We start from the raw sequence: 50,731 nt of genomic DNA on the forward strand, positions 1-50,731 counted from the left end.
CAACCAGCCCTACCGGGGCCGCCCAGCCCTTCCCGGCGGATTTCTCCGCGAGAACGAGGATCTCCGCGCGGCCGCCGTCCGGGAGCTCGCCGAAGAGACCGGCCTCGCCGGCAGGAGTCTCGTGTTGGAGCAGATCGGCGCCTACGACGCTCCCGAACGCGATCCCCGCGGCCGCATCGTCAGCGTCGGCTATCTCGCCGTGGCCCCCGACCTGCCGGTTCCCACCGCTGGATCCGATGCCACCGGTGCCACCTGGGCGCGGCTCGACACGGTGCGCGGCGCCTTGGCCTTCGACCACGACGAGATCGTGTCCGACGCCCTGGAGCGCGCCCGGACCCGGCTGGAATACACGACGTCCGCGACGGACTTCTGCGCCGAGGTCTTCACCATGGGCGAGCTGCGCCAGATCTACGAGATCGTCTGGGGAATCACGCTGGACCCTCGCAACTTCAGCCGCAGGATCCTCGCCACCGAGGGCTTCATCGAGCCGACCGGTGACCGCCGGGCGCAGGTAACGGGGCGGCCGGCGGCCCTCTACCGCAGGGGACCCGCGAGCCGACTGAACCCACCGATGCTGCGCCCGCAGCAGGGCGAGCAGTGAGCTAGCGGTACAGGTGGATCTGGTCCTCCAACGGGAGGTCCATCAGGTGGTGCAGACGCTCGACCTGGGCCGACGCGTCGTCCGTGGCGAGCCCCTGCTGACGCAGTACCTCGACGAGCGTCGAATACGACACCGCTTCGAGGTACGGCGAGCCACACGCGGCGAAGCACCTGGCGGCGTGCTCCAACGCGGCCACCTGTTCCGTCGGGCGCGCGAGCGCGGCGAACAACTCAGCCCGGGAGAGGTGCACCCTGCCCTCCAGGACCGCGTCGGCGGTTTCCGCGGCCAGTCGGCCCGCCCAGGCGAGTGTCTCGTCCGCCTCAGCGAGGCTGCCGCGTAACCGGGCGAGGTCGCCGTGCCCATGGAGGGCGTACGCCAAGGTGCTGCCCTTGGTCTGCCCGGCCGCGCCGGCGACCGTGTCGAAGTCGTGCCGGGCCTCGTCGAGCTGCCCCAGGGCCAACCGCGCGCGCCCCACCCAGTACGCCGACTGTGCGATCACCCTGGCCTGGCCGAGCGCGTCGGCGGCCCGCCTCGCTCGGATCAGGGAGGTCAGCGCCTCGCTGTGCTCTCCGAGATCCAGGAGGGTCTGGCCGATGAATCTGCTCGTTTGCCAACAGCCCAACGTGTCGCCCGCGCCCTCGTAGCGGCGGAGCGCCTCACGGAAGAGGGTCAGGGGCTCGGCGAGCCGACCCTCGCGACGCAACGCGTTGCCCAGCGTCCGCTGGGCGATGGCCACCCCGTGCTCGTCGCCGCAGGCGGTCAGGAGTTCCACCGCCCGGCGCAGGCTGGGGATCGCGGACTCCACGCCCGCGCGCCGGCTCGCGACCAGCGCCGGTTGGCTCTGGGCGGTCAGCATGACTCCCTCGCCTCGCAGGTCACCAGCGGTCCGGCAGGCATCGAGCGCGGCGGTGTGCGTGACGCGCCAGTCGTCGTAGTAGCCCGACAAGGCGTAGAACTCCTGCGAGGAGAAGGCCAGATCCCAGGCGAGATCGGAGAATCCGAGTCGTGCCGCGTGCGCCACGGCGGCGCGGATGTTGCGCCGCTCGGCCTCGTACCAGGCCTGGGGGTCGCGGTCGATCTCCTCGAGCAGCGACTGTGGCGCGGCCCAGTCGGGGACGTCGCTGTGCACCACCTCGAAGTCGCCGCCGTAGAGGCCGCGATGGGCCCGCCGGACCAGAGTGAGCAGCGCCGCGTAGACCTGGCGGATCCTGGCGCCGTGCTCCGGGCTGGCCGCGTCATCGGCGGACAGGCGCTGGGCGTGGTCGCGGGTGAGATCGTGGAAGCGGTACCGGCCCTCGACCGTCGTGGGTTGGGCGATGAAGCAGGACAGCAGGTCGGAGAGCGCGGCACCCGGATCGCCCTGCGGGCCGAGCACCGCCGCCGCCGTCCAGGCACCGAAGTGCGAGAGCCGGACCCGGCCCAGCGCGACGAAGAGCTGCCGCGCCTCGAGGGTCAGGCCCTGGAACCCGGTCTCGAGCGCCCTGGTCACACTCCGGCTGCCGATCGCCATGGCCGGGGTCCCCGCCGCCGCCAGCCGGTTCACGAACTCGGCCGTCGACCGACCCGGCTCGCGCAGCCGCAGCGACGCGACGATCCGCACGGCCAGCGGCATGCCTCCGCACAGGGTGACAAGCCGTTCCATGTCCTCCCGGGTGTGCGTCAGCTGGCTGTGGTGCCCCCGGAGAACCCTCTCGTAGAGTTCGTTCGTCTCGGCGCTCGAGAGTAGACCGAGCGGGACCATGGGGTGCACGCCGTCGAGATCCGGCAGGGCCCGGCGGGAGGTGACGATGACGCCGCAGTTCCGGGTACGCGGCAGGAGGTCACGAACCTGGTCCTCGCTGACGGCATTGTCGAGGACGACCAGGACCCGGCGGTTGGAGAGTATGTCGCGGTAGAGGCTGAGTCGGTGCGCGCGGGTGTCGGGGAGTCGCTGGGTGGTGAGGCCGCGTAGAGCCTGGGCGAGGACCTCGCTCGTGTCCACCGGCTCGTCGTCCGTGTCCCGCAGTTCCAGGAACAGGCCACCGTCGGGGTAGTCCTCCCGGACCAGTTCGGCGACCCGACGCGCCAGCTCGGTCTTCCCCATCCCGCTCGAACCCGAGATCACCACCTTCTGCAGAGCCGCACGCGAGCCCTTCAGCTGCCAGACAGCCTCGTCCACGAGGTCGGCTCGGCCGGCGAACCACGGGACCGACGGAGGGATCTCCTGAGGGACGAGGACGGTCGGGTCGGAGGTCTCCGGAGGGCGGTAGCCGAGTTCTGCGAGGCGCTGCTCCGCTACGGCGGCGTCGTTCATGATCGAGTAGCAGAGGGTGAGCAGTTTGCGGTCGGGCGACGCGTTGTACTCGGAGTCGAGCGCGTGCGCGTACCGTTCGAACGTCGTCTGTGCCTGGGCGGCCTGCCCGGTGAGGTGATAGGCGAGCATGAGCAGCTCGCAGAGCTTCTCCCGTTTGTGGTCCTGCTCAACGGCGATGACGAGGCGATCGAGGATCTCCGGCACCCGGCCCGCGGCCAACCGCAGGGTCAGGAACCGCTCCTCCGCCCGTGCCCGCCGCTTCATGAGCGCGGCGAGGTCCGTCGGGAACGGTGCCCTGGAGACGTTGGACAGTGGAGGGCTGCCGCGCCACAGCTCCAGGGCGGAGTTCAGCTGCTCCGCCTCGGCGTCGGGGTCGTTGAGGCGCGAGGACTGCTCGACCAGCCTCTGAAAGCGCAGCATGTCCACCTGGTCGGGGTCGACGGTGAGCTTGTACCCCCTACCCCTCAAGGTCTGGATCTGGGCTGTCCCGACGCCGCTCAGGAGCTCCTTGACGGTCGAGATCGCCTTGGGCAGCTGATCGGATATCGGCTGGTCGTCGCCCCATCCTGCCTCTTGGAGCTGCTCGAGGGTGACGAGCCGGTTGGCACGGAGAAGAAGCGCCGAGAGTATTCGGCTCACCTTGCCGCCGGGCACTTTGACCGGGGACTCCAGCGGCCCGATCGTGAGCTCGCCCAGAACGCGGTAGAGCATGTGCCGTCCTTCCCACACCCCCGTGTGGTCACGCCTCTTAGGACCATAGTCGACCGCGACGAGTCCGATTGTCGATGTCCCGACTGAGCGACGAGGGGAAGAAGAGCGGAAGGATTCTCTGACTGAATTACTCATAGTTATCGAAGCAGTACAGATTCGATAGGAGTCGGAGATGATCCCCAGACGTCCTGGCCTACTGGCCGCACCAGTGGTGCCCGGCCAGCCGGCCGTGGCCCTCGCCGCCACAGTCTGCCTCGGTGGTTGGGCACTGGCGCTCTACGCGTTGAGTCGCCATGCCCTGCCCCAGAGGGAGTCAAGTTGGGTGTTCGTGCTGCTCGGCGGTGCTCTTCCGGCTGCGGTGTGGCTCGTCCACCGCGTGGTCACCCACTGGCGGCGGCGTGCCGCGGTGGAGCCGACCGTCTTCACGCGACGCCGTCATGGCACGCTGTCGGGCATCGTCGACAGCGACCGGCGGCAGCTGCGGCCGATCGGCGCCAGTATCGCCGAGGTTGCGGTCCGCACGGACATCCTCCTGGAGTCCTTGCTGCGTGACCCCCGGGTGCGGCTGTTCCGCGGCCTGCGCACCAGCCTGGACGAGCCCCCGGTGACCCACGCCCTCGTCGCGGGCCGCTCGCTGACCCTGATCGAGTCGGTGGCGTGGCCCCCTGGCGCGTATCTCATGGATCCGGACGGGCGGATCCGTTGCGAGGATGCCCCGATCGGACAGTCGGTCGAGCCGCTCCGTGCAACCGTGCGACGCCTACGACGCGAGTTGCCCCGTGGGCATCGCGTCGCGGCGATGGTGGTGGTGCACCGCACCGGACCGGGCGGTCAACAGTTGCCGCTGGACCTCCAGTCGGAGGTCACCTTCACCGGTGCCGACGAGGCGGTCAGTGCGATCCTCGGCGGACTACCCCGGGGCGGTAGGGCCGACTGGCGGACGCTCACGGGTCTCGTGGCGGCGACCGGCAGGGCAGTGGAAGGTTTGCGGTAGGAGCTCGCTGTGGAATGCGGGTGGACGAGTTCTCCGTCCATTTCCCGAGACTGCGAGGACGGCATGCCCGGCTACAACCCGAACTGCGACAACTGCTTCAAGTGCCTGACCTGCCGAGGCAACGGCACGATCGACGAGACCCGCTCGGACCGGGGCAAGGTCTGGAAGGAACGCATCACCTGTCGTACCTGCAACGGGGTCGGCGGTCGGCCCGGCGCGGGGAAGCACCAGCACTCCTGACACCACACGGGTCCCCGGCGGCCGGAGTCGTAGCGACAGCTACGGCTCCGGCCGCCTCCCTCTCCCCGGTGTCGGTTGCGCACACTCACGTTCGTAATTATTGTCATCATGACATTAAGTGGAGGTGGTCGCACGTGTCCGACGACATGGGAATCAGGGAGCTTCTCGTGCTCGAGTACCAGCACCTCAAGGAGGAGCAGCGCATGCGGATCGGGATCCGGGACAACCTGATATACGCGACCCTGGGTTCGATCGCGGCCGTCGTGGTGGTGGCTCTCCAGTCCGAACGGGTGAGTTTCCTGCTGCTCGTCCCGCCGGTCTGCCTCATCCTGGGCTGGACCTACCACGTCAACGACGACCGGATCACGGCCATCGGCAACCACATCGAACAGGCGCTGGTCACCAGGTTCGCCGCCGAGGACAGTGCCGTCTTCAGCTGGGAACGATCCCACCGGGCGGACGCGGGACGACGACGGCGCAAGATCTGGCAGCTCTGCGTCGACCTGCTGACGTATGTGGGAGTGCCGGTCATCGCCCTGGGCTTCGTCGCGCAGCAGCTGCCGTGGTCGGTGGTGGGCGCCACGGCTTGCCTCGTCGAGGGCATCGCCGCCGCCGCCCTCGCCGGACGGTTCATCGCCTCAGCCGTGCGGCGGGTCGCGGTCCCCACCGGCAACCCGTCCGATGCGGGAGTGCGGTCAGCGGCAGCGTAGTAGGCCGACCCGGACCTTGCTCTCGAGAATCCGCCGGGCGGCGTCGGCCACCCGCTCCCGGAAGGCTGCCGAGGTCCGGCTCGCCGATCGCAGCGCGTCGTACATCGGTGCCGCGTCGGACCGGCGCACGGTCAGGACGAGGTCTCCGCCGGCCTGGACGAACCGCACAGCGCGAGTCCCCACCGCCACGTCCCGGACCGCCACGGCGTTGCCCAGGTCGTCAGAGACCACGACACCGGTGAAGCCCAGCCGGCCACGCAACAGCCCGGTGACGATCGGGTGCGAGAACGCCGCGATGTTCTGCGGATCCAACGCGGGATACGACGCCGAGGACATCATCACCGCCCCGGCGTTGGCCCCGATCCCGGCGGCGAAGGGTCGGAGGTGGGGGTCCCGCTCGGAGGTGTCCGGATCGATCGCGCCGGCGGACGTGTCAGTGTTGACGAGCACCCGCCCCAGCCCGGGGAAGTGCTTCAGTGTGGCCAGGAGCCCGGCTGCCTGCGTGGAGTCGACGACCACGACGATGTCGTCGGCGACGGCGCCGGGTTCCGCCCCGAACTGCCGGCCGAACGCCCCGATCGGTGGGTTGCCCCGCCCGAGTTCCGCCGGGACCGTGTCGGCGACCGGACCCAGGTTCATCGTCACCCCGGACGCCACGAGCCGGCGCGCCCAGTCGGTGGTCCGGGTTTCCAGGGTGGTGGGGTCCCAGCCGCCCTGCTCCACCGCCGCCGGGAACGTGGGGAAGTCGCCGCCCCGCAGCGACTGCACCCTGCCGCCTTCCTGGTCGACCGCGACGTGCACCGGCACGTCCCCCGCCGGACCGGCCAGCGCCGCGATGTCCCGCCGCAGGCCCGCCGCGGACCGGCCGCTGCGGCCGGCGAGAAAGACCCCACCCAGGTGGTACTGGCGGATCACCGACCCCATGGAGTCCACCTCGTCGATCGGGGTCCCCACCATGAGCAGCTGGCCCACTCGCTCGTCCTCGGACAGCCGATCGAGCATCCGGTCCGCGCACGACGGCTGTTTCGGGCCGAAGGACGGGGTGGGCGCGGTCCGGGCGGGGGCGGTGCCGATACCGGTGGGCGCCAGCGGCGTCGAAGTCACTCTGACCTGTGACCGTTCCGGCCCCTGTGTGGCCACGAACGCCGCAGCCACGAGGAGTAGAACCGCGACTGTCGCCCAGAGCAGCAGGCGCCACCGGCCGGGACGCGAGTGTCTTCCCTGGTAGAGATCCCTCATGTCGGGACACTCGATGAATGATGGCCAACTGTCCTCAGTGGATACAACGGATGGCCCCTTCGGTGGTGCGCAACGGCCAGAAAAGTCCGACCGTTGACGCCATGTGGCGCGGCCGGTGACCTGGCTAGGCTGAGGTGGCTATTCCACCGGTTCGCCAGTGGAAATTGCACAGCGCGGAATTTGATCACTATTGCGGTGAAGTCAGCCCGACGCGGCCGCCGCGAGGAGGATCCTTGGAGCACCAGACGGAGCCGGTGGCCACGTCGGCGGGCGCACGGCCGGAGTACGAGCCGCCGACGGTCACCCTGCCCGTACCGACGCTGGTCATCCCCACCCTGGCGCACGAGGAACCCGTCCCGGCCCCCCGCCCGGAACCCTCGCACCGGCAGGACTCCCGGCGGGAGAACCACGACCGGACCGAGCGCCCGGCCGCACCGGAGCCGCCCACGAAGCAGTCGGCAACCGGGAATCCGCTGCTCCCGCCCACTCCCAGCCAGGAACGAGCCGGTCAGCGCCTCCCCGAGTGGACGTCCCAGAGCGCCCAGATCGGTGAACGGGCGCCCTGGGAAGCCCTCGACCGCCCGACACTTCCGCCACCCCCGGACCCGCGGCTCGGACCCCCGGTGGCTTCGCCCAGCCGGCGCGGACCGCACCCGCTGCTCGTCGGGGCGGGCGTTCTGGTCGCGTTCGTCGTCCTGGGGGTGACGGCCCAGGGCCTGCGAAACCCCGCCACGGACACCTCGGCTCCCGGTGCCACGCCGACAGCCGGACCGGGACAGCCGGTGTATCCGCCTGCCACGTACCCGACCGGCCCGGTCCAGCGGACGACGGCACCACCCAGCGCGACCCACCCGACCAACCCGGCAGACGCCCAGTCGCTCGCCGACGCCGATGCCGGCTCCGAACTCGCCAGAAAGGCCGACGAGTCCAGCCGGCAGGTCGCGGGCCTGGTCGGCACCTGGGTCGCCCAGGTGTCCGGCAAGTGCGTCGGGGTGGCCGCCGACATCGGCACGGACTGGTTCCCCGACGGCACGGACGACACGGCACGCATCACCGTCCAGCAGATCCTCGGCTACCACCTCGCTATGGGGCAGCGGTTCGGCGCGGTGACGGTGCGGCCGACCCAGTTGGGGATCCCCAGCGACTCGGCGACATCGGGTCCGTGCACGGGGCAGCCGATCTGGATGAGCGTCGTCCCGCGCGGGTACGCCACCCCTGCGGAGGCGAACGCCTGGTGCGCCGCGAACATCGCTCCGGTCCGCGAGTGCGAGGCGCGCTACGTCGCCCCGCCCGGGGAACGGTCCCGGGCGGTCACCCGATACTGAGGTGCGACGCGTCACAACAGGTACACATGTTTGCGGAGTTCCCGCTCCAGGGCACTGCGGTGTCCGTCCTCCTCCGCGTGTGAGGACGCCTCCAGTTCCCCGATCAGGCGCTCCAGCTCGGTCTTGTCGGTGGCGTCCACGAACGGGAGGACCTTCTGCCTCGCCTTGCGCACCACGGTGACGGACTCCGGGGACAGGCCTGCCGGGGACACAGGTGCCGCGCCGGACGGGGTGCGCGCTCCGTTCATCAGACCGTCCACCCGCTTGCGCATCTTGGGTAGCTGGGTGCGGTCCTCGCCGGCGCCGAAGGCCAGCTCCTCGTCCATCATGACCTGGCCGGTGCGTTTGTCGCGGACCAGTACGTGCAGAATGCCGTCCACGTCGTATTCGTAGGTGACGTCGAACGCCGAGTCCGCCTTCAGCCGCTTCTCCAACAGCGGCACGTTCCAGTTCTTGAGCACGACGTTGTCCTCGTCGTCGATCGGCTTGCCCGGGTCGCCCTCGATGACCTGGAGGTTCACCTCCTCCTGGAAGTCCATCCCCGGGGTGTAGGAGTGCGTCGCGCTCGCCGGGTACTTGGTGTTGCGCCCGATCAGGACCGAGAACTCGCCGTTCTTGGAGGAACTCTCGTTGTGGACGATGGTGCCCAGGGCGTGCTCGGTGCCGACGTGGAAGTCGAGGTCGGTGACGATGCCCTGGAGGATGCCGGCGGCGATGGCGGCGCCCTCGGCGATGGCCGTCATCGGGTCGACCTCGGTGCTGACGTCGATGCCCACCACCTCGGTCATGAACCGCTGGATGACCGGCATCTTCGAGCTGCCGCCGACCATGACCAGGTGGTCGATCCGTCCGGGGCTCTCCCGGAGGCAGACGTCGACCGGTTCACGGGTGCGTTGCACGATCGACCACACGGCCTCCTCGAACATGACGCGGGTGACCGGGAGGAAACCGCCGGTCGGGAGCTGGACCTGGGTGGAGTCCCGGTCGGACAGCTCGATCTTCGCCAGCTCCAGATCGAGCCGGAACTGGTTCATCCTGTCGTCGGCCCACCCCGCCGAACCGGGGATCCTGGGCAGCACCGCCCGCAGGAAGGCCGCATCGATGTCGAGGCCGCCGCAGCGCTGGATGCCCTTGGAGGACTGCTCGATGAACGTGCCCTCAAAGGACTGCAGAACCGTGACGTCGAGGGTGCCGCCGCCCCAGTCGAAGACGAGGATGCGCTGGTTCTGCCCGATCACCCGGGCATGGGCCATCGCCGCCGCCGTCGGCTCGTTGATCAGGGCCATCACCTCGATGCCGGCCAGACCGGCCGACAGCTTCGTCCGGTAGCGGGCGAGGCCCCGGCTGTTGGCTGGAATGGTCACCACGGCCTGGTCGAGCTGGCTGGTCAGGCCCATCGCTGCGGCCCTGCGCTGGATGTGGCTGAAGAAAGTGGCGGCGGCCACCTCCACCTGCATCTCCGTGTCACCGATCCGCACGGAGTCGGTGCTGGCGAACAGGCGCTTGACGGCCTCCAGCTTGCCGGTCGGCTTCCGCTTGGCCAACCATCCGAACAGTGGCTGGCCGTTCTCGAACCCGATCACGGACGGGAGAACGCGGTCGAAGCCCAGGTTGGCCCACTCCACCGGCAGGTGGTCATCCAGCGGTACGGCCTCTACCGAGGTCGCCGTGGCCCGCGCCAGCACGCTGTTCGTCGTGCCGAAGTCGATGCCGAACGCCTCGTTCACCGGCCCTGCTCCGCCCCGTGCCGGCCCGTCGCCGCTGCTCCGTCAGCCTCGGGCCGCAGCTCAGCCGGGTACGGCGCGGGCGCCGCGCCCCCACCGGGCGGTTCCCCGGCCACGGTTCGCTGCGGGACCGGTCCTCGACGGAGTCGGCCCGTACGGATCAGGCGGCCGGTGACGGCGTCCACGTAGGCGGGGGCAAGGATCTGTACCGGACCACCCAGGTCTTCGACAGTCTCGAACAGCACGTCGAGGTCCGGATGGTCGGCGTCGAGGACCCGCAACAGCGAAGCCTGTTCGAACCAGGCCGCCGCGAACGTCACCAACGTCTCCCGGTCGGCGTTTCCCGACAGCGCCGCGTCCAACTGCACGAGTTGCGCCAGGTGCGACTGCCGAGCCGATACCGCGCTGACGACCTGCTTGCGCAGCCCGTCGTAGGCGTCGGCGGCCACCTGGGAGGACGGCTCACGGACCATGAGTACCGTCTCCATCTTCTCCAACCGTCGATCGAGCAGGTCGAGTGTCCTGGCCATGGTGTCGAGTACGGTTTCGAGCCTCTTGCTTGTCCTGAACAACTGCGTTCCTCTCGATGGTGGTCGGGTGTCGTCGGGCGGGATCACGGCGCGGGCGGCGCGACCTCGGAACCTCGCAGCAGCACGAGGTACCGCAGGTACTCGTGTGCCGCGGCCTCCCGCAGCTGGTCGAACGCGGCCCTGCTGTCGGGCGAACGCCGGGGCATCGGCTCGGCCACCGGCGCGAAGACGCCGCCGCCGGTGGTGGCGAACACGTTCGGGTCGGCGGGTATCCGGTAGATCGCCATCGCTGCCGCCGGCTGGGTGAGCCCCTCGTCGATCTGGTTGAGGGCCCAGGTCAGGTCGGTCATCTGCTCGCGTCCGGCGGGCCCGGCGCGCCGGAGTGGGCGCGCCTTGCGGGCGAAGGCGATGTTGGCCTGCTCCCGTGACGAGCCGAAGGGGATTCCGAGGATCACATAGGGGTTGCGGTGTCGCATGGTGACCTCACAGCATGTTCCGGAGTCGTCTGCTCTCGGTGGCCCAGTCGCGGATGTTCTTCTGGATGTTGTCGCGGATGGCCTGGATGTCCTGACTCAACGGCAGGCGCTCCGCCGCCGTCAGGTAGCCGCGGCAACGTCCGATCCAGGTGTCGAGCAGATCCAGGGCCTTGACCCGGTTCTGCCGGAGATACGGTCGGTTCTGCACGTCCCACCGCTCCTGGGCGATCAGTTCGTTCCACCGCTGGCAGACCTTCTCGAAGACCTGTTCGGTGAAGACGGCCATCGCCAGACCACTCATCACGACGCATCGGCCGATCTCCTCGCCCACCGGTTCGACATCGTCGGTATCCAGGTCGGTCAGTCGCGCCCAGTACTGACGGACCGGGCCGAAGAGCAGACGGTGCTCGACGTCGGAGGACAGCGCGTCGCCGTCGTTGCCCAGGGCCGCCGCGACGTGCGCGCCAGCCTGCGCGGTGAAGATCAACTCGTCGCGCAGTTCGAGTAGTTTCCCCGCCACCAGCGCCTCCACCATCCCCGTCACACCCGGGGCCTCACCGAACTTCCGGTGCACCAACCGGTCGATCAGGTCGCGCAACCAGTCCCGCTGGTCGCGCACCCAGTCCGGTCTGGGGCTGCGGGCCCACAGGGTGGCGAGCATCCGGGCCACGTCGGCGAAGTCCTCCTTGCGCTCCGGCTGTATGGCGCGGGCGCGGAGCCGGAAGTAGGCGAGGGCCGCGCTCTGGTCGGTGCCGGAGGCCGCCACCGGGCCGTCGGACAGCCAAGCCGTGTCGTGGAACACGCTGGTCAGGAGCAGCGAGCGGTGGAACTCATCGTCCGCCAGCGGGGCGCCCAGGGCGCGGCGGACCATGTCCGCGACCTCCGGCGGGTACTCCTCGGCCGTGTCGTCCGCCAGCCACAGGCCGAGGGCTCGGATGATCGCGCCCTTCCTGACCTGCGGATCCTCCGCGAACCGGGTCATGGCGGCCAGGTGCGGGTACGCGGACCGGGTACTCACCTCGGCCGCCACCAACGCGGCGTTGACGAGCAACCCCGCGTTGTACTGACCGGCCAGCGCCTGCTCCAGTTCCCGGATCGCGACGGTCGGCCGGCCGAGCTGCCACTCGACGAAGGCGACCATGTTCCGCGCCTCGTCCAGCACCGCCTCGTCGGCTCCCGACGTGACGAGCGCCCGGCCGGCGGCGGCCGCCTCCGGCCAACTACCGTCGAAGACCAGCCGTTGCACCTCGCACAGGTCCAGCCAGGCCGCGCAGGCCGGATACCGCAGTCGAAGATCCGCGTCCAACCGCAGGTGGCCGCGCAGTCCGGCTTCGCTGAGCAGCGCCCAGCTCGACGGATCGGCCGCGACCACCTCGGGCAGGTCCCGCGCCTCGGTTCCGGGCTCACGCAGCCGGGCGACGGCCGCGACGAGCTTCCGCGCCACAGGCTCCAGGTCCTCCGCCTCATGTGGGGCGCCGGTCCGCTGGGCGTGCAGGGCCCGGTAGTGCCGAACCTTCGGGCCGTCCGGCAACGCCGAGAGGCGCTCGTCCGCGCCGGCCAGAAAGTAGCGCCGGGCCAGTTCGGAGTGGAATCCCGCAGCTGTCAGGTCGTCCGGGGGTGCGGTGCCCGGTTCCAGCCGGCACCGCAGATACCCGGCGACCGTCGGGGACCAGGGGGTCGACCCGGCGGGCATCCGGGTGAGCGCGCCCGTGTCGACCAGGTCGTCGAGCAGATCGGGGCTCAGGGGGCCGAGGACATCGACCGCGCCGTCGAGCCCCGAGCCGGCCATTCCCGCCAGCCAGGCGTCGAGGGCACGCACGCTCGGTGCCCGACCGGGAGGAAACGCGGCCGGACGGATCCCGTCCGCGATGGCCGCGCCCACCGCCGCGAGCGCCTCCGGGTAGGGGCTCCCGCCCAAGCCCCGGGTGAAGTCTTTGACAAAGGCCGCGGTGAAGGGGACCGGCTCGGCCGCGAGCGCCATGTACAGCGCCCTGGCGTCGGGATCGTCCTCGACGAAGGGTTCGAGCAGGGTTCGGGCGCGGTCGGCCTGTTCCCGGTCGGCCATCAGATCCCCGGCTCGGCGCAGCAGGAGGGCCACGCGCGACGGGTACCGGGCCGCGGGCAGCCGGGCGAGGCGGTCCAGCAGAGTCGACAGGGGGCCGGCGGCGTCGACGCACGCCTGGTACCAGTCCAGTTCCGAGGACGTCAGCGCCGGCTGCCCGGGCGGCGCGGGGCGGTCGAGGGCGATCGCGTCGATCGCGGCGGCCCGCCGGCGCCCGAGGGTCACGCCGGTGAACCGGGCGGCGGCGACCTCCGCCGTGTACTCCGGCCAGGAGCCCTTGACGCCTGTGGACTGCCGGGCGTTGTTGGCCCGCCACAGCCGCCCGGCCGCGCCGAGCACCGGGGGACCGGGTACCTCGCAGACCCGGAGCTGGTCGAACTCCGCGATCGGCACCGCAGTGGGCTCCTCGCCCTTGGCGAGCACCCAGACCGCACCGTCGAGCTCGTCGACAGCCACTCCCCGACGCTTGAGGAGCCTGCCCGGTACGACGACCACCCGACCAACGCGCGGCGGCCCTGGATCGGGTGCCGACAGTGGGCTCGCGCAGTCCGCGCACGCCGTTCCAGGTCCGGCGTCGCCAGCGCCGCACGCCCGGCACCAGGGGCCGGAGGACCCGGACGGTCCCGGAGCGCTGTCCTCGACGCCATCGGACAACCCCGGGGGCGGGATGCTGGCGGAGCTGGACATCGTCGCGTTCTCCCTACCTCAAACAGTCGACTGTGGACAGTTGTGGGCGGTGTGCGGCACGGATCGCTGCGGGATCGGACAACGGACAGGGAGGTCCGTACTGATGACACACCGTGAGTACGGTTCATGCTGCCGGTGGTGTCGACGGGGCTGGATAGTCCCTCCGGACGGAAAGGTCTGAATGATCGTCGCGCCGCCGGATGTCCGTTCCGTCGCCCGGATCGCCCTTGTACTGGAGGTTCGCCCCACCGTGATCGACGAATTCCCAGCTGCGCCAACTGCCGCCGAGATATTTCCGATCTATCTAGTTGCCGACACATCCGGTTCCACGGTCCGGAACGACTTCCATGCGGGCTGGCTGCGGGCGCTGCCGGAACTCGTCTACCTGGTGGAGGAGCACGGAGACGCGGGCAGGGTGTGTGTGCTGACCTTCGCGACCGATGCCGTGGTCCGGGTGCCGCTGACGGCCCCCGCGCGACTGACGATGCTGCCGGCCACCGTTCCCGGTGGCGTCACGTCCCTGGCTGCGGGGCTCCGCCGGCTCGCGGACACCGTGGCTGCCGACCGCGCCCAGTTCGAAGCCGACGGGATCACGGTGCGCGCACCGCGCGTCCTGGTCCTGATGGACGGCCTGCCCACCGACGCGACACCGGAACTGCTGCTCGCCCGCGCGGCGCTGGACGCGGTGCTCGGCACCGCTCCACCCCACCTCGCCGTGCCGGCCGGAGCCGACGATCTTGCTCTGGCGGGACTGCGGATGACCGTGCACCGGATCGCCGACGCCGATCCGGCCGAGGTGGCCGCCGGTATGGTCGGCGCGGCCCGGTCGGCGCTGTCCGACCCTTCCGGCTGCGCAGTCAGTCGGTGAGCCCTAGCGGGCGGCCCGCACCGAGCAGGACCTCGTCGTCGCCGAAGCGAACCGGTGCGAGCCAGCCTGCGGGCGTGCCGAGTACCGCGAGCCAGGCGCCCGCGCCCGCCGAACCGGCGGCCAGGCCGGTCGCAGTCGTCAGCGGGCCGACCCCGTCCGGTGGGCTGACCGTCCGCCACCGGCCCGTACCGCCGTGCGCGGACCGCGCGTCCACCGCCAACAGGTGTCCGGCAGCCGTACAACCGAGGACAACCGCTCCGCCCGGGCGGGCGGCGACCGCCACCCCGACCAGCTGGACCGGCGTCGGGACCGCCGTCCACTGGGCAAGATCGTCCAAGGGCAGGTCCCATCGGGACACCAGGAGGTGGCCCCGGTCTGTCAGCGCCGCCAGCCACGCGGTGCGTCCGTCGCCGTCGGCCAGGTCCATGGCGGTGAGCCGTCCGAGGTCGCCGGGTTGCGGGGCCGGGGCGTCCACCGCGTCGGGTGCCCAGTCGGAGACCAGGCTGCGCCTCAGGTGGCTTCGGTCGGCGGCCCACAGCACGTCCAGCCCGCCAGTGCCGAACCGCACCACCAACGGGTACCGGGGCTCCCTTGCCGGAACCAGCACCTGCGGACCGGAGAGCGCCACCGTGTCCGCGCCACCTCCGCCGTAGCCCATCCGCGCGAGTCGGCGGGTGTGCACTCCGCCGCTGTCCGACCAGGAGACCGAACCCCGGACGTCGTCCACCACGATCGCGACGTCCCGGGAGTTCGGAGCGGTGGGGGTTGCGACCCCGAGCCATGCGGGCGCGCCCGACCCGTTGACGACCCCGAGGAAGACGCCCTGGTCGGTGACCGCCGCCAGCAGGGGAGAGCCGTCCGGCCAGACAGCCAGGCGCACCGCCGTGGCTGGTCCCGGACGGCGTGACGACGGTGTCTCCACCGGCCCAGTCGTGGGGTGACCGCCGAGGGCCGCGGACCAGGAGTGCGCCACCCAGGCGGCCACGTCCGAGCGCAGCCCGGCCTGCTCGACGAGGGCGTTCCGGGCTAGCTCCACTGCGTCCGGCGTTCCCGCGCCCAGGAGGGTCGGCAGGCGGAATCTCGCCCCGGTCGACAGCAGCCAGACCGCGTGGTCGTCGTGGGGCAGCAGGTCCGTGAGGGCCCGACCCAGCCGGTCGGGCTCCGCCGCGAGGGTGGCGTCCATGGCCAGGAGTGTGCTCAGTGCCGTGCGCGTCGCGTCGTCCATTCCGCTCCCGTTCCAGTGGCCGTCGCCCCGCCGGGCGGCGTGTCGTGATCGTGTCACCGCCGGGTCGGAAAGGCCCCCGTCCGAGTGGTTCGAGCCAAGTCACATTGTCGACAATGGACCTCCGTGGGCTGCGGACCACCGGCCGCTGTCCGGAAGGACGGTTGGCACACCGTCACGGAGGTGTTACTTCTTGGCGGATTCGCGAGGGGGTCTACGGACGCCCCATCACACGGATTCGGCCATTCCGAGGGGGAATGATGAACTCCGGCTTTCAACCATCCGCTGTGGCGGACGACAAACTCCTGGTTCTGGCGTTCTACGTGGTCGTGGACGTCTCGATCTCGATGGAACACAACGGCGGCCTCATCGGCGCGAACACGATCCTGCCCACGGTGGCCGACGCGATCGAGGCCAGCCCGACGCTCGGCGACGTGGTCCGGTTCGGCGCCATGGACTTCTCCGACGACGCCCGGGTGGTGCTCCGGCTCGGAGACATTCGCGACGTACGCACCCTGCCCCAGTTCACGGTGCGCGGCGGCACCTCCTACGAGGCCGCGTTCACGCTGCTCCGCCAGGAGATCGACCGCGACGTGGCCCAGCTCCGCAGCGACAACTACCGGGTGTACCGGCCGGCCGTCTTCTTCATCACCGACGGCGAGCCGACCGACGCGCCCGACGCACTGAACTCCGCGTTCGAGCACCTCACCTCACCGTCGTTCGCGGCCCGCCCGAACCTGATCCCGTTCGGTGTGGGCGGCGCGACCAAGGCGCTTCTCGACCCGTGGGTGTACCCGAAGGAGGCCGACAGCAAGAAGTCGATGCGCAGCTACGTCGCCAAGGACGGGGTGCGCCCCGAAGACGCGGTGCGGCAGATCGCCGAGGTGCTGGTCTCGAGCGTGATCGCCTCGGCCGGTTCGGTGAACTCCGCCGGTTCGACGGGTGGGTTCGTGCCGCCGGCCGACGACGACCTCGAAGACTGGCTGTGAACGCTCCACGCGCCGTGGGCCGGGCGCCGGTTCCCGGTAACCCGGAAACGGGTGTCGAACCCGGGGACGAAGCCCCGCAGGCAGAGGCCCCGGCGGACCGGGAGACGCTCGCTCCGGCGGACACCGACTCCGGCGAGCCCCCCGCACCGGAGATCGACGCCGGCCCCGGGGATACCCCGGAAGACGATCCGGAACCGACGGTCGCCGAACAGCCGGAGCCCAGGACGCAGCCCCGGCCCGAGTGGTGGCGGCATGACAACGAACGTTGGATCGTCGGGGACGCCGGCCGTCAACCCGAGGTCGTACCGTTGCCCTCGACGGCGATCGCCGCGACCCGCCCGGACACCGTCGTGGACGGTGGCCGAGTCGGAGGCCTGGACTTCCGTGCGACGAGCACCCGCGGCCTCGGCCACCAGCAGGCCGGGACCCCGCGCCAGGACGCCTATCTCGTCCGACCCTCCCGCGACGGCCGTTGGCTGGTCGGATGTGTGGCCGACGGGGTGTCGGAGGGCCGGCGGTCACACGAGGCCGCGGACCTGGTCTGTCACACCGTGAGCCGGGTACTGCTCGACGGTCTGGCCGCCACCAGGCCGGAGGACTTGGGCGACTGGCAGTCCGCCGTCGAACGGTTGCCGTGGCAGGAGGCCGTCGACGCGGCGAGCGCGGCGGTGGTGCGCGCGGCCCACGCGGCGATGCAGGCCGTGTACCGGCGCAGGGGCGATGTCGAGTCGCTCGCGAGCCTGGAGGACGCCCCGCTACCGGAGGCCGCGGCCAGGACCGTGATGTCCTCCACCGCCGTCGCGTTCCTGGTGTCGACAGCCGCAGACTCCACGGGAGGTCACCCGTTCGCGTTGACCGTCGCCGCGGGGGACTCCTCCGCGCTCCGGCTCGCGGCGGGCGCCTGGCACCCGTTGAGCGAGGTCAAGAACGCGGGCGCGGACATCGCCTCCTCCGCCGTGCGGCCACTGCCGCGGGCGGTGCGCACACAGCCCACCTCGGGGGTACTGCGTCCCGGCGAGGCCCTGGCTGTCATCACCGACGGCCTGGGCGACCCGATGGGGGCTGGCCAGGGCGTCGTCGGCCGTTTCCTCGCCGACCGGTGGCGTACCCCTCCCGACCTGCTCGCCTTCGCCCAGCATGTGGCGTTCTACCGGCGCACGTTCACCGACGACCGGACCGCCGTGGTGGTGTGGGTGGACGCTGACCGATGACCGCACACCTGCTCATCGAGGCAAACCGCCTCGGCCCGCTGGAGCAACTGGGCAAGGGCGGCACCGCTGTGGTGTACCGGGTGGACTCGCCGATCCCGGGGTTCACCGAGGTGGCATACAAGGAGTACAAGCAGGTCACCCGGGCACACGCCGGCCCTTCGCTGCTGCCCGGGCTGCTCGCGCTGGTCCGGTTCCGGGAGGACCTCGCCGACCGGCACCGCCGCCGGTGGGACGAGCGGATCGTGTGGCCGCTGCGCGTCGTGGTCAACGAGCACGGCGCCGCGACGGGGGTGCTGATGCCGCTGATCGAGAACCGGTTCTTCCACCTGTTCTCCCGCCGCGCCGGCGCGCCGTGCCTCAAACCCCGCGAGGTGGAAACCCTGTTCGGGAGCGCGGAGGACATGGGCAAGGTCGGCCTGCCCCGGTTCGATATCGCGACCCGGTCGGCCGTGGTGGCGGAGATCGCGACCACCTACGCGATGATGCACCGCGCCGACGTCGTCGTGGGCGACATCTCCGGACGCAACATCACCTACGACACGCACGGCGGCCGGCCCATGGCTCTCGTCGTCGACGCCGACAGTACCCGGGTCCGGGGCACCCGTTCGGTGTTCAGCAGTCAACCGCACACCCCGCACTGGGAACCGCCGGAGTCACTGCTCGCCGCACGCGAATTCCGGCGGGCCGTCGCGGCCGGGGACCCGCGCGCCGCCCAGTTCAGCAGCCGGATCACGATGCAGAACAAGGCGACCGACGTGTACAAGTTCGGCCTGATGGTGGCGCGCGTTCTCGACCCGGGTCGGGGCTCCCCCGTGAACCGGGACCCCCGAACGGCCGCCCGGGTCCTGCACCGCGTGTTCGGCCCGGGCGCGGCCGAACTGCTGTTCCGCAGCGTCGCCGACGATCCGGAAGGACGGCCGACGATGCGGGACTGGCACGACATCACCCATCCCGGGGCTGAGCCCCGCCCCATCGTGCCGGCCACCGGACCGCCGCCACAGCAGGCGGCGGAACGCCGAACCACGTCGGCACCGCGGCAGCCCGATCCGGCGGCGGTCCCCGACGGCCACGTGCAGGGCAGTTGGGTGTTCGTCTCCGGTACCGGCTGGCTGCGTCGGCCAGCCGGAAACTGACGCTACGGACTGAGTATGCCCAGCGCCGGCTACAGGGCCCCTCGCCGTTCAGGGCCGCTCGGCGGCAGTCGAGTACCTGGTCAGGCCCGGCTACGCCACGTCCATCCGGCCATGGCGACGAGCAGGATGGTCAGGGTCACCGTCAGCGCGCCCACGTGCACCGGCCCGTGGCCGAGGGTCCCGGGCAGCCCGAGGATCCAGCCCCCGACGGCCGCCAACAGGACCAGTTGTGGGAGCGTCAGCTCGGTGGTACGCCGGATCGCGCTCAGCCCTGCACGGAACGGCGCTCCGTGCAGGCCGACACACACGGCGGCCAACAGGCAGGTCGTCGCGAGGCACGCGGCAACGGCGACCGCCAGATCCGGCCACGAGTCGGCTACCAGGTAGCCCCGGACACCGTCCACCCCGACCAGGAGGAAACCGATCGCTCCCCCGGCGAGCACGACCGGAGCGACCACGATCCGGAGGAGGTCGACCGCGACGACGGTGGCGACGGAAGCACCGTCCCGCAGGGCCCATCCGGCGCAGGTCATGGCCTTGCGTACCCGCCTCGCGAAGATCCAGGCTTGTCGGTGCGCCCAGTTGAGCACGTGCGCGGCCGCGACAGTGCAGTAGTACGCGGACACCCGCAGCACCTCCGCCAGCATCCGGACGACCAGCACCAAGGACGAGACGGCCCGCCACGCGGTGTCCGTGGCCGTCTCGCCGAAGCGTTCCAACATGGTGCGCGGCAGGCCCCGGCCCCCGGACCGTCGGGCCAGCGCCCAGCCCAGCCGTCGAGGTCGGACCGGCATCCCCAACAAGGGGTGGACCGTCCGGTCGATCAGGGCGGAGCCGTGCAGGAAGCCGACGATCACGGTCAGCAGCAGCACACCCAACGCCCCGGCGAGGGTCGCGCCCGACAACCACACGGTGACCGCCGGGGGCAGTGTGAGGACCCATCCGGACGGGCCGAACCGGTGTGCCAACGCCAGACCCGCCGTGACCGGAACGACCAGGACGGCGGCGGCGACGGCGGCCGCGGCGTGCGCCGGCATCCGGGGCGGTGCGGCCGGATCGATGGCCGCGGAGTGACGGGCGACCGCGTACCGTGCGGCGGACTGGCCCGCGTACAGCGCCGACGCCGCCGCGAGCACCCAGAGCACCCCGGTGCCGATCACCCGGTGCGTCCCCTCACCCGTCCACGCCGCCAGCATGCCCAGCACGCACGCCACCGCCCACAGTCCACCGGCCGCGACCCGGGCGGTGCGGTGGTGCCTCAGCGGCAACACCAGCACCGCGCCGGCGGCCACCGCCGCGAGGAGATCCAGCGGCACACTCGTGTTCCACAACGCGGCCAGGAAGAACGCTCCGAGCACGGCGGTGCGCACGAGGTTGACGACGAGAAACCGCCGACGCCCGGGGTAGCGGTGCGCGAACGGCAGGAACCGCTCGTGGCTGACGCAGTACACATCGATGGGGTGAAGGTCTGTGAGGTCGCAACCCACGTCGGGGCAACCGGTCACCGGCCGCCCCGACTCGAAGCCGAGCCGCGCCCACCAGGAGCCGAACAGGGCGGCGGGCCGGGGACGGGTGATCACGGAAGTGGTCATCTGCTGGTCCTGTTCTCGGAGAGGTGAGCCCGTTGCCGCACCCGGCCGACGGCGAAATGCACGAGGAGTCGAACCCGGTGCCACCAGCCGAACTGGAGACCGAACACCGTGTCCGCGAACTCTGAGAGCGTGAAAACCCGGGGTGAACCCGGCAACAGTCGGGCGCGCCGGACACCCGCCAGCGAACCGATCTGGCGGTAGAGGCGGATCTGTTCCCGGTACCGACCGTCGAGGATCGCCGTGGCCACGTCGGGCAGGTAACCGTCCCGCAGGCTCCGGTGCCGATAGTTGAGAGCGGCCAGCAGGCTGCCCGCCTGCGTGAACCACGATTCGGCGACTCGGGCCTCGTCGGTCCGGGGCTGTCCGTCGAGGCTGGAGACGAGGTCGGACCGCCGCCGGTAGTTGTGCACCCCGGCGGACTGGTCGACGCCGCCGAGCTCTCGAACGGCGAGGACGACGCGGGGAGCGAGCCAACGGCCGAGCGGGCGCAGGTCCGGCGTGCGGGTCATGTGCTCGACCACCCGGCCCAGGGTCTCCATGAGCAGCCGTCGGTCCTCCACGGCCAGGTCCCGGCGGCGCAGATGCCACGCCAACCACAGGAACGCCGGCAACAGACGCCCCTGTACCCACAGGCACGCCCCGATGCGTTCCGCCCGCCGTGCTCGGGGAACACCTGTCGGGGTGCGCCACCACCAGGCACGCAACAAGGAGCCGTAGCGGCCCTGTTCCCAGGCCACCTCCGAAGCCGCCCCCCAAGCGTCCGTTTCGGTGACGTCGCCCGTGTCGCCCCCGGTGAGCATCCGGTCGACCTCGGGGGTGAGACCGAGTTCGCGGTACAGCTCGAAGGTGGCTGTGGCCCGCTGGTTCCTGGGCAGATCGACGAGGGGAGCGGAAGGCGGCCCCGGCGTCGGGTCCAGGCCCCACCGGCGAAGACCCCAAGCGGTCGCGCACTCCGCCAGCAGTTCCACGGTCCGCCCACACACCACCCGCACCTTCGCCCCGGCCGCCCGCAGCGCGCCGACGAGCGGAGGAGCACCGTCGTCCGGGAGCAGGTGCCAGCCGTCGTGGCCGCCGTGCCCGACCCACAGCACCTCGACGTGCGCGAGTGCGCCCGCAGGCAGTTGGGAAACCGTGACGTCGACGTCGAAGAAGTCGCTGCCGCTGTAACCGACGACGAGCAGTGCCCGATGGCTCGTCAGCGCCGAGGTGAAGCGGGCGGCCACCGCCGGCGGGAAGCCGGCCTCGATCCGGTTGAGGGTCACCCCGAGCGGCGGCCCGCCGCCGAAGGCGGGAAGCGAGCCGTGGAAGTGCAGGACCGACGGATGTCCGTTCGGTAGGCCCGCCGCCCGCTCGACGGCGAGGTCGAAGTTCGCCGTCAGGTGCCCGCCGCCCGCCGCCACGTGCTCCATGAGCATCCGGTGCAGGTGGTTCGGCACGGCGGTACTGACATCCGCGAGCAGGTCCCTGACGATGGTGTCGCCGTCGGGCACGGTACGGGCCACGACCCCCAGGACGGTTTCCAGCCGGGGGACCCGCCCAACCGTCGGACCGGTCGGGGCGGGCGCGGCGAAACCGCACGGCGGCTCCGCGGTCCACCCGATCCGGCGGTGGTACTCGCGGATCCGGGCCAGGGTGCCGGGCAGTAGACAGGCGTCGGCCACCCGTTCGGTGAGCCGGACACCCGAGGGCAGGCCAGTGGGCGGGTCCATGGACACCCCGGCCCCGCTGAGTACGAGGACGTCCCCCGGAGGCCGGCGGCTGATCCATCGGGCCACGTCGGCAGTTGCCAACGGCGCGGTCACGGCTGGGATCCTGTCGGGCCGTCCTCGGGGATGGCCGTCTCCCAGATTCGGTCGAACCGGCCGCACCAGTAGGCGAACCAGTGGGGGGACTCCGCGCGGGTGATCCGCACGTGCATCCGGTCGGCGATGCTGTCGTCGCGGAAGCCGTGGAACTCGACGATCACGAAGCCTTCGGGGGTGTCGGCGTTGACCACGAGGAGGCTGAAGCCGGGATTGAAGTCGAGCAGCCGCCACTCGAAGCCCGGCGCGTCGGCGAGTCTCCGCAGACCCGACATCGTCGTCGCCAGGGTGATGGGCAGGTCCAGGCTCTCGTCGAGCTGTCGGGCCGTGATCGCCAGCTGCCGGGGTTCCGGGGCCTGGACCACCACCCGCGCCTGGCCGCCCCGCCGAAGTATGGTGCGCCTGATCTCGGCCGCGTGCACGACCACGTTCACAGCGCTCGGGCCGTAGACCCGCAGGTCGCTGACCTCCTTCAGGAGTTGTGGCAGCGCGCCGAACGCCCGGCGGTCCCGCAGGACGCCGTCGAGACCGGGCGTCGGCGACGGCGGCCGGGAGCGCAGCACCAGGAACGTGACCCCGCCCAGCACCGCGCTGGACACCAACCCCGCGTCGATGACACCGATCATCCCCAGTCCGGTGAGCAGTGCGCCGAGGGTGAAGATCACATAGCCGTCCAACCGGCGGCCATGGCCTATGTCGTCTCCCGTCCGCCGCACCGAGGCGCGCGTCCGACGTGCTCTGTCCCGTACCTGGTCCGACATCGTGTCCTCCCGGATGAGGCGGGCGGAGTGTTCCAGAGCCCCCCAACCAGGCTGCCAGTCGGGAATCGGTCGGAGAGGGTTTCGTTGGTTCGTAGCTGTGTCGTTCCCGCGCAACACACAATGGACACACGTGGTTACGTTCGGCGAGTGCCTCGGGAGTTCATCCAGTGACAGCTGTCAACGACTTCGGATCCGAGATGCGATACCTGCGTCAGAGGAAGGGCCTGACGATCCGGGAGGTCGGCCGGCAGGTCTTCATCAGCTACTCGATGATCAGCAAGTACGAGAACGGGCAACTGCTTCCGAAGTCCGACATCGTCCAGCGGCTGGACGACCTGCTCGACGGTGGTGGTGCGCTGGTCGGCCGTGCCCGGGAGGTGGCGCTCTCCGCTCCGGGGCACCCCTCGCCGGCGACGGGCCTGCCAACGACGACGCGGCACTTCGTGGGGCGGAACCGGGAGATCGGCGAACTGCTGAAGATCCTGACCCCGTCGGGAGCACTCATGTCGGAGCCGGCAGGCGTTCTCGTCCTGCACGGTGCGCCCGGCATCGGCAAGACCGCGCTCGCGGCCTGGGTCGCGCGGCTGCTGCTGCCCCGCTTCGAGCACGGATGCCAGTTCGTCGACCTGCACGGATACACCGAGGGCCGTGCGCCGGCCGACCCCGGAGAGGTGCTCGACCGCCTGTTGCGCCGGCTCGGCGAACGCCCGGAGGCACTGCCGGCCGACGTCGAGGAACTGGCCGCGCTCTTTCGCGCCCGAACCGCGGACCGCGAGCTCCTCCTGATTCTCGACAACGTGCGCTCCACCGCCCAGATCCAGGCGTTGCTGCCCGACGGTGCGCAGTGCCGAACCCTTGTGACCAGCAGAAACTTCCTCTCGGCCCTCGACGGCGTGCCCCGGCTGAGCCTGCGTCCCCTGGAGCCCGACGACGCCGACACGCTGTTCAGGCTGGTCTCCTCAACATCGGACACCGACGGGTACGAGACCGCGGACATCGCCCGGATCGCCGAGTACTGCGGCCGGCTGCCCCTCGCCGTGCGGATCGCCGCCGTGCGTTGCGGGCCGGACTCGCAGCTGGCCGTCTCGCGCTTCGCCGGGCGACTGGCCGACGAGTACGCGCGGTTTCGGGAACTCGACGACGGCGAACGCAGCGTCAAGGCGGCCTTCGAGGAGTCCCGAAAAGCGCTCGACGCCACGGAACGCGAACTCTTCGCCCTGCTCGGGTTGCTGCCCCCCGAGATCATGGAGGTCGCCGCAGTCGCGGCGTTGTCCGCGCTGGACCTTCCAGTCGCCGAGCGCGGGCTGGACCGCCTCGTGGACGCGGGACTACTGATCCGGGTCGATACCGAGCACTACGTCTTCCACGACCTGATCGGGGCCTTCGCGCGACTCGCGGCCCGTGACCTGGCTGGTCCGCACAGCACGGCCGCACTTCGGGGACTGCTGGACCACACGGTACGCAGTTGCTCGCGGGCCGACTCGCTCGTCACGCCGGGCCGGCGCAGATTTCCGCCCCCGCCGACCAGCGGCCCCGAGGGGCAGGACTTCGAAGGGTACGACCATGCCCGGGACTGGCTCGCACAGGAACTCCCCGCGCTGGTGGCCCTGTGCCGTACCGCCTACGAACACGGCTTCGACGAGTACTGCTGGATGATGGCCTTCCACCTCCGGGGCGTGTTCTTCCTGGGTAAACACTGGACCGAGTGGGAGGAAAGCCACGCCTGGGCCCTGGCCGCCGCTCGCCGGTCCGGCAACGCCGTAGCCCAGGCGGCCACCCTGAACAACCTGGGGCTCGCGCTGGTCTGTCAGGGACAGCTGGACCTGGCGTCCGACCGGCTCACGGAGGCCGCCGACATCGCCGGGGCCGCCGGGGACGAGGACGCGCAGTGCACCGCGCGCTCGCACCACGCCTGGGTGATGCACCTGCGCGGCGAACACGAGCGGGCCCTGGCGGAGGAGGCGGCGACCCTGGCGTACTATCAGGCCCGTGGCCGGGAGCGCAACGCCGCCATCGTGCTCCGCGACATGGCCGCGATCGAGATCGTCATCGGCCGGTTCGACGACGCGTTGGGGCACCTGACCTCTGCCCTGGACGTGTTCCGCGCCATTCCGTCACCGCTGGACACGGCGATGGCACTCAACTGTCTCGCGGAGATACACCTCCAGCGTGCGGACCTCGTGGGCGCGTGGCACGGCTTCGCCGACGCGTTCGATGTCGCGAGCCTTGGAACGATCGCCTTCGAGCGTGCCCGCGCGCAGCACGGACTCGGACGGACCGCCGCGGCCCACCACGACAACACAGAGGCGCGCAGGCTGCTCAAGCTGGCTCTCTCCGGGTACACGAGCCTGTCCGCCCGGGAGGAAGTCGATCACGTGCGCGCCGACCTCGCGGCACTGGCGGCCTAGACCCCGGCCGGCACGACTTGTTGCTTCCTGGCTGTGAAACAGGCAACCCCTGCCGGGGACGCCGATCCACGGAGATCCTGGTGTCCGGGCCGACGGGGACAGGGGTGGCTCGCACACCAGCGGGCGACGCGCTGCGTCGTCGTGCTCCGTTAGAGGTGGGTGCCTGTGCCGAGTACCAGTTCACTCCCGGGTCACGTCGAGCCGGTGTTCCGGATCCTCGGTCCCGTGACCATGTCGGGCGCGGAGGGCCCGATCAGGCTCGGCGGTGCGACGATCAAGGCGGTGCTGGCAGCGCTCCTGTTCCGCAGCCGGTCGCGCATCAGTCCCGCCGATCTGATCACGATGGTGTGGGAAAGTCCCTACGGCGCGACCCTGGACAGCCTGTACCACTACATCGGCTCCCTCCGGGCAGCTCTGAGGCAGACGGGCCATGATGGCGCCCTGGAAGCGGCCTTGCCCGGCTACCGGTTGACGGTGGACGACAGCCTGATCGACTGGCGCGCGTTCCAACGCCTCGTGGGTCAGGCGCACCGATCGCTGGGCGAGTCAGACCTCGACCACGCCGCCGGGGCGCTGCGCCGGGCGCTGGCGATGTGGACCGGCCCGCCGATCGCCGACGTCGGAGGGCGGCTCGGCGGCGTCCGCGCGCAGATGGTCGAAGCCCGGCTGGCTGCCACCGAGCAACTGGCCGCGGTGGAGGCGGCGCGGGGCGAACCCGAGCGCGTCCTCGACCTGCTGTGGGCGATTGCGCACGACCAGCCCGCCCGCCGGCGGAGCACGGCGCTGGTGGCCGACGCCCTGCAGGCGCTCGGACGCCGCGACGAAGGCCGGGAGCTGCTGATGCACGCCGACTCGCGCCGGGCCGAACGCCTCGACTGGGGGCCACCGGTCCGGCGGGTCCGATCAGTCTCCGGACGTGACACAAGCCGCCCTGACGGCGTGGGACCGCGCCATCGGGGGTTCGCCGGTCAGCTCGGCGTGCACCCCGGCACCGCCTTCGACGTGTGGTCGGCCGCCGCACTGATCGACTGTGGCGTCGCTGAGACGGAGCGGGTGTTGGGCGCCCTCGTACGGGGCGGGCAGCTCGAACGGCGGGACGCCGGCCGGTACTCGCTGCGGGGACCTGTCCCGCAGGACCCGGACCCCACCGCGCACGAGGCAGCCGTCCGCCGACTGCTCGACTACTACGTGCAGGCCACCGAACGGGCCGACCGGACGGTGTCGCCGCACCGGCACCGCGCACCGGCCGAGGTCGGCAACGCCGGGCGGGAGTACCCCGATCTCGGAAACCACAACGGTGCGATGGACTGGCTGCGCGCCGAGGAGGACAACCTGGCGGCGGTGTGCGCGCTGGCCGCGAAGAGCGGGCTGGAGGGGCACGCCGGGCGCCTCGCGTACAACCTGGGGGGCTATTTCTTCCTCACCAAGCGGTGGGCGGCCTGGCAGGGCATCCTCGACATCGCTCTCGACGCGACCCACCGCACGGGTGACACCCGGGCCGAGGGAACTCTGTCCAACCACCTCGGAGTCGTCGCGCTCGAACAGGGCGACCTGGAGACGGCGGCCGACCGGTACCGGCGCGCGCTGCACCTGTTCCGGGCCGTCGCCGACAGGCACGGTGAGGCGACCACCCTGGCGAACCAGGCCTGGCTGCACTTCTTCGCCGGGCGCTACGAGCGCTTTCTGGAAGGCATGGGGCAGGCTCTCGACTTCTACCGCGCCGAGCGCTCCGACCGCAACGCCGCCATCACGTTGCGGGGGATGGCGCTGGCGGAAACGGAACTGGGGCGCAGCGCTGAGGCCGTCGAGCATCTGCGCGACGTGCTCGGCGTCTTTCTCCGCGACGGGCCGCACCTGGACGTGGCCATCACCCTGAACAACCTGGGCGAGGCGCACGCGAGGGCCGGGAACAACCGGCAGGCGATCCGTCGCCACCGGCAGGCGCTGGAGTACGCGGAGCGCGCACAGAGCCGCTACGAGCTCGCGCGGGCACACCGACGGCTCGGCCACCTGGCGGCGACCCAGCACCGATTCGTCGACGCGGAGCGGCACTGGCGGGAGGCGCTTCGGGGGTTCACCGAGCTGGGGGTGCCGGCTGCCGCCGGCCTGAGGTCGTGGTTGGACGGGCTCGGGTCCGGCCCGGCCACTTCGGGCTGACCGCTGTCCGACCACGCAGAAGCGCCCCGTTGCCCGGTAACGCCCAGAGCCAGGAGATTTCCATGAACTCGGACGCCACCCACCGAAGAGCCCCCAGCCCGCGGTACGACCTGTTTCTCTCACTCAGCGGCGACGACCGACACGCGGCGGGCCGGTTGTACACGGCTCTGTGCGACGCCGGATTGCGGGTGTTCCTCGACGAGCGCGATATCCGGGACTTCCACAGCATCAACTCCGAGATCCAGCTGGCACTGGTGAACTCGACCGCGCTGCTCGCCTACTACTCGGCCAGCTACGCCACCCGCCCCGCCTGTCAGCTCGAACTCACCGCCGCCTTCCTGACCGGTCTCCGGGACGGCGACCCGACCCGACGCATCCTCGTCGTCAACCCCGAACCCGGAACGGACCACCTGCTGCCCACCGAGCTCGCGGATGCGAAGTTTCCCACCTTCACTGCGGCACGGGGCCCTGCCGCCCTGGTCCGCGCGATCGTCGCCCGGGTGGCCGAACTTGACGGCACCTTCGGTGAGCTGAGCTTCGCCGAGCGCCCACCCTGGTACGGCGCGCGGAGCCCCGGCATGCCTCCCGGCTTCATCGGCAGGTACCGGGAGCAGTGGGAGTTGCACAGCGCGCTCGTGGACTGCGACCACCCGATGACCCGCGAGCCCACCTCGGGCGCCCAGGTGGTGCTGGCCGGGCTGTCCGGCAGCGGACGGACCTCACTGGTGGCCGCCTACGCGTGGCAGTTCGGCGCCGCGCATCCCGGAGGTGTCCACTGGCTCAGCCTCGCAGGGGTGGAGGGTGATGCCCGGCAGGTCCTGGCCCGGTACTCCGAGGAGGTCCGCCATCTCGCGGAACAGCTGCGCCTGCCGGTGGCCGGCCTGGACCGGGGGCGGTTGTTCGAGGCGGTCGGCGACCACTTGGCGGCGCGCGCCTGCCCGAGTCTGTGGGTCGTCGACGACGTTCCGCCCGGGCTGGACGCCGACACGATCCGGAAGCTGTTCGCCCCGGTGGGGCACATGGCCCGCACCGTACTCGTGACCCGCCGCGCGGAGCACAGCGCCGACTTCTCGACAGTCGCGCTGGGCTCCATGTCCGCGGTGGATGCCGGAGCGGTCCTGAGCACCTGGCGAAAGGTGCCGGACGGCGCTCCGGAGGTGGCGCGCGCCCACGCGCGGCTGGTCGACAGGATCGGGGGACATCCCCGGACTCTGGTCCTGGCTGGCCTGCGGTTGCGCACCATCGACTACGCCAGCCTCCTGGACCAGGTCGGTGCGGACCCGACCTTCGCGGACCACCTGGTCGGTGACGCGGTCGACGGCCTCGATCGGGTACAGGCGCTGATCCTGCGGATCGCGGAGAAGCTCGCCTCAGGCCCGGTCCCGGCGGAGCTGCTGTGCCGCGCGGTCCAGATCCTGCACCCCGTCGAGGACGGGCACCCGGCAGGTCCGGAGCTGTGCGCCGATGCGTTCGTCGAACTCGAGGCACGCCTCCTGGCGGTCCAGACGCGAGCCGGAGAGTGGCAGTTCCCCCGGGTCGGCGTGCTGGCGTACTCGCACCGGGGGCCGGAACCCGAGGGCGTGCACCGCCTGCTCGCTGCGCGGACGCTCGAACTCCTCCACGGCGGGGTGCTCGACACCACGGCCCGTCGGCATCTGATCGGCCACGCCGAGGCACTGTTGTCCGACGGCGAGGCCGAAGCCCTGGACGACACCATCCGCACCGGGCTCCTGCTCGCGGCAGCCGCGCACCACGAGACTCGCGGGGAACCGCTGTTGGCCGCGCCGCACCGTGAGGCGCTCGTCCGGCAGGACCCCGGCAATGCGTCCCACCTGCTCGCCGCTGCCAGGAATCGGCATCTGGCGGGTGAACCCGAGGCCGCGTTGGGCCATCTCGACCGGCTGCTCGCCGCCGGCCTGGAGACCGAAACGGGAAGCGCGCTCCTGTTGCGTGCCGAGGTGCGCGAGACCCTGGGCCGACTCGACGCGGCAGAGGAGGACTGGGCCAGCTTGCTGAGTGACGCGCCGGTCCCCTCGCAGGTGCGCCTCGCGCGGGTGCGCTCCCTGTCCGCGCGCGACGACAATGTCCGGGCAAGGGCCCTGGTCAACGAACTCCTGGCGACCCAGCACCACGACGGCGGGCTCGCCTCCGACGATCTCCAGGCGGTCCGGGTGGAACTCGCGCGTTGCCAGCGGCGGGCTCACGACCAGCGGGGGGCCCGGGCCACGGCCCGCTCGGTCGTGGAGTACTACGCCGGCACCGGCCTGCCCGAGCACCGCACAGCGGTCGAGGCCCGGGAAGTACTCGCGGACTCGCTGTTGGCTCTGGAGCTCTGGGACCTGAAGCCCGACGAGGGCGACTGGGTGGAAGGCGAGGTCCTGCTGCGCGGCACCTGGCGGGGCTTCGTCGACAGTCACGGTCCCCTGAACCCGCTCACCCTGCGGATCGCCGTCCAGCACGGCTACGCCCTGGTCTGTCTGGGACGGGCAGAGCAGGCTCGCATGGAGCTGACGCGCACCGACGCGGACGTCGCCGGCCGGCTGGGTGACACCCATCCACTCAGGCTCCGGTCGCGTTTCCTGCTCGGTCAGGCGTCGGCCCAACTCGAGGACTGGCTGAACGCCTGCGACCTGTTCGCGTTCGTCACGACGTGGCAGCGCGCGACCCTGGGGCCCGAGCACGTCCACACGCTGATCAGTCAGGTGGAGTACGCGGTGGCCCTGCAGATGACGTCCCGGGAGGAGGAGGCCGCGCCACTGTTCGACGAGGTGATGCGGACCTCCCGGCGGGTACTCGGCTGGAACAACGACGTGTTCGGCAAGGCCCTCGCCGGGAGGTTGCTGCGGTACGTGCCGGGCCGGGCGTGGCGGCTGATCACCCGGAAGCCGTGAGGAGCGGGGTCAGCGGACGAACACCGCGTCGCCCATAGCTCCGGTGAATGCGCGCTCGCTGTTCGTCTTGGAGTCTCGGGCGGAGCAGGCGAACCGCAGACGCACGACCCCGCTGAGGTCGACGGTAATGGCCTTCGGGTGCCCCAGCGACACCTCATGTCGTTGGCCCAACTGGCGGCCGTCCTGGTCGTAGAACAGCATCTCGATCACGCCGCCGAAGGCGTACCTGGCGTCGTCGGGCACGCCCAGCGTCGCTGCCAACGTCCGCTGTCCGGCGACGTTCCACTCCGCGATGCTGTAGGTCACTCTGGAACACGTGAGGCTGACGCTGCGGGGGTACCGCACGCTCGACAGGGACACCGGCGAGGCGTCCATCGACCCGGTCACCGTGTCGACGCTGTCCAGGTAGGTCCGGGAACCGGGCGGCGGTTCGACGAAGGGAGAACCGCTCGGTGAGGGGCTACCCGAAGCCGACGACGATGGCGACGCCGACACGGAGGGGCTCGGGGAGGCACTCGGCGTCGGCGATGGCTCGGCGGCGAAGGTCCGGGCGGGGGTCGGCACGGGGTCCGGGGCGGGGGCCGTGGCCGTGACGACCGGCTCGGCGGACAGCACCCGAACCCCACTGACACTGGCGGTCAGTGCGGAGATCGCGGCGAGACCGACGGTGAGCAGGATCCACTGCTGCCGGCTCATCCACCGCCACGGTCGTGGCGCGCGCGGTGAGTCCATCAACTTTCGCGCCTTGGCGGTCCTCTCCGCCACCAGCGCGGATACGACACCGAGGACGGTCGTGAGGAGGGCGAAGAAGATCAGCACCCCGAGGTTGGCGTCCGCGGACGCGGTCCAGGCGAGGGTCATCGCCAGGATCAGGAACATCAGGAGGGTGGAGCTCACGACGAGCGCGGCCTTCTCACTTCGAGTCACCGCAGCAGTATTGGCACCCGTCAACCCGGAAGAGAACCGGCGCGGACGGAATTCCCAGGTCGGCGCGGGCCGTCGGAGGTCATGACGGGTGGTACTGACCGTGTGTGACCTGGGTCGATGCCGTGGCGGTTGACTGTGTTTGTTTTCTGACAGTGAGCCGGCGAACCGACTGTCCATCATGGACTCAACGGGGTGCGTTGCGGGACGGGCGTCGCGCGCGGCCCTCGCTGGAGGATCGTCCGTGACGCCCTCACCTGCGACGATGCCTTCTCTGAGTGGCTGTTCGGGGCGTCAGGCGCCGCTCCTCGTTACCCGGGGTCGGTAAGACACCCGGGGTAGTGTCCCGGTCCACGAAGTCCGCCGGACCACCGCGGGTGGCCCGCGCCCCACCGTCGAGAGGTGAGCCGTGACCTGGATCTACCGCAAGTTCGCCAAGGTTCTGGTGGCCGTCGTGACGATCGCCCTGGTCGCGACCGGTGGCGCGTGGTTCCTCAACCGTCTGGACGTGTTCGGTGAACGGACCACGGACCGCAGCGGACCGGTGGTGCTCAAGTCGATTCGCGACATGAAGCGGTTCGTCGCCGCCTCGGGGCACTTCGAGATTGTGATCGACGTGCAGAAGAACACCGCCAACGTGCCGTCCTTCCTGATCGGCACCCGCACGATCTACGTGGCCGTCGGTGACGTCAACGCGTACGTCGACCTGGAAAACCTGGCCGGTCCCCATCTCGTGGTGTCCGCGGACCGACGTTCCGTCAGCGTCACCCTGCCGCTGCCGGAGATGGAGAAGCCCAACATCGACAACAAGTCGAGTTACGTCGCCTCGCAGGACCGCGGTGTCCTCACCCGGATCGGGGACGCGTTCGGTGACAACTCCGGCCGCACCCAGGAACTCAACGTGATGGCAGAGGAGAGGATCTCGGCTGCGGCCAAGGCGAGCGACTTGGGCAACCGGGCGCAGAGCAACACCACGGCAACCGTGACCGCGCTGATGACCTCACTCGGTTTCACCTCGGTGACGGTGACATTCGCGAAGCCGTGACCCGTCGCGGAAGGGCAGGTGAGCCGATGGGCGCCAGGGTTCCTCCGGGTACCCGTGGAGTCGACCGCCTAGCCGGGGACGCGGTTACTCTCCGAGTTGTGTCGGGTGCGCGACAATCTACACAAGTATCCGCACTCTGGCGCGACGATCGACCCTGGGTTCATCGCTACTCATCCACTGTCACCAACCGCCACGTCGTGCGGTGACAGAGTGTTGCCCTGGACATGGCCGCTCGCCGGAGGGTCACCGTATTGACCAGATACTTTCCGCCTCGGCTCGGGGACACGGCCGCAGACATCTGGCGGCCTTACCTGGATCCGCCGCTCCTGACGCCTGAGGCAGTCGACGGACTCTCCTCGATGGTTCCCTCGGAGGCGGAACGGCTCGGGCGGTACCTGGGCGCGGTGGTCTCCGCCAGGCAGTGTCCCGTCCACATAGCGGTCGCCTTCAACGCCGTCTACTTCGGCTACGACGTCGTCGCGGGCGGGTACGTGGGAGGTCCCCTCGACCTGGACGTCTTTCCCCAGGTCCGGCTCGGTGACAGCGGTCCGGCCCTGCCGATCGGCGCGATGATCAATCTGGTGACAGGCGCGGGACTGCTGCCCGCGGAGGTCGTCTACAAGGAGGGTGCGCGCTGGTCCACCGACCAGGGGGAGGAGATCCCCGAAGACATCGTCGGGGAGTCTGCCGCCCCTGCGGACGCACACGTCGCCACCCTGCGCGAACGGCTGGTCATCGACTTCGACGCCTTCGGAAGGGGCCTTTCCGCGTCCACCACGCAGATCGCCCGACTGTCCAGGAAAGCACGGTGGCTGAACCCGGACGGTCACCTCGTCCTGGATTCCGAATACCCGTCGGCGGCCGCGGCGGACCTGGACGACCTGGCCTACTACGCACGTTATCTGGCCGGCCCGGCCCGACACCTGATCCTGAGCTCGCTGGCGCCGCTGCCGCTGGCGACGCTTCTGGCACCAGGCGCCGGCGCCATCGCTCTCGAACAGGCTCTGACTTCGGTGTTCGCCACGGTCCGCGAGGCGCTCCTGTGGAACGGGGAGATCCGCATGCACGGCGACTACGCGGTGTCCCGAGCTTCCTACGCCTCCCGACTCCACGACGACGGAGTACTCGGTGGGGGCGACCTGGACAGCCTGAGCACGACCATCGCCGGCAGTGCCGTTCCGAGGCCGGGCAGGCGGGGATCACGGGCGGCACGGGTGACGCACACCGCGCTGGGGCCCGCGATCCGGAAGCTGGCTGGCACGGGAGGCCTCCTGCGGGGGCTGGCCTATCCCCTGGCGATCTGTCACGCGAACCTGCTGCTGGGGGACTTCGCGAGATCGTCCAGCGACGAGGAGACCGGCCTGCTCGACAACGGGGTGCGGTTGACTCTCCGAGACGCATGGCAGGCGGGTGGCGTGTGGCGCGCTGAGTACGTGGGCCGGGAAGCGCTGCCGTCGCCCGACCTGCCGGACCCCGGATTCCCGCCGGGACCGGTGGTCGCCCCGGAGGACGCGCCCCGGGCACCGGCCCCCTGGGAGACGGTCTCGTGGGCGCGGGACGACGAGTCACTGAGCGAACCGCGGATCATCGAGGCGTCCGACGAGGAGGTCGTGTGGACGTCCGTTCTCCGACTCTCCCACCTGCGCAACGCGACCCTGCTACTGCCGGATCCTGTCGCAGCGGGACTGGCGCCGACGCCGAACGCCCTGCGAGTGGAACTCGACCACGATGGCGGGCTGACGACAAGTGTCGCCACGGTGGTCCGCGCCGCCGGCCGACCGTACCTGGCAGGGTCGGTCTGGCCCTCGTCCTTCTTTCCCGGCATCGTGCTGATTCTGCGTTGGACCCCGGGCACTGATGTCGTGCGCGCTCGGACGGTGCGTCTCGATCCCCCGGTCCGCGTCGACGGAGAGACCTTCTGGTACCGGTTCGACCGGCGCGTACTGACGCGCGATGGTGCCGCGGAGGATGGGGACGGCGCTCCGACCGGGGCCGTGCACCAGGTGATGCGGGCCGTCAGAGTCCTGGGCCTGTTGGACAACTACGGGCGGGCCACGCTTCCGGAGTCCCGGTTGTTCGAGGCCGTTCGCCTTCTCTGGCACGATCGTGGCGCCCGACCGGATCCCGAACTCACCGCCGCTGTCGTGACTCTGCTCGCCCGGAGGGTGCTGAGCCTGGAGTGGGGGAGCCTGGCGGCCGACGGGCAGGTCGACCATCCGGCCCGGGCACGGCAGGCCCGGATCCGGCTGCTGTCCTACGTTCCGGTCCGTGACGACTCCGCCTGGACCCAGCCGGAGTGGTCGCCGCTGGCCGCGGCGCGCCCTCTGGCCCACAGCCACGTGGTCCAGGGCCACATCCGGCGCATCGACCACCTGGGACAGCAGGCCAGCGACGCCGCCCGTACCGCGTACCGCGAGGACAAGGAGCTGTGGGGGCTCGTGGGAAGCCGCGAGATCCCGGACGGCTACACGTATGTGCCAGCACACCGCCGGGGCGTCTAGAGGGCGTTCCCGTTCACCCTTCCCACCCACCCGGAGCAGCCCTTGAGCAGAACCCGCACTGGCCTCGGCATGCAGTGCAGCGACCTGGACCCCTACCCGGCCTTCGACCATACCGGCGACGTCAGCGTGGAGAACCTGACCGCCCTGAAGCTGCTCTCCCAGGTTCTGGCGTCCGTCCCGGAACCGCTGAAGCGCGCCATCGACACGGTGTCCGAGAACGACATCCAGACGCTCGTGAACAGCATGCCGGTCAAGTACCGGTCCCACGCGATGCACGTACTCGGCATCCGACTCAACGCCACCAGGGTGAACCTGCCCCTGTGCCAGGACGTGCTGAGCCGGCTTCGGAAGAGTCCCGACTCAGCCCAGAGCCGACACGCGCTCCGGCACCTGACGTTCGCGCCGTACTCGGCACTCTTCAACCAGGTCTGGGCCGAACGGCTGTCCCAACCACCGGTGGAGCACCAGTGGAGCAGGCCGTTGTTGCGCCTGGCGGTCTGGGCGAGGCTATCCGCGAACGCCCTAGACGCCCCGGTCTGGCAGTGGGCACTCCAGCAGGACTGGGTGGTGGACGGCTTCGAGGAGAAGGAGATGAAGGCGGTCCTCGCCGAGGTGGAGACCGTGCTGGCGAAGGTCCCCACCTGGCAGGAGAAGGCCCCGGAGTTCCTGGGCGCCGACGACGTGGTCGATGCTGAGGACGCCTTTGACACCGGTGACACCGATGCCGGGACGGTCCCTCTCGGAATCGAGGAACTGTCGGGAACGCTCGCCGAACTCAGGGAACACGTCGCGGCGGCCAACCAGCCAGCCGAACGCCTGGTCAACTCCGTTCTCAGCGGCAACCGCCCGTTCGAGGCGGACATCGCGGCGATCAGTGAACTCGCGACGGCGTTCGACCTCGTCGTAGCCCAGTTCGTCGGGTCGGGCCTGACCGTCGATCCCCAGTTGGACTCCCTCGAAGACGCGTTGCTCGCGGCGAGGTCCACGGCCGAGGAGGCCGGGTTGCGGGATCCTCTGGGCGCTGTCGCGGCCCTTCGGGCCGCACCGGACTCACCGGCCGCACCCCTGTTGACCATCGCGCAGGCTCAGTCCCGGGCACTGGCGGAGGCATCGACCTGGACAGCCGAGGACCGGAACAGGGCCGTCGCGATGGGCGCTCTCGTGGAACTCGTACGTCTCAGGGACGGCTCGGCTGGTGACCAGGACCGGCAGTACGGTCTCCAGGACCAGTGGGCCTCGGGGGCGCCTGATCTCGCGCGCCTGGCGTTCCTGGTTCCCCAGCTGTTCCTGGTGGCTGACGAGCCTGACATCACGGTGGAACTGGCCGAACCAGAAGACCTGGATGAGCCACCAGAGGACCTGCCGGAGCCAGAGGAACCAGCGGACGTGGAGGAGCCGGAGAGGGCGCCGGCGCCCGTACCGGAGAAGGCGCCGGCGGCTCGCGTCGATCCGGGTCACGTACCCGCCCCGTCCCGGGTCCCCGCACCCGTGCACCCCGACGAGCCCGTAGGCAGATCCGCCGTTTCGGCAACGGAGGCCCCCGGGGCGGACGTTTCGGAGACGCCGTCGGAGCAGGCTGAGGAAGATCCCGCCGTGGCCCTGGTCGTTCGATTGCTGGCCGAGCGCCGCCAGGATCTCGCCTACCAGGTGGCCGTCGCCGCGGACTGGTCGCCGCTGTACCAGACCGCCTTCCGGATCGCGACCTACGCCGAAGGCCTTCGGGCCGACGCGGGTGGCTGCGGGTCGGCCCTCGTGGCCGAGATGACCGACCTGGACGTGGAGGCGGTCGCACTGGACTGGGTGGCGGCTGGGCTGATCGTCCCGGCGGCGATCCGGACCGCGTTGGTGACCGGCGAACACACCGCCGGTGCCCTGCTCAACGCCCTGGCTCTTCGCCTGGAAAACAGCCTGGGCACGACCTGTTCCGAGATCGCCCATCGGACCCTGTCCGGAGCGCTGCTGGAATGTCCGCCCCTGGTGGTGGTCGAGGACGTCGCCACGGCGGAACAGGATCTGGAAGGGGCACGTCGAGCCTGCGAGGAGGCGTTGGCGAAGTCGCCGCGTTTCCGGCTCCAGAGGGCTGATCTGATCGCGCAGCAGTGGTTGAAGGCCGACGGTCTGCTGGGTTCCATGCTGCGCCGTGCCACCGCTGACGACCGCGCGGCGATTCCCCAGGTCATGGAGGAACTCCGCCGCATCCACCAGCCGTCCGTCCTCCAGGCCGAGCTCGACGACCAGGACCTCAGGTTCCGGGGTACGGGCACCAAGCGCCTGGAGGGCAAGGTACGGCAGGAACTGGTGCGACTGGTCCAGACCGACACGCAACTCGTGGAGCGGTGGATCGCCGCGGTTCGGGGATTCTCCCGCTCCGGCTCTCCGGACCTCGCCCGCAAGGAGGCCGAGGTGGCGGCGATGCGCGCCACGGTGCTCCACCGGACGCAGGCCACCCTGGAGGCATTGTCGGATCGCGCCCGACACGAGGAGGGCAATCCTCTGGGGCAGGCCGTCACCGGATACGCCCGGGAGTCCCTGCGGCGGACGTTCGCGCTGCTCGCAGGGTCAGACCGCCTGTCCGGGCAGGAGCGGCCGACCAGCCTCGTCCTCAGCGCCGAACTGCTCAAGCTTGCCGGGGTCACCATTGTCTCGGAGATCAACGAGATCTCCCGCCCGGGGACGACGGTGTCGGAACTGGCCACCATCGCCGGCGTCGACTGGCGGTCGGCGGTATCGGCACACGCGGACGCGCACAGCTTCGACGTCGTGGAGTACATCCTGAGGTGCGTCGACATCGGGGCTCTGGTCGAGTCCGACGGGGCGGCCACCGTGTTGGGCGAGGACGTCCGGCAGGAGGCGCGTGAGGCGCGGCAGCGCGTCTGGCAGGAACTGGTGACCGACCAGGAGCGGCTTGACGGCGAGTTGCGCAGGGCGCGCCTCGACGAGGCCGTCACGGAGGGCGAGGAGCGGACGCTGGACCTCCGGCTGCGCGCGGTCACGGCGGACCGGCCGGACCTCGGCACCGTGCGGACCGAGCTGGACGGCGTGCGGGAGCAGCTGAAGCTGTTGACCGGTCGGCGCGCGACCGGACTCCGTGCCCGACTCGACGCGCTGGCCGACCTCGCCCCCGGGATCCGTGAGCGGGTGCTCCAGGCGCTCGAGCAGGGGCAGTACAGCACGGCTGACGAGATGATCGCGCAGCTCGACCAGGGCAATCCGATTCCCGAGACCCAGGACGAGCGCCGCGAGTTCTCGATGTTCTTCCCGGAGGTGCCGCTCGCCCTGCAGGACGGGATCTCGACGGATCTCATCCGGGCTGTCCGTCAACGAGAAGTCTTTCAGGGGACCTCGGGCCTGGACTTTCGATCCCTCTCCGACCAGGCGAGCTCACGCGCCGTCGAGGCGTTGGAGGGCTGGCGTGACATGAGCAGGCGAGGTCTCGGCCAGCGGAGTTTCCGCGAGAGCGAACTGCTGTCCCCGGCGCTGCGTCTGATGGGGTACGGAAGCCTGCGCGGTCCGCAGAAAGAGGAGGTCACCCGGGGACGGGCGGACTTCCGATTCCTGAACCTTCCCGACGCGGAGCCGATCGGACAGTCGCAGATCCCGGCGTTCGGGTCCGACCTCGGTACCAATCTCAAGATCATGTTGGTCTGGGGGCGGCCGTCCCCCGAGCTGCTCCTGAGCTACGCGGCCCTCGAACGTGGTGGGGGTGCCCTGCTGATCGCCTACTTCGGCACCATGTCCCCCCAGCACCGAGCCGCCCTTGCGGTGCACAGCGTCGGTAAGCGTCCCCTCGTGGTGCTGGACGACGCGGCACTGGCGTTCCTCGCCGCGCATGGCAACGGCCGCCTCGACACCACGATGAACATCCTGCTGCCGTTCTCCGCGGCCAACCCCTACGTGAGCCAGAAGCGGAGCCGGGTCGCGACGGAGATGTTCTTCGGCCGCGAACAGGAACTCGAGGGTCTGGTGCACCCGAACGGCCCCCAGGTCGTATTCGGCGGGCGGGGGCTCGGCAAGTCCGCGCTGCTCAAGCGGGCCAGCCAGAAGTTCACCAGCCAGAGTCCCGCCCACAGCGTCAGTCTCCTGCTGAGCCTGGACACCATCCACTTCGGCGGCGCGGCCTCCTCGTCGGCGGTGTGGTGGGCCATCGGAACGGCGTTGGAGGAGCAGGGTGTCCCGCGTCCCAAGCAGGCCAAGGGCGAGCAGCCGGGTGAACCGTACACTCTGGTCCGCAGCACGGTGCGCGCCTGGCTACGGGGCGACCCGCGCCGTCAGCTCCTGATCCTGCTGGACGAGGCCGACAAGTTCTTCGAGTCGGACGCGCCCGGCTTCTACGAGACCCGCCGTCTCCGCGACCTCGGGCAGGACAACGACGGCAGGGTGAAGGCGGTGTTCGCGGGGCTGCATTCCGTGCAGCGGTACGCGAAGGTCGCCCGCAACAGCCCGTTCAGCCATCTCGCGCAGACCCCGACCGTGGTCGGACCGCTCAGTCCGCAGGACGCGGCGAACCTGCTCGCCGAACCACTGTCGGTGCTCGGGTACGAGTTCGAGGATCCGAACCTGATTCTGCGCATTCTCGGCTACTGCTCCTACCAGCCGTTCCTGCTGCAGATGTTCGGCTATCGGCTCGTGCAGGCGATGCACAAGCGGCGCTCGGAGAATCCGGGCGGCTTCCCGCCGTACCTGATCACCCGGGACGACGTGCAGAACATTCACGGCGACACCTCCCTCCGTCAGGGGATCACGTCGGCGTTCCGGGACACGTTGCTGCTGGATCCCCGGTACAACGTCATCGCGAACGTCGTGGCGCTCAACGCGCACGAGAACGGCCTGAACTCCCAGCTCAGTCAGGCCGCCCTGTGGGCTGCTTGCAAGGACTGGTGGTCGGTCGGCTTCGAGGACCTCGACGCCGAGGCGTTCCGGGCGTATCTCGTGGAGATGGAGGGGCTCGGCGTGCTCGCGCCGGACACCGGGCGCGGTTGGCACCTGCGCAGCAGCAACGCGCTGAACATGATCGGCACCCTGGACGAGGTGGAGAACCAGCTCATCCGGGCGGCGTCGGAGAGTATCCCCGAGGAGTTCGCGGCACTGGAGTCCCGGCCCCAGTTGCGGGAGGGGGGCTCGTTCGCGCCACTCACCACCAGTCAGGTGGCCGACGTTCTCGGGGAGCACACCAACCAGGTCCGGGTGCTGCTCGGCACCCAGGCGACCGGGATCAACCAGGTCGACGCGGCGCTGCGGGAGCTGACCGCGCAGGCCGGCGGCTGGACGGTGCCCCCGGTACCTCGGTGGCGGGACTTCGAGCGCGAGTTGTCGGCGGGACGTCCGAACGAGAAGCGGGTCGTTGTGAGCGATCTGTCCATCAAGGGACCGCACGAGGGCCGGTGCCAGGAGACGTTGGACTTCGCGCTGGCTTCGGTGCCCGACGCCCCTGGCGTGACCCGCTCGGCGGTGATCATCGCGGGCCCCGCGCAGCGCGTCCTGTGGCGCAGCCTGCTGCTGGAGGGACGCGAGGAGCCGGCGCTCGGACTGGTGCGACTGCGCCGGTTCTCGGCGCAGGGTCTGCGGTTGTGGACCCTGGAGCAACCGGCGTTCACCGGAGAGGGCATGTTGGCCGAACTGGGTGAGGCGACGGGCGGTTGGCCCGTGCTGGTCGACAGGGTCGCGGGACTCGTCAAGCAGGGCAACACGGAGCGGCGGGCACTCAGCCAGGTGCGGAGCCAGCTGGAAACTGCCGCCGGAAGTGCGGAGTTCCTCGAACTGGCCGGCTTCGTGGATGACACATTGCTGGTGGCCGCCTACCGGTCGATCCGGGAGTACATGGAGCCGCACGGCCTCGATCACGCTTCCCTGGTCGAGGCGGCCGGGATCGAGATCGGGGCGGAACTCGCGGAGGAGAAGTTGGCGTACCTCTCCGTGATGCAGGTTTTCGTGTCCGACTCGTCGGATGGGTTCGGTCCCGATCAGGGGCTGCCTGGCCGGTTCGTCCTGGAGCCGGTGCTGCTGGGCTGCTGGGAAAGGCACTACCGCGAGTAGTCGCCCGCGCGCGACAGCGGGTCGGCCCCGGCGTGAGCCCGGGCCGACCCGCACGATCTGCCAGTTAGGGGCGCTGGCCCGCCGCATCCACAATGGACAATTCGGACACCCCGCCGCCCCCACTCATCCCCAGATACTCATGCGACTGCTTGTCGAACACGAGCACCTGCAACGCGCTCCCGTAGTGCGACCACCCGATCCCGATCCCATGCCGCCCGGCCCCATCGACGGCGTCCGGCACCACGGTCACCCCCTCGAACCGCGACAACGCCTCGAACAGCGCCGCCCGGGCCTTCGGCCGCAGGTAGCGCGCCTCCAGCAGGTCCATCGCCTCCTTCGCGGCGGCGTTGGTCGGGCTGGTGTTGCCGGCGGCCTCCCCGTTCAGGTAGGCGAGCATGCCGTCCGCGGTGTCGGGCAGCTTCGGGTAGGCCGGTCTGGGCACGCACGGCTCGGTGATGCTGGGCTGGATCTTGTCGTACCTGTCCACCGTGGCCTTGCGGCCGTTCCGGCAGCCGGGGAGTGGGCTGACCTCCGGGGAACCGGCCTGGGTCATCTGGCCGTCGCGGGTGCCGTCCATGGACAGCCAGAGCTCGCCGACGGTGCGCTTCACGTAGAGGAACTGGTCGGGGCGGGGCTCGACGTCGGGCAGGGTGGCGGCCGAGACCGCCGCCCGGTGCAGGATGTCGGCGGCGTGGGCCGGCTGCGTCGGTCCCGTGATCGGGTCGGCGGGGGCGAGGATGAGCAGGCCGGCGACCACGGCGGCGGCCGTCAGGGCGGGCAGGCCGAAGCCGAGCGCGAACCGGAACTTCCGCCGGGGCGGCCGGACGGTGCGGGGGGTGCCGAGCTCCACGGCCTCCGGAACCGCGGTGAGCGTGACCCCGGCGGGCACGTTGGCGGCCGCGACGACCAGCCCGGCCCGGCGACCGGTCACCGCAGGCTCGGCCTGCGACGCCGTGAAGGAGAGCATCAGCCGGGTACGCACGTCCGACAGCTCGTCCGCCGTCCGCAGCGGGGTGTCCTGGCCGAGTTCGTGGACCAGGCGGAGTTCATCGACCATGGTGCAGCACCTCTTCGATCGTCGTCGTCATGGGCTCGGAGGCGCCGAGCGCGGCCCGCACCTGCTGGCGGGCCCGGTGGAGTCGGGACCGGACGGTGCCGACCGGGATCGCCAGCGCGGTGGCGACCTCCTCGTAGCTGAGTTGTTCCTGGGCGACCAGGAGGAGGACGTCCCGGTCGCCGTCGGAGATGCCGGCGAGCGCGTCGAGGAGCAGTCCGCGCAGGGCCTGGCTGGTCACGTCGAGGGCGACCCGTTCGGCGTGGCCGGGCTCGTCGCCGGCGGGCGGGACGGCCTGGACCAGTCGGTACCGGCGCACCTCGTCCCGGCGGTGCTGGGCCACGAGGTGGGTGGCGATGCCGTACAGCCAGGGGCGGGCGTCGGGCCGGTCGGCGACGTACCTGTCACGTTTGCCGAAGGCGACCAGGAATGTCTCGGCGAGCAGGTCGTCGGCGGGTTCGTGCCCGAGCCGCCGGGCCAGGTACCGGTGGATGTGCGGACCGTGGCGGTTGAACAGCACGCCGAAGTGCTCCGGCTCCCGGAGGGAATCGGTGATGACCTCGGCGTCGGACCCGGTATGCGTCATGCGTGGGCCTCTCACGATCGGGGGGTGGACGCCTGTTATCCGTGATCCGCGCCGATCGGGTTCACGGGGCCCCTGACCCCGGGTCGGGACTGTCGCCGACACCGTAACCGGGCACCAACCGCAGGGTGGGCCGTTTTCCGGATTGCCCGGGCGCTTTCCCGGTGGTTAGCCTTCGCCGCTGGCTTTCAGCTCGGTCGAGTTCCACGGGGAGTTTCGTTGCGGCTCATGCGCGCCGTTCTGGTCACTGCGATGGCGTTGACGGTGTCGGTCGCCGTCGCTCCGGTTCCGGCGAGTGCGGCCTCGCTGCCACCCGCTCCGTACGACGCGCTGGTCCTGGACGGTGGTGACGGACAGGGCTTCGCGGGTACCCGTACCTTCGACCGGAACAACGCGACCTTCACGGGCTCACGCTGGTCGGGTACCGACGGCGGCTTGGCCCTGAACGTCGACTCCCCAGGCCGCTTTCCGTGGTACCTCATCCTGAAGCCGCCGGTGGGCAAGCGGTGGGTTCCGGGTACCCGGTATGTGGTGCAGCCCGACGTGGACGTGAAGAACCCGGAGTACGCCACGGTCCAGGTCAGCGGGGACGGGCGGAGCTGCGGGATGCAGGTGCCGGGGTCGATCCTGGTCAGGGAGGCCGTCTTCGGGGCGGACAACCTGCTGACCGCGTTCGCCGGGTCCTTCTCCGTGGCGTGCGGATACGACGCGGACGCGATCTCGGGGGAGGTCCGTTGGCACTCCTCCGTCGGCTACACCGGATCGGGCGGGGACGCCCCCGGCGTCGACTTCGGGCGGCAGGCGCTCGGAGTTCCGGGGCAGGCACGGACGGTCACGTTCACGGCGGTCGGCAGTGAGCCGACCCGGTTCGGGGCGCCGGTGGTCAGCGGGGCCAACCCGGCCGCGTTCGCGGTCTCCGGTACGTGCGCCAACGCGACCCTGACCTACGGGCAGACGTGCACCGTGAAGGTCGTGCCGACGCCGTCCGCGCTCACCGAGCAGTCCGCCAAGGTGACGATTCCGGATAACTCGGTCGGCGGTCGGAAGGTGCTGCCGGTGAAGCTGGTCGGCGTACACCCGAAGACCGTCGCTCTCGACGGGTCCTACCTCTGGTTCGGGAACCAGGAGATCGGGGCGTCCGGGGAGCCGCAGAAGCTGACGGTGACCTCGTCCGGGATCGAGCCGGTCACCTTCGGCCCGACGTCGATCGGGGGCGACTCGCCGGCGGCCTACACCGTCACGTCCGACGGCTGCGGGAACCGGACCATCGCTGCGGGCGACACGTGTTCGGTGAGTGTCGTGGCCCGTCCGACGCGGAAGATGTACGGCTACGAGACGGCGCTGCTCCAGTTGCCGAACGACAGCACGACGAATCCCGTGTCCGTGCAGCTGACGGTCAACGGCATCATCGACTCGACCGGCGCCTACTACCCGATCACGCCGCGCCGGATTCTCGACTCCCGGGCCGGGATCGGCGCGGGAGCCAAGGTCAGCCCCGGCCAGACGGTCAGCCTCATGACGGTCGGCGACCGCGACGTGCCGAGGTACGGAGTGGGCGCCGTCGCGCTGAACGTCACGGTGACCGAGCCGACCTCCGACAGCTTCGTGACGGTCTACCCGTCGGGGGTGCCCCGGCCCGACACGTCCTCGCTCAACATCGTCCGGGGCTGGACGGGGGCCAACTCGGTGACCGTCGCGGTCGGGGAGGACGGCCGGATCAACCTGTACAACCAGTCCGGCCAGACCCACCTGATCGTGGACATCGTCGGCTACTTCGCCAAGGACGACGTCGTGCGCGGCAACGGCGCTGTGGACGGCGGACACCTGCTCCCCGTCCGGACAGAGCGGCTGTTCGACAGCCGCTCGGACTGGGGCGAGAAGCTCGCCGCGAACCACTACCTGCGGCTTCCCGTCAGCTACGGCGCCGACATCGACCCGCACATCCGGGCTCTGGTCGTGAACATCACCGCCACCGAGCCCGACGGCGCGGGCTTCCTCACGGCCTGGAGCGGCACGACGACGTTCGGGGTGCCGTTCACGTCGACCCTCAACTACACCAAGGGCGCCAACGTGCCCAACATGGCCATCGTGCCCACGGCTCCGTGCGTGAAGTGCGGTGGCGCGGAGGGTCTGCCGTCCATCGGCGTGCACACCTCGACCAACACCCACGTGGTGGTGGACATCGTGGCCGTCTTCGACGACGGCACGCTGCCGGGCGGTCTGCTGTTCCGGCCGATCACCCCGACCCGGATCGCCGACTCCCGGATCGGCCAGGGCACCCCGACGGCCATCGGGCCCGGCGGTACCGCGAACGTCGTGGCACCGCCCGCGCTCCTCGCCGACGGCACGAAGGTCCTGGCGCTGAACCTCACGGCCATCGCCCCGACCGACCAGAGCTACCTGACCGTCTGGCCGAACGGCGGCGCCCGCCCCACGGTGAGCAACCTCAACCCGTACCGCAACCAGATCATCCCGAACGCCGCCGTCACCCGGCTCGGCACGGGCGGGTCCTTCAACATCTTCAATTTCGCGGGTACGACCCATGTCGCGGTCGATGTCGTCGGCACCTACTACGAGAAGCCCGCCCCGGCGGCAGTGGGTCCGCTGGGACTCCGCAGTCCCGCCCCCGAACTCCGGCTGCTCCGGCGCGGCGCGATCCGGGTGTGACGGCGGGGCGGGCCCCTAGTTTCCGCCCGCGATGGAGCTGGTCGCCGGGAACCACGTGGCCTCGCTCACGCAGTCGGGTGCCATGGTGATCCCGCGCACGAGTTCCTCCAGGTAGGGCGGGTTGGGGGCGGTGAGCGTCCGGAACTGCAGGGTGCACTGGCCCATGTCGACGTACTGGCTGAGGTTCGTCGGGACCCACTTGGACGGGTGACCGGCGACGGTGAGGTTCTGGTGTTCGGCGGTGAGCGAGTCGACGTCGCGGGTGGGAAGCACGTACATGTACACCGTCGTCGCCGGCTCGCTCCCGGTGGGCAGCGTCCGGAAGCTGACGTTGAAGTAGCCCCACTGCACGCCCGCCAGTTCGTGGCCGGCGGGCAGGTGCGCGATCCGCAGGGGTACCCGGGTGACGACCGGTGGGCCGAACTCCACCCGCTCCGCCAACACCGGAGGCAGTCCGATCTGCGGGACACCTTCGGACTGCTCCAGGATGGCCCAGCCGCCGGGTGCCCATTCCCAGACCAGTGCGCGGTGGGTCGCGGGCCCGGTGGGGGGCACGTCGCGGACGGCGTAGTGCGCGGGCCGCCCCGCGACCGTCACCGTCGGGGCGCCGTCGACGGGCATGTACTTCTCGTGCAGCGGCCGGCCCTGCACGTACACCATGAGCGTGCCCTGGAACGCCGGCGCCGTCGACGAGACGTTGAACGCCTGCAGGTTCTTCGACAGGAACTTCACGTTGAAACGCGTCCCGTTCACGTCCCCCTCGCGGACGGTGATCGCCAGTGCGGGGCGGGAGGTCGGGGTCGCAGGGGTCGTCGGAGGTGTCGCCGGGGGTGCGGGGGGTTTGTGGCTCAGGGCGGGCACCAGGAGGGCCGCGAGCACGGCCAGCACGCCCAGGGTCGCGGCGACCGTGATCCGCCGGCGACGTCGGCGCACGATCAGCCGTCCGACCGCCGCGAGCACCGGGGCCGGGGCGACGTAGCCGGGTTCGTCCGCGCGGAGAGCGAGGAGCAGGTCTTCCTCGGTACGGTTCATCGGGTCTCCTGGGTGAGGTGCACCCGGGGCGACACCCGGAGCGTGGCCAGGGCGCGGGAGGCGTAGCCGCGCACGGTGCCCGGGCTGCACCCGAGGGCGTCGGCGATCTCCGCGTCGGTGAGGCCCTGGTAGTACCGGAGGACGATCACGGCGCGCTGTCGGCGGGGCAGCAGCGCGAGCTCGGCGCGGAGGGCGTCGCGGTCGGCGTGGCTGGTCGGGTGGTCGGGGGCGTCGGAGGGCGGGAGGCCGACCGAGGCGTGCGGGACGACCCGGGACCAGCGCCGCCGCCAGGACAGGTACTCGTTGACGACCATCCGCCGGAGGTAACTCTCGGGTTCGTCGATCCGGCGCCACCGGGCGTGCGCGCGGACGAGGACCTCCTGCACCACGTCCTCGGCGAGCGCGCGCTCACCGGTCAGAACCGTGGCGTACCGCAACAGCGCGGGCAACCGCGCCGCCGCGTACTCCTCGAACGTCATGCGATCCCCTCCGCCGGCGGTCCGTGCCCACTACACACGCGCGCCGGGCCGGATCTGTTGTGCGGGGGGCCGGGAAATTCTCGCCCGGCCGCGCGCACCCGGGACCGTCGGCCCCGAAGACGGCGGTGAACGTTCCGTCAGGCCCGCGACCTGCCCCGGGGCGTTCGGGGCACGGCCGTCACGCGTCGTCACGTCGTGTACCGCGCGCCTGTTCGGTGTCTCGCGTTGTCCGTGGGCTCGTCGCGACCCGTGGAACCTGGGCCCACGGCTGTCTCGAACTCTGGCGGTCGGGGCCCGACTACCGCAGTGTCATATCGCCCGGTCCGCATTCGAATAGGCGTGCCGACGACCCGTGCCGAAAGGCCGCAAGGGGAAACTACGGTGCGTCAGAATTCGACTACTTTGACGTGTCCACGGTGGATCGCCACTAAGCGGGAGTGACCGTTTTCGTGCTGGATCTGTCGAAAGTCGACAGCTGGCAGGTCGCTGTTTTCCCAGTTCAAAGGCGGTTTTCGAGGGTCGTCGGGCGGCTGCAATTCCCCTTACGGAACGGTGACAAATTTCGTTCTGGCAATCCCTGAATTCTAGGGAGTCGCAACTCGGAACCTGTGGAAGGGTGCCTTCTGCGGGAATTCCGCAATTCAGTAGGGAGTCACATCATGAGCTGGGGCGACATTGGTCGAAGGCTACTCATGTCGATCGACGCCAAGGGCTACGGGGGCAACGACGACCGGCGCCAGTACTCCATCCAGGACCGGCTCGTCGGGGTTCTCGACGGCGCCGCCCGGCGCGCGGGCCTCGACCGTGCGGCCTGGATCCGACAGCCCGCCGGTGACGGTGAGCTATCGATCCTGCCGGCCAGCGAGCGGGAACACGTCGTCGTGGACGAGTTCGTGCGCCAGCTGAGCTACGGCCTGACCGACCACAACCACGACCTGGTCGCACCGGCCAGGCTGCGGCTGCGGCTGGCCATCCACTTCGGCGTCGTGATCCCGGCCCCCAACGGCTACGCGGGCCAGGGCGTCGTCACGGTCAGCCGGCTGGTGGACAGCGCCCCGGCCCGGGACGCGCTCGTCGCCCTGCCGGAGGCCAACCTCTCCGTGATCCTGTCCGCGCGGGTCTTCGACGACACGGTCGCCCAGCGGCACACGTCCCTGGCGGCGGCCGAGTTCCGGCGGGTCCAAGTGCGCAACAAGGAGTACGTGGACGACGCGTGGCTGTACGTGCCGGGCGGGGACGTCCTGGCGGTGGACCTGCCCGGGGCCGCGCCGGACGCGGCCCGGCCGGCACGGGAGGGGTCGGCGCACCTCCGGGACGGATCGGCGCACGCCCGGGAGGAGGCGGCGCACCCCCGGGAGGAACCGGCGCGCCGCCCCGCCCCGGCGTCGTCGCAGGTGACGAACGAGTTCCACGCACCGATCCACATGGGCGACCGGGCCGTCATCGGCGTGAACAACGCCTGACCCATGACGACCGACGAAGCGCTGCGGGACGCGGAACCCGCCGTGGAGACCCCGGCCGCAGGGCCGGAACCCACCGGGCCGGACCGGGAGTCCCCGGAGCCGGACAGGTCCGAGGCCGAGGCGACGAAGCCTGAGGCGTCGAAGTCCGAGACCGGCAAGCCGTGGGCCGCCCGGCCGCCTGACCTGCTCTCGGAGCGGGCGGAACGGGCCGGGGACCCGGACTCGGCCAACACCGGGCACCAGCTCGCCACCGTCATCAACAACTTCAACGACCGGGTCTTCGCCCCCGATTCGGTGCTCGGGGTGTCCGGCGGCGCGCGGCAGCTGGTCCCGAAGGGCGGGCGCCTCGACCCGGCCCGGATCCGCGAAGCCCTGGAGCACTACGTCGTCCCGGTACCGTACGACGACGCGCTCGACGCCCTCTACGTCGACGGTGTCGTGGTCCTAGGCGGCGACGCTGGCCTGGGCAAACGGGCCGGCGGCCTGCACCTGCTCCGCGAGGTCGGCACCGAGACGCTCTTCGTGCTGTCCCCGGTGCTCACCCTGAAGGAGCTGGCCGAGCGCCCGTACGAACGGGGATTCGGCTACCTCCTGCTCGACCGGGAGGACGAGGGCAGCACCGCGGAGACGGACTTCGTGTGGCGCACGGTGCGCGACCAGGTCCGCGACGCGGGGGCCTACCTCGTCATCACGACCACGAAGGCGCACGGGCCGGTGGAGGCGGTCCGGCACGTCGCGTGGGAGGTCCCGGACCTGCGCCAGGTCCTCCGGGCGCACCTCGCGGTGACCGACGTGGCCGCCGACGTCGTCGACACCGTCGTCGAGGCGTTGGCCGACGGGTGCACGATGACCGCGTTCACGAGGGTCGCCGTGCAGGTCGCGGGTGGTGAGCCGGCGGAGAAGGCGCTGGACGACCACGTCCGGTCCGCCGCGGGCGACGTGCCGGCCTGGTTTGAGAAGCCGAGGACCCGGAGCGAGATCCTCGAGGTCACGGTCCTGTGCTTCGCCGAGAACGCGAGCGACCGGCGTTTCGAGTCCATGCTCGGAAAGCTGGAGGACGTGATGGCGCGCCACCTGCCGCTGGCCGAGCAGCAGCCCGACGAGTCCCGCCAGTCGGAGCCGGACGTGCTCCCGGAGCGCCGGGGCCGGCGGATCACCCCGGACGGCCTGATCGGGTTCGAACGCGCCGCTGCCGGGGTGGGCGGCGGCCGGACGCTCGTCTTCAAGCGGCCCTCCTACCGGTCCCGGGTACTCGTCGAACTGTGGGAGCGGTTCGAGGCCCGGTTCTGGGACGCGGTCCGGGAGTGGGTGGACGAGGTCATCCAGCACCAGGGCGGGGTGGCGATGGCCTGGGGGCTGTCGATGCTCGCCACAGTGGACTTCGCCGAGGTGGAGGGCGCGTTCCTGGAGCCGTGGTCGGACGGCTACAAGGGCTGGCCTGGCCAGTGCGACGCGGCCTTCGTGCTGTGGGGGATGTGCTTCGACGACACCACCGCGCCGATCGCGCTCCGAACCGCCAAGCGGTGGGCCACCCAGGGCTCGCCGGCACAGCGGTGGACCGCCTCGGTCGCCTTCAGCGGGCTACTCGGAGTCTGCTACCCCATCGAGGCGGTGCACCGCCTGTGGCAGCTGGTCGTCCAGAGTGGGGACGGCAGCGAGAGGGCATGCCTGGCCATGGCCGTGCTGTTCGGCGAGCTGACCGACGGGACCGACGACGCGAACAAGATCGTGGGGATGCTCGATCGGGCGCGGAACCGGCGGGGCGACCAGCGGCGGTCCACCCTGACGATGCTCACGATCCTCGCCGTGCTGTCGGTGCGCAGTTCCGCCACCGGCCGGCCGTCGAGCTTCATCTTCCTGCACCGGTACCCGGAGCGGGTCGACGTCCTGGCCAGGCTCTGGGCCGCGATCCTCCAGCACCGCGGCTACCGCAGGCGGGCGCTCACCGCCCTGTGGCAGGGCCTCGACAGCCTCAAGGAGATCAGCGACGAGCCGGCCCGCGACATCCGGGCGCTCGGTGAGGCGCTCGCCCGCGCGCTGCCCGTCGAGGAGCACGAACCACTGCGCAACGACCTGACCGTGATCGAGCGGTCGCTGCGGAAGAAGAAGGCCAAGGAACAGGAGGGATCGCTGGTGCATGCGCTGTTGACGGCCATCGAGCGGTTCCTCCGCGACGAAGGGTCGAAGGAGTCACCATGACGGATCAGTACCCGATCATAACCCAGCAGCACCTCAATCCGGTCCCGGACCGGGGCTTCCTGGGGATGGGCAAGAAGGTGCGGGCCCTCGACGAGGTGCCCAAGCCGCACGCCCACCAGGTCCTG

The 50,731-nt window shown here is 70.7% G+C and carries 33 protein-coding genes (1 of these 33 running past the window's edge); 18 read left to right on the forward strand and 15 right to left on the reverse strand.

Annotated elements, in window-relative coordinates; translation table 11 throughout:
• Positions 1 to 601: the 3' portion of an NUDIX domain-containing protein gene (locus AB0M43_RS35475; RefSeq protein ID WP_363731258.1), read on the forward strand. The gene continues 98 nt to the left of window position 1, outside the view; 601 of the gene's 699 nt are visible here — the last part of the coding sequence; its start codon lies off the left edge, out of view; the stop codon is at positions 599 to 601.
• 1 nt (position 602) lies between these two features.
• Here AB0M43_RS35475 and AB0M43_RS35480 read toward each other — a convergent pair whose 3' ends face one another.
• Complete coding sequence (locus AB0M43_RS35480) at positions 603 to 3,605, reverse strand: BTAD domain-containing putative transcriptional regulator (RefSeq protein WP_363731261.1); 3,003 nt, start codon at positions 3,603 to 3,605, stop codon at positions 603 to 605.
• Positions 3,606 to 3,927: 322 nt separating this feature from the next.
• Here AB0M43_RS35480 and AB0M43_RS35485 point away from each other — a divergent pair, with 322 nt between their 5' ends.
• The 3 genes from AB0M43_RS35485 (at position 3,928) to AB0M43_RS35495 (ending at position 5,549) form a co-directional block, all read left to right on the forward strand.
• The gene (locus tag AB0M43_RS35485; RefSeq protein WP_363731264.1) at positions 3,928 to 4,599 is read left to right on the forward strand and encodes a hypothetical protein; all 672 of its coding nucleotides are present in this window, start codon (positions 3,928 to 3,930) and stop codon (positions 4,597 to 4,599) included.
• A gap of 63 nt (positions 4,600 to 4,662) precedes the next feature.
• Entirely contained in the window at positions 4,663 to 4,839 is a 177-nt protein-coding gene (locus AB0M43_RS35490; protein WP_363731265.1) for a hypothetical protein, read from the forward strand.
• Between the two features lie 134 nt (positions 4,840 to 4,973).
• Positions 4,974 to 5,549: a hypothetical protein gene (locus AB0M43_RS35495; RefSeq protein WP_363731267.1), complete on the forward strand. Its 576-nt coding sequence runs from the start codon at positions 4,974 to 4,976 to the stop codon at positions 5,547 to 5,549.
• On the opposite strand, the gene AB0M43_RS35500 is transcribed toward AB0M43_RS35495, so the two are convergent.
• Entirely contained in the window at positions 5,535 to 6,653 is a 1,119-nt protein-coding gene (locus tag AB0M43_RS35500; RefSeq protein ID WP_363731269.1) for a glycoside hydrolase family 3 N-terminal domain-containing protein, read from the reverse strand. The two genes, AB0M43_RS35495 and AB0M43_RS35500, sit on opposite strands and share 15 nt — an antisense overlap.
• 368 nt (positions 6,654 to 7,021) lie before the next feature.
• Here AB0M43_RS35500 and AB0M43_RS35505 point away from each other — a divergent pair, with 368 nt between their 5' ends.
• A complete protein-coding gene (locus AB0M43_RS35505) occupies positions 7,022 to 8,113 on the forward strand; it encodes a hypothetical protein (RefSeq protein ID WP_363731272.1) in 1,092 nt (363 codons plus the stop codon).
• Between the two features lie 11 nt (positions 8,114 to 8,124).
• Here the strand turns inward: AB0M43_RS35505 and AB0M43_RS35510 are convergent, their stop codons facing one another.
• From AB0M43_RS35510 to AB0M43_RS35525, 4 genes are all read right to left on the reverse strand, one after another.
• Entirely contained in the window at positions 8,125 to 9,840 is a 1,716-nt protein-coding gene (locus AB0M43_RS35510; RefSeq protein WP_363731275.1) for an Hsp70 family protein, read from the reverse strand.
• On the reverse strand, positions 9,837 to 10,367 hold the full coding sequence (locus tag AB0M43_RS35515) for a hypothetical protein (RefSeq protein WP_363731277.1): 531 nt from the start codon (positions 10,365 to 10,367) through the stop codon (positions 9,837 to 9,839). Before AB0M43_RS35515 ends, AB0M43_RS35510 begins: the two co-directional genes overlap by 4 nt.
• Positions 10,368 to 10,450: 83 nt before the next feature.
• Positions 10,451 to 10,843, reverse strand: a complete 393-nt coding sequence (locus AB0M43_RS35520; RefSeq protein ID WP_363731279.1) for a hypothetical protein — start codon at positions 10,841 to 10,843, stop codon at positions 10,451 to 10,453.
• 7 nt (positions 10,844 to 10,850) lie between these two features.
• A complete protein-coding gene (locus AB0M43_RS35525) occupies positions 10,851 to 13,361 on the reverse strand; it encodes a hypothetical protein (RefSeq protein WP_363731281.1) in 2,511 nt (836 codons plus the stop codon).
• A 481-nt stretch (positions 13,362 to 13,842) separates the two neighbouring features.
• On the opposite strand from AB0M43_RS35525, the gene AB0M43_RS35530 reads away from it, so the two are divergent.
• A complete protein-coding gene (locus AB0M43_RS35530; RefSeq protein WP_363731283.1) occupies positions 13,843 to 14,460 on the forward strand; it encodes a hypothetical protein in 618 nt (205 codons plus the stop codon).
• On the opposite strand, the gene AB0M43_RS35535 is transcribed toward AB0M43_RS35530, so the two are convergent.
• Entirely contained in the window at positions 14,450 to 15,685 is a 1,236-nt protein-coding gene (locus AB0M43_RS35535; RefSeq protein WP_363731285.1) for a hypothetical protein, read from the reverse strand. The genes AB0M43_RS35530 and AB0M43_RS35535 overlap by 11 nt on opposite strands.
• A gap of 284 nt (positions 15,686 to 15,969) precedes the next feature.
• Here AB0M43_RS35535 and AB0M43_RS35540 point away from each other — a divergent pair, with 284 nt between their 5' ends.
• The 3 genes from AB0M43_RS35540 to AB0M43_RS35550 are packed head-to-tail and all read left to right on the forward strand — an operon-like array spanning position 15,970 to position 19,015.
• Positions 15,970 to 16,671, forward strand: coding sequence for a VWA domain-containing protein (locus AB0M43_RS35540; protein WP_363731288.1), 702 nt, complete (start codon positions 15,970 to 15,972; stop codon positions 16,669 to 16,671).
• On the forward strand, positions 16,668 to 17,882 hold the full coding sequence (locus AB0M43_RS35545) for a protein phosphatase 2C domain-containing protein (protein WP_363731290.1): 1,215 nt from the start codon (positions 16,668 to 16,670) through the stop codon (positions 17,880 to 17,882). Before AB0M43_RS35540 ends, AB0M43_RS35545 begins: the two co-directional genes overlap by 4 nt.
• Positions 17,879 to 19,015 carry a hypothetical protein gene (locus tag AB0M43_RS35550; RefSeq protein ID WP_363731292.1) on the forward strand — a complete coding sequence of 379 codons (1,137 nt, stop codon included), beginning with the start codon at positions 17,879 to 17,881 and terminating at the stop codon, positions 19,013 to 19,015. Before AB0M43_RS35545 ends, AB0M43_RS35550 begins: the two co-directional genes overlap by 4 nt.
• An 80-nt stretch (positions 19,016 to 19,095) precedes the next feature.
• On the opposite strand, the gene AB0M43_RS35555 is transcribed toward AB0M43_RS35550, so the two are convergent.
• The 3 genes from AB0M43_RS35555 to AB0M43_RS35565 are packed head-to-tail and all read right to left on the reverse strand — an operon-like array spanning position 19,096 to position 23,074.
• The gene (locus AB0M43_RS35555) at positions 19,096 to 20,607 is read right to left on the reverse strand and encodes a hypothetical protein (RefSeq protein ID WP_363731295.1); all 1,512 of its coding nucleotides are present in this window, start codon (positions 20,605 to 20,607) and stop codon (positions 19,096 to 19,098) included.
• Positions 20,604 to 22,409 (reverse strand): hypothetical protein, encoded by a 1,806-nt coding sequence (locus tag AB0M43_RS35560; protein WP_363731297.1) that lies wholly within the window; start codon positions 22,407 to 22,409, stop codon positions 20,604 to 20,606. The genes AB0M43_RS35555 and AB0M43_RS35560 overlap by 4 nt, the downstream gene beginning before the upstream one ends.
• Entirely contained in the window at positions 22,406 to 23,074 is a 669-nt protein-coding gene (locus AB0M43_RS35565; protein ID WP_363731299.1) for a hypothetical protein, read from the reverse strand. The genes AB0M43_RS35560 and AB0M43_RS35565 overlap by 4 nt, the downstream gene beginning before the upstream one ends.
• A gap of 263 nt (positions 23,075 to 23,337) precedes the next feature.
• Here AB0M43_RS35565 and AB0M43_RS35570 point away from each other — a divergent pair, with 263 nt between their 5' ends.
• The 3 genes from AB0M43_RS35570 (at position 23,338) to AB0M43_RS35580 (ending at position 30,626) form a co-directional block, all read left to right on the forward strand.
• A complete protein-coding gene (locus AB0M43_RS35570; RefSeq protein ID WP_363731302.1) occupies positions 23,338 to 25,578 on the forward strand; it encodes a helix-turn-helix domain-containing protein in 2,241 nt (746 codons plus the stop codon).
• A gap of 165 nt (positions 25,579 to 25,743) precedes the next feature.
• Complete coding sequence (locus AB0M43_RS35575) at positions 25,744 to 27,735, forward strand: tetratricopeptide repeat protein (RefSeq protein WP_363731305.1); 1,992 nt, start codon at positions 25,744 to 25,746, stop codon at positions 27,733 to 27,735.
• Positions 27,736 to 27,797: 62 nt separating this feature from the next.
• Positions 27,798 to 30,626 carry a TIR domain-containing protein gene (locus tag AB0M43_RS35580; RefSeq protein ID WP_363731307.1) on the forward strand — a complete coding sequence of 943 codons (2,829 nt, stop codon included), beginning with the start codon at positions 27,798 to 27,800 and terminating at the stop codon, positions 30,624 to 30,626.
• Positions 30,627 to 30,635: 9 nt separating this feature from the next.
• Here AB0M43_RS35580 and AB0M43_RS35585 read toward each other — a convergent pair whose 3' ends face one another.
• Positions 30,636 to 31,553 (reverse strand): hypothetical protein, encoded by a 918-nt coding sequence (locus tag AB0M43_RS35585; protein ID WP_363731309.1) that lies wholly within the window; start codon positions 31,551 to 31,553, stop codon positions 30,636 to 30,638.
• 406 nt (positions 31,554 to 31,959) lie between these two features.
• On the opposite strand from AB0M43_RS35585, the gene AB0M43_RS35590 reads away from it, so the two are divergent.
• The 3 genes from AB0M43_RS35590 to AB0M43_RS35600 all read left to right on the forward strand — a co-directional run bounded on the left by AB0M43_RS35590 (position 31,960) and on the right by AB0M43_RS35600 (position 41,129).
• Positions 31,960 to 32,595 (forward strand): DUF4230 domain-containing protein, encoded by a 636-nt coding sequence (locus AB0M43_RS35590; protein WP_363731312.1) that lies wholly within the window; start codon positions 31,960 to 31,962, stop codon positions 32,593 to 32,595.
• 359 nt (positions 32,596 to 32,954) lie between these two features.
• The gene (locus AB0M43_RS35595) at positions 32,955 to 35,096 is read left to right on the forward strand and encodes a hypothetical protein (RefSeq protein ID WP_363731314.1); all 2,142 of its coding nucleotides are present in this window, start codon (positions 32,955 to 32,957) and stop codon (positions 35,094 to 35,096) included.
• 42 nt (positions 35,097 to 35,138) lie between these two features.
• Complete coding sequence (locus tag AB0M43_RS35600; protein ID WP_363731316.1) at positions 35,139 to 41,129, forward strand: AAA family ATPase; 5,991 nt, start codon at positions 35,139 to 35,141, stop codon at positions 41,127 to 41,129.
• Between the two features lie 64 nt (positions 41,130 to 41,193).
• On the opposite strand, the gene AB0M43_RS35605 is transcribed toward AB0M43_RS35600, so the two are convergent.
• Both AB0M43_RS35605 and AB0M43_RS35610 read right to left on the reverse strand, forming a co-directional pair.
• Positions 41,194 to 42,186, reverse strand: coding sequence for a CU044_5270 family protein (locus tag AB0M43_RS35605; RefSeq protein ID WP_363731317.1), 993 nt, complete (start codon positions 42,184 to 42,186; stop codon positions 41,194 to 41,196).
• Positions 42,176 to 42,769 (reverse strand): RNA polymerase sigma factor, encoded by a 594-nt coding sequence (locus AB0M43_RS35610; protein ID WP_363731320.1) that lies wholly within the window; start codon positions 42,767 to 42,769, stop codon positions 42,176 to 42,178. Before AB0M43_RS35610 ends, AB0M43_RS35605 begins: the two co-directional genes overlap by 11 nt.
• Positions 42,770 to 42,994: 225 nt before the next feature.
• On the opposite strand from AB0M43_RS35610, the gene AB0M43_RS35615 reads away from it, so the two are divergent.
• The gene (locus AB0M43_RS35615) at positions 42,995 to 45,433 is read left to right on the forward strand and encodes a choice-of-anchor D domain-containing protein (protein ID WP_363731322.1); all 2,439 of its coding nucleotides are present in this window, start codon (positions 42,995 to 42,997) and stop codon (positions 45,431 to 45,433) included.
• A 15-nt stretch (positions 45,434 to 45,448) separates the two neighbouring features.
• On the opposite strand, the gene AB0M43_RS35620 is transcribed toward AB0M43_RS35615, so the two are convergent.
• A complete protein-coding gene (locus AB0M43_RS35620; RefSeq protein WP_363731323.1) occupies positions 45,449 to 46,465 on the reverse strand; it encodes a hypothetical protein in 1,017 nt (338 codons plus the stop codon).
• A complete protein-coding gene (locus AB0M43_RS35625) occupies positions 46,462 to 46,944 on the reverse strand; it encodes a SigE family RNA polymerase sigma factor (RefSeq protein WP_363731326.1) in 483 nt (160 codons plus the stop codon). Before AB0M43_RS35625 ends, AB0M43_RS35620 begins: the two co-directional genes overlap by 4 nt.
• Positions 46,945 to 47,636: 692 nt before the next feature.
• On the opposite strand from AB0M43_RS35625, the gene AB0M43_RS35630 reads away from it, so the two are divergent.
• A complete protein-coding gene (locus tag AB0M43_RS35630; RefSeq protein ID WP_363731328.1) occupies positions 47,637 to 48,407 on the forward strand; it encodes a hypothetical protein in 771 nt (256 codons plus the stop codon).
• A gap of 3 nt (positions 48,408 to 48,410) precedes the next feature.
• Entirely contained in the window at positions 48,411 to 50,606 is a 2,196-nt protein-coding gene (locus AB0M43_RS35635; RefSeq protein ID WP_363731330.1) for a hypothetical protein, read from the forward strand.
• Positions 50,607 to 50,731 lie beyond the last annotated feature (125 nt).

It is taken from the genome of Longispora sp. NPDC051575, from assembly GCF_040681875.1.
Lineage (GTDB): Bacteria > Actinomycetota > Actinomycetes > Mycobacteriales > Micromonosporaceae > Longispora.

Excerpts from the sequence above, each read along its gene's own strand:
- AB0M43_RS35480 (WP_363731261.1), bottom strand. The coding sequence starts at position 3,605 with ATGCTCTACCGCGTTCTGGGCGAGCTCACGATCGGGCCGCTGGAGTCC.
- AB0M43_RS35490 (WP_363731265.1), top strand. The coding sequence starts at position 4,663 with ATGCCCGGCTACAACCCGAACTGCGACAACTGCTTCAAGTGCCTGACC.
- AB0M43_RS35515 (WP_363731277.1), bottom strand. The coding sequence starts at position 10,367 with ATGGCCAGGACACTCGACCTGCTCGATCGACGGTTGGAGAAGATGGAG.
- AB0M43_RS35520 (WP_363731279.1), bottom strand. The coding sequence starts at position 10,843 with ATGCGACACCGCAACCCCTATGTGATCCTCGGAATCCCCTTCGGCTCG.
- AB0M43_RS35535 (WP_363731285.1), bottom strand. The coding sequence starts at position 15,685 with ATGGACGACGCGACGCGCACGGCACTGAGCACACTCCTGGCCATGGAC.
- AB0M43_RS35550 (WP_363731292.1), top strand. The coding sequence starts at position 17,879 with ATGACCGCACACCTGCTCATCGAGGCAAACCGCCTCGGCCCGCTGGAG.
- AB0M43_RS35555 (WP_363731295.1), bottom strand. The coding sequence starts at position 20,607 with ATGACCACTTCCGTGATCACCCGTCCCCGGCCCGCCGCCCTGTTCGGC.
- AB0M43_RS35580 (WP_363731307.1), top strand. The coding sequence starts at position 27,798 with ATGAACTCGGACGCCACCCACCGAAGAGCCCCCAGCCCGCGGTACGAC.
- AB0M43_RS35595 (WP_363731314.1), top strand. The coding sequence starts at position 32,955 with ATGGTTCCCTCGGAGGCGGAACGGCTCGGGCGGTACCTGGGCGCGGTG.
- AB0M43_RS35605 (WP_363731317.1), bottom strand. The coding sequence starts at position 42,186 with ATGGTCGATGAACTCCGCCTGGTCCACGAACTCGGCCAGGACACCCCG.
- AB0M43_RS35610 (WP_363731320.1), bottom strand. The coding sequence starts at position 42,769 with ATGACGCATACCGGGTCCGACGCCGAGGTCATCACCGATTCCCTCCGG.
- AB0M43_RS35615 (WP_363731322.1), top strand. The coding sequence starts at position 42,995 with ATGCGCGCCGTTCTGGTCACTGCGATGGCGTTGACGGTGTCGGTCGCC.
- AB0M43_RS35620 (WP_363731323.1), bottom strand. The coding sequence starts at position 46,465 with ATGAACCGTACCGAGGAAGACCTGCTCCTCGCTCTCCGCGCGGACGAA.
- AB0M43_RS35625 (WP_363731326.1), bottom strand. The coding sequence starts at position 46,944 with ATGACGTTCGAGGAGTACGCGGCGGCGCGGTTGCCCGCGCTGTTGCGG.
- AB0M43_RS35630 (WP_363731328.1), top strand. The coding sequence starts at position 47,637 with ATGTCGATCGACGCCAAGGGCTACGGGGGCAACGACGACCGGCGCCAG.
- AB0M43_RS35635 (WP_363731330.1), top strand. The coding sequence starts at position 48,411 with ATGACGACCGACGAAGCGCTGCGGGACGCGGAACCCGCCGTGGAGACC.